This window comes from Paenibacillus nicotianae (assembly GCF_042681745.1).
GTDB lineage: Bacteria > Bacillota > Bacilli > Paenibacillales > Paenibacillaceae > Saccharibacillus > Saccharibacillus nicotianae.
This window is the reverse complement of the sequence record NZ_JBHUGF010000010.1, coordinates 692,056-749,726: the sequence shown is the minus strand read 5'-3', so window position 1 is coordinate 749,726 and position 57,671 is coordinate 692,056. Positions and strand designations below refer to the sequence as shown.

Sequence of the window (57,671 nt, the reverse complement as noted above, 5' to 3'; positions counted from 1 at the left end):
CATTGATCGCTAACCGAATTAAATCTTTTAACGATTCATCCTGCGCAAGCACTGTAATATCTGTACCATGCAAAGTCGTTACAACTTTCAGATGATCGCCTACCATTTGCTTCGCTAAAAAAGCACACACCGCATGAGGCACAGCATAATGCACATGCAATACATCCAACTGTTGCATTTTAGCAACTTGAGCCATTTTATTAGCTAATGTCAGATCATATGGTGGATATTTAAATACATAATAATCGTTGACTTCAACTTCATGATAAAAAATGTTTTTGTGAAATGTTCCTAATCGAAAAGGAACACTGTGCGAAATAAAATGCACTTGATGCCCTTTTTCAGCAAGTAATTTGCCTAATTCTGTTGCCACGACGCCAGAGCCGCCAAGCGACGGATAACATGTGATGCCGATTTTGAGCATCGTGTCCATAAGGGCTGTCTCCTTTCACTTACCTCATTCATCATGATGTAAGCTCTACGTTTTATATCAGGTAAGTTCATTACTTTATATTATATACATACTCTTTATAATTGTGTTAGCAAAAAAGAGATTTTAGCGAAAAAGATCAACCACAAAAGGAGTCTTGGTTACAAATCCTTCGGCATACTTTATCTGACTGCGTTGACCTGCCAGACTATCCCGATATCGAACACGCTCTACGTACCCTTGTGTCAGCGGCGTCTCCACCATATCTACATCTGCCCCTAATCCACCAAATTGAGAACGATAACAAAGCAACGCTTGCTCTTTCTGTTCATATACATCGGTTACATCTACTAATAGATCAGTAGGTGCGGGATCATTGATAAAATAATAGTAGGTCTGCTGTACAGTCACTGGAGCAAGTTCTGGCATATATCGACGTAACTTCGCATTAAATACTGCTTCTTCTACAAGCTGGCTACAGATCATATGATCAGGATGACGATCAACCCAATAAGGAGCAAATACAATTTTAGGCGATAGCTTACGAATCTCCGCAGTAATGGCATCCAATTGCTCTGTAGAACGTGCTAAACGGCGATCAGGCAAGCCTAAATTGCTACGATATGCTAATCCTAATACTTTTCCAGCGGCTTCAGCTTCTTGCTTACGCAATTCCACATTGCCGTTAGAAGACATCTCTGCTGCTGTCAAATCACAAATACCTACTTTTAAACCTGCGGCAGCATGCTTGGCAATCGTCCCCGCCATTCCGATCTCGGCATCATCTGCATGCGCACCAAATACAAGAATATCCACAGACATACTCATTACAGTTGCTCCGGCTTGTATTTATGAACTAATTCGCGCCATGCAAAATCGCCACGATCTAAGGCTTTGACCAGAATCTCAGCCGTTGCAATATTCGTAGCGACAGGAATCCCTTGTACATCACAGATGCGAAGCAATGCACTAATATCCGGTTCATGAGGCTGTGCCATCAATGGATCACGTAAAAAGATAATCAAATCCATATCATTTTGCGCGACCATAGCACCGATCTGTTGATCTCCACCAAGTGGGCCTGATAGATAACGGTGAATTTTTAATTGGGTATGTTCCATAATACGCATTCCTGTAGTACCGGTAGAATATAATTGATGCCCGTCAAAAACATTTTCATAGGCAATTACAAAGTTGACCATCTCATCTTTTTTACGGTCATGGGCTATAAAAGCGATATTAAACATCGAAATCTCCCCTATACTTCTTTATTATTCAAATTAATCGATAAAACGCTCAAATCCATACACCATACCGCTATATTCCATGACTTTCTGTACACCTAACTTTACACCTGGCATATAGCTAGAACGCTCATAGGAATCATTGCGGATTTTGAGTGATTCTCCAGCACCGCCAAAAATCACTTCTTGTTGAGCGAATACACCTGGCAAACGAACACTATGAATACGGAATCCATCATATTCTCCGCCGCGAGCGCCTTTTATATGTTCTTTTTCATTCGGATTACCTTGTTTGATCGATTCACGAACTTCTGAGATCATTTCTGCTGTTTTGACGGCTGTACCGGAAGGCGCATCTAATTTCTGATCTCCATGATATTCAATAATCTCTACATTAGGAAAATGCTTTGCCGCTTGCGTAGCAAAACGCATCATCAAAATAGCTCCAATCGAAAAGTTAGGAGCAATCAGTCCGCCTAGACCTGCTGTCTGGCATTTATGATCTAATTCTTGTATTTGCTCGGGTGTGTATCCTGTCGTACCCATCACCGGACGAACTCCTGCTTCAATCGCTAACAACGCATGCTCATAAGCAAATTCTGGTGTTGTAAAATCGACCAGTACATCTGCCGGGTAGTCTGCTAATGCTTGCTTCAGATCAGCAACAACCTCTATATTAGCTGTCGGCATACCGACTAACTGCCCTGCATCTTTCCCAGCGTCAGAACGTCCCACTGCTGCGGCTAATTCTAACTGTTTGTCACCTAGTACTAATTTTACAACCTCTTTACCCATACGACCGCCAGCTCCGGCGACAATTACTTTAATCAATGTTGTCATGATAGACTCCTTTTACTTGGAAATAGACGGATCTAGTTTATTTCTCTTCAGTGTTATTGTCTTCTATACGTGTCCAGCGATCTTTATCGCGTGTGTTAAATTTATGCATCACTTGATTGTGTGCTTCTGTAAGATCAATACCTAATGAATTGGCAAAACACATCGTAATAAATAAAATATCACCAAGTTCCAGTTCAATAGAATTGTCATCTTCATCGTTCTTTTTAGGTTTTTCGCCAAATGAATGATTGACTTCACGCGCCAATTCGCCTACTTCTTCCGACATGCGTGCTAACATTGCAAGTGGTGAAAAATAGCCTTCTTTAAATTGCGAGATATACGCATCAACTTCACGCTGCATTTCTGCTAAAGATTTCTCTGTCATTAATTATAGCCTCCATTGCACATTTTCAATCGTATGTACCTTTTATACCCAACAAATAAACGGTATTCATTGTTACTACAATGTTATCCTAAAGCGATTTTGAACACAAATCAATATTTTCAATATTTATCTTTATGTTTATTTTGATAACTTTTATGCAATTATGCACAAAAAAATGTATACTGATAAAGGTTAGTTTATTTTACGGAGGTATCGACGATGTCGAAGCACAAATATTGGAGTCAGCTCAGATTGATTATTCCGATTATATTCGGAGCCAGTGTATATGCATTTGGTTTATTGTATTTTATTATTCCTAACACCTTGATGGAAGGTGGAGTCACAGGAATTACAGTGCTTTTGAATTATGCGTTTGGTATATCGCCCTCCTTATCTACTTTAATTCTTAATATTCCTTTATTTTTAATTGGTCTCAAATTGTTAGGTAAACGTCAAATGATCTATACAGGCGTCGGAATTGCTTCACTTACTTTTTTCTTATGGTTATTTGAACGAATGATCAAAATAGGCTGGATTGGTACATTTCAGACCAAAAATGATTATATTTTAGCTGCTTTATATGCAGGGGTAACGTTAGGTACAGGACTTGGAATTGTTTTCCGCTTTGGTGGTACGACAGGTGGTTCGGATATTATTGCACGTATTCTTCATTTGAAGTTCGGCTGGAGCATGGGACAGATTATGCTTGTAATCGATATTGTTATTATAGGTTCCTCGTTATTTTTTATTAGCAAAGAATTGGTTTTATACACATTAGTAACTGTCTATATTGCTTCAAAATTAATAGATTTTATTCAAGATGGTGCTTATTCTGGCAAAGCCTTTACAATTATTAGCGATCATGCCGGTGAGATTGCTGAAATTATTATGAAAGAACTGGATCGAGGCGTAACATTAATTCCTGCAATCGGTGCATATTCCAAGCATGCTAAAGAAATTGCTTATTGCGTTGTATCCAGGCAAGAAATTCGTCGGGTGCAAATGATTGTACGTTCTGTTGATCCGCGTGCTTTTATGATTATTAATGAAGTAAATGATGTGCATGGCGAAGGATTTCGTGAAGATAGCTGAGTTTGTACTATTAAAGTAATAGAAGTATTCGCTTTTGCATCATCCACTCCAGCCAAATCGTTGTTCTTATCATCGCGGTTGTAATAGATAAAAAGAACCACAATCCTTAAAAAGGTTTGTGGTTCTTTTTGTTGAATATACTGTTTTTAGTGAATCTTTTTAACGTGTTCTTTCATTCACAATTTTTTCAACTGATACAGATATGAAAAAGTCTATGAATTAAGCGACCGTATTTTACGGGCTTGTCGTAATGCTAGCGCTCCTGCTAATGCCGATGCAAAAGTTAGGATCACTGTAAAATTACGAACTTGATCTAAACGTTCGACTAGAAGTGGAGTCAGCCACGGATAGATATGTTGTGAATAATCCATATAATCGTTCAGTAATGTCCATGACAGAGCGATCCAAAGATATTTCCAACCAAATGCGAAAAAGCGTACAAATAACAATGACTCGACTGCCATCGTTAAATGAGAAGCGGTTAACATCCAATCTTGCCAGTATAATGGATCACCTAATGCTACACCCCAGAAGATCATAACTACTGCCCAGACTCCATATTTGACAGAAGTGACTACAGCTAATGCTTCGAATAATTTACGAATCACGATCCATGCTTTTTGCTTGGGTGGATATAAAATAAAAGCTAATGCTACTGTAAAAAATAAACTGGCAGTTGGACTATCAGGTACAAAGATAATCATCCATGTTGGCTTGATTTCTAGTGTGTACTCTAATTGTAATCCATACCATATGTATCCATACACTGTGCCCAGCGCATTACAGATCAGCAGTAACCATAACACTCTACGATCGGTTAACAATGCTTTACTCCACAATAATGAAATCGACATAAACATTCCCCTTTATCTATTACCAATCTGCTATATTCTTGGTTAACCACGAATCTATATCATTTTAATAGGATGTCTACTTACACGCAAGTGCTACTGTTTTTTGATAATCTCTGTATAAGCACAAAAAAAGCCTGCCTGATATAGGCAGACTCCGCCGGCTAGTACACACTTCTATCATCAAATTCCGTTTCTTCCTAAACGTCCGACAACGGCATCCATAAATACGTAGTATTGTTCTGCTTGTTACGCTTACAAACAGATATTGATCACCTTACACTTTTGCATCAAAACGATAATGATTTACGTTCAACAATTTCGACTACAGGCTCTACCACTAACACCGCAGAAGCTAACGTACGTAATTCGTTTGTCAAACGTTGAAAAGCATCTTCGTCTCGTTCTGCAAGTGCTTGATCAATCAACAGGTGTAATTCATTCATACGATGCTCACGTAGTACTTGATCCCATACCATTTCAGCCGCTAATCCCAGCATAACTTCATAGGTTACTTTCATCTTGTACATAGGGCGCACCTCCATAATGCTATTTCATGGATTCCTGAACTCTGCTCCTTTGTCCACATAGCTCTGTGTTGTACGTGCCATCCGTTCCAAATCTTGTTCGGTTAGCTCTCGTATCACACGTGCAGGTGAACCTAAAGAAAGAGTATAAGGTGGTATTATTGTGTTCTCAGTGACAAGTGAACCTGCACCAATCAATGCATACTCTCCAATATCAGCGCCGTTCAGAATAATAGCTCCCATTCCAATAAGAGAACCTTTACCGATTCGGCAACCATGTACGATAGCAGAGTGTCCGACAGAGACATCATTTTCGATCCATAACGGATGTTTCTCATGTACATGTCCTACAACTAAATCTTGAATATTGCAACGCTCCCCAATAATAACTGGAGCTAGATCGCCACGCAGTACAGCGTTGAACCAGATACTGCTATCTTTGCCAGCAGTGACGTTACCAATTAATTTGGCACCTTCTGCAACAAAAACACTGGGATCGATATTCGGTAGTTGATTGTGATAAGGCAATAACATGTGATTAACTCCTTAATGGCATTTAACCAATTTATTTGTAAGCGTATCACTAATTATACAAAAAAATAAAATAAAAAATAACCCGTCTAAAGAAGGGTTATTCTAAATGTTGGATATTGTTGTACAAAATTGTCGTCCATTCCTGTTCTGTACGCTCCAAAATCGTCAAAGACAGATTGCCAATTCGCTCAGTATGAGCTTCTTTGAGCAATAGAGTAAACAGTTGAGATAAGAACCCACCATGACTGACAACCAGAATATTTTGCTCAGGATATTGTTCTATCGTATGATTCAAAAATTCCATACCACGCGCTTGAATATCTTCTATCTTTTCTTGCCCTAATTCTAATGTCTCCCAATCTGCGCCCCATTTTTCTTCGCGCTCTTGCCATGTTAATCCTTCAACCTGTCCAAAAGCACGTTCTTTCAACCGTTGATCTGGTTCCAATAAAGGAATATGTAACCGTTCTGCTATAATTTGGGCTGTTTCTTGTGCACGCGATAATTCACTAGCAACGATAAAATCCCATTGCACCGCTTCACTTTCTGTAGCAAGACGTTCTGCTAATCGTTGAGCTTGACGTCTGCCTTCATCATTTAAAGGGATATCACTATGTCCTTGAATACGTCCCAAAGCATTCCAGTCGGTTAGTCCATGTCTGATTAGTCCTATACGCATCGATCGATATCCTACTTTCTTTTTGTATTGAATATAAAAGTAATACAAATGAATAATCTATACTAACACAATTTCCTTATATTCCAAACAAAAAAGCAGTTCACCCTCCCCATGTTCCGTTCATGGTTACGATGGTGAACTGCTTTGACAACTATACATTATGAATGACGTGCTTTGGCAAGCCATCGCAATGAAAGTAACGCTAGCATCATACCTACCACTGATAAAATCATCCAGTATTGAGGATGACTTGGACTCATAGGAATTACCAGAGGATCGATTAGACCACGCTCAGAGCCTACAAAATGTAAAGAAGAATTCGCCACTGTTGCGTTATCGCTTGTAGCAATCGCTGTAGGTACAATCCCTGATACACGCTCTTGTGCTGCATCTCGATCAAATGTTCCTGAGAAATCGAGTGTTAAATACAATGAACTACATACAAATATAGCAAACAAGCAGAGAATCCAGGCCGATAAACGACGGCGGAACAAACGCAATATAGGTCCATGCTTACGATCCGTCTGTAACACCCATGGAGATTCAGCGTAAATACGATCCATAACTGTAAGGTTTACTTTTTCTGCCTCAGCAGTCATCATCAGCTCAGAAGCTTTGTCTTCTTCAACCTGAGCCTGAATTAAATCATAACTTTCCTGCCATATTTGAAATTCCGCCGCACAAGCCGGACACTCTTCTATATGACGGTCAAGTGCCTGGCGGCGCGAATCATTTTTCGGAAGATCATGATATATCCCGAATAACTCTTCGGCCTCTCTGCAATTCATTTTCTTTTCATCCCTTCAATAGGCTCATCATAGACCGAATCGTAAAAGTAAGGTTCTAACCGAACTTTTACACTCGCTCTTGCCCGGAACAAAAGAGACTTGACGGAGCTTACACTCTGAGACAGAATTTCAGCGATTTCCTGATAATCCATCTGGTCATATTCGCGGAGGATCAATGCAGATCTTTGCTTTTCAGGTAAAAGATCAATTGCTTCACGTACCATCTGTACACGTTCATTACGCAACGCAGCTTGTTCAGGCACCATGCTATTCGGTGCTAACGGAACAAAACCACTTTCTTCGAGTGGTACACTGCCATTTTTTTGTTTGCGCAGTTCACTAAGTACAGTATTGCGTGCAATTGTATATAACCATGTCGAGAACGAAGCATCTACTTCCCGGAAGGAATGAAGGCTTTTGTAAGCCTTGTAGAACGTCTCTGAACATAAATCTTCTGCCATCATTTCGAGATTGGAGTTTTTAAGCATATGATAAACAAATGCCAAAATTTTGCGCTGATAACGACGCATCAGCTCTGAATATAACTCCACGTCACCGTTTTTAATTTCCTGAATCAACAGGGAATCATCTGTCATTCTAATGCGACCCTCCTCGTTGCTGCCGCCGCATCTTTCCGTTCCTTGTATATTATGTAATACCGAAACGGACGGCAAAAGTTGCGGTAGAAAATATAAGTTTCCACAACTTTACAACAACTTCTCTAGTTTAAAATGTATTTGAATGATAAAAACTACGAATGTAACTAAACTGCAATATAATAAGCGATGAATTATCGTCAGTTGGTACGATTGAGAGAGCTTTATTTATTGTAATAAGTCTCAGAAAAATGTCCTTTTGTATCCTATCTAATTATCAGACGGAGCATGTGCCAAAAAGGTTGCTGGTTTTAGAAAAAAATTTAAAAATTCATTATTATTTTTGAAGATCAATTGCAAGATTGAAAGAAGATGTTGTAAAAGTGCTACATTCCGTTCATCTTGCTATACTATGCTTCTTTATGTAAGTCTCCTTTTGACTATACATCATTATCGGTTGGAGATAGATATTTTATGAAGTTATTTAGCAAGGAAATATATTAGAATTACAAATTTTCACTATCTTTACCGATAAATATAAAAATTAAATTATTAGAGGAATATATGTCACAAATTTGGAATAATATAAAGAATAGTGGTGTTTGGATGTTAACTGAAAAAGTTCTATCAATAATTGCCATTATAATTTCTACAGCTACTTTTAGTTATACAATTGTTCAAAGTTTTCAATCGAGTTCAGAGAATCTTGTTATTTATTCTTATCAGCCAGATAAAGATTTCAAAATAAAAATCGAAAAATTCACTACTATTCCTGACCATTACTCAATTCCTTTTCAATTTAAGATTCTTCTTGCAAATACAGGAGAGAAAACTTTGACATTAGCTAGATTCTCTTCTACTTTTTTTCAACAAGAAGATCTAGGCTATAGTGGTTTAACTGATACAGGTTTTTTCACTGAGGATAATTAAAAAAGTAATTTACCTTATATATTGCCTTCAGGAGAAGGGAGAATACTGATTTATAAAAAAGACATAAATTTTAATAGTGACATTATGAAATCTATAAATGATATATAAAAAAAAATCATAACACAAATATTTTTGATCAAGAAATTTTGTGTTATGATTTTTTAAGTTATGCAATTGAAGCAACACCAGAATCATTTGGTCTTAAGAAAAAAGATATAAATATTTCAAGAAATAAATACGAATTTGATAAGATGAGCTTTAAAATTGACAAAAATGTTGATACTTCCATACTTAAAATAAAATTTAAAAGGAGTTTAATTTAAAATGGGATATGATTCTTTTGACTATTCAAAATTAATATCAGATTTAGTCTCTAGAAATGTAACAAGTATTGCTAAAGGAGTTACTAAAATTTCAAGGAAATTATTAGCTGAGTTCTCAATTGAAATACAAACTGCTTTTATAAATTATTTAAATAGCTGTATACATCGTTATAGTAATGTAAAGACTATTTTAAATAGGCAGACTCCTATTCCATTATATGAAGTTTTTGTTAATAGCAATTTAGAGTGTAAAGAGAAAGTTATTAGTACAAAAAACATCAATGAATTATTAGATGTAAGTACAAAAATTATGATTTTAGGTAGTGGTGGTATTGGCAAATCGACTTTATTTAAACATTTATTTTTAAATTCCTTAAAAGAAACTGATAAAATTCCCATATTTATTACTTTAAGAGACATAAACTCTATTGAATATAACTTAATAGACTTTATATATCATTCTATGTCGATACTAAATTTTAATTTAGAAAAAGAACATCTTGTCAATTCTTTTAATAAAGGCATTTATATTTTCTTTTTTGATGGATTGGATGAAGTGAATGAGAAAAGAAGACAGATTATCATAAGAGAGCTAAATGATTTTTCTACCCAGTATAGTTATAATCATTTTTTAGTATCTTCTCGTATTTCCGATGAACTTTCTGGTGGTTGGGATAATTACACTGATTTTAGGGTCAGTAATTTGACTGATGAACAGGCATTAGAATTAGTTTCAAAAATGCCTTATGAAAAAGAAATAAAAGATAAGTTTTCTGAGAATTTATCTAAAGGTTTATATCAACAGCATCAAACTTTTTATTCAAATCCTCTGCTTTTAACTTTGATGCTGATGACATTCGAAGAATATGCTGAAATTCCTGATAAAATATATCTATTTTATAGTCAAGCTTATGAAGTATTATATTCAAAACACGATAGTAGTAAAACAGGATATTACAGAGAAAGAAAAACTCAAAAAAATAATTTAGGATTTGGAGATTTTACTAAAATACTAGAAATAATTTCTGCTCATAGTTATTTCAAAGAAGAAATTTCATTTACAGGAGAGCGTCTCATAGAACTGATAGAAAAAGCTAAAATTATTACAAGGCAAGAATTTCTTGAAGAAGATTTTAAAGATGACTTAGTCGTTGCAGTATGCATCTTATATTTAGATGGATTGAAATATAATTATCAACATCGTTCTTTTCAAGAATATTTCACTGCAAAATATATTCTTGAACAGTCACCAGAAAGACAGAAGCAATTACTAGAGAATCTTATATATAATAAACCTTCTTCAATTTTTACTGATCAAGTTTTTCGAATGTTGATGGATATAAACAGAACAACAATAGAAAAGTATTTAATTATTCCTTTTTTAAAATCAATTCAAGAGTCTATACAATCTTTTGATACAAAAATTAATCATATTGATTTTATAACTAAATATGCTTTATACCCATTAAAAATAATAGTAGAAGTAAGTTCTTATAAAGGAAAAGATATATTTAAATTACGTAATACTCCCTTTATTGAACATTGGCAAGATAATGGAGAACTAAGTCCAGTAGAATTATTTTTTAAATTTATTTCTCGCTGGTATAAAAGTACATTAAATATAAACTTTGATATTGATGAATTAATTCCTGGAAGAATTATCTATGAAACAAATAGCATGAAAAATGTTATTGATTATATTGAAAATAATTTTTCTGTTTTTCGTAATGATTTAAGTTTTGAAGACCTCGAACACGATATAGAACATATGCTTCAGAGAGTAAATGAAAATGAAAGTGAAAATTCTTTTGCAGGAATAAGTTTAGAATATGCTATAGAAAATGTTTTAGCTGATCCTATTTTAACTTCTTTATCTATCGAATATAAATATAATCAAATATTTGATATTGAATATTCTTTTAAACTTTTGAAGTTTCTTGAGCAAGAGCATATAAAAATTGAAAAGTTTGAAGAAGAGCTTTTTTAATATTTCAAACGCAAAAAAGAAACCGCTAACATAAGTTAGCGGTTTGTTCCCACCTAATAAGGGGGATCTAGTATTGGATAGGAGTGGAGAGAAACCATACTGTACTTTCAGTATACTGTATACGCTTTCATTCTGTCAACACTCTTAGCTAATATTTTCATAATTTTCTAAAAATAATTTAAAAATCCATATTTGGAAGCCAGTTTACGATACAAACAATTGCAGATGTAGACTGGTTTCCTTCATGTTTTAGCTCAAGTGTTCCAACTTTTTATCTTATTTAAGATTGATAATTCTATTTTATACAAATACACTATATTGTTGATCTTGCAGCATAATCTTTGCTTTTTCCATATCATGCTCTTGTCTAAACGACAAACGCATCACACCCGGTACCTCTTCTCGACTCTCCACGATCTGAACATTGCTAATATTGATACCTTGATTACCAATTTCAGTCGTGATTTTGCCTATAATCCCTGGATGATCGGGAACTTCTAGATAAAGATCATATAGCGAAGCAATCATACCTTTTCGACGTTCAGGCAATTGATCCCGAAAAGCGCCTGCTTTTTCAAATTGTTCTTCAATTCCCCGAGAATCTTGTTGCTGTAACAGCTCAATAAATTCAGCTACACCGCTATTCCAATCTTCTAGCAAAGACAATACAATATGGCGATTATTCAGCAAAATATCGCGCCAGACGATCGGATCACTAGAAGCAATACGTGTAATATCACGAAATCCACCCGCAGCTAACATACGATATAATGGATTTTCTTGGTTGTATTGACGAATCTGATTCACCAATGCGACAGCAATCACATGCGGTAAATGACTGATGGCTCCGACAATTTCATCATGCATTACAGGTTCGACTTTTACAATCTGTGCTCTTGTTGTCTGCTCCAGAAGATTACCTAATCGGTCTATAACGTCCTGTGGAACGTTTTCAGGAGGAGTCAGTACATAATATGCGTTTTCAAATAAAAGCGCTGAAGCGGCTCCTACTCCTGCACGCTCTGAACCCGCCATAGGATGACCACCTATAAAATAGACGGAATCCAAATTCAACTGCGCCGCATGAGCGATCACAGATGCTTTGGTACTGCCTACGTCTGTAATAATACAACCCTGCTTGAGAGGTAAATGGCTTAATTTGTCCAGATACGTACCGATCAGACTTACAGGCACACATAAAAAAATAAAGTCAGCATCCAGCGCTGCCTCTTCAATCGAAAGTGTAGCATGGTCAACAACTTCCCGTTCTTGATACGTATGTATTAATTCCGGGAGGTGCGTGTAGCCCGTTACATACAGATCAGGCTTGCCTTTAAAACATAGTGCAAGCGAGCCACCAATCAGCCCTACACCGAAAATTGCAATTTTAGTTGTCATCACATATCCCACTCATTCTTTATCTGATATCAAGTATGATCAATATCAGGATATTACTAGCTTATCCTTACGACAGCTTGCATACATCCTGATACTGTTATACTTGCGCTTACGAAGTTACACTGTTGTTGACTGTTCCTGCATAGATTCTTCTAATGCACGAATAAAGATTTCATTTTCGCGTGCTGTTCCAACCGTAACACGAATATACGTTGGATATTTCTGATGCCCTGCACGTACAATCACGCCACGACGCAACATCGATTGGAATACTTCCAGTGCTTGATGCTTCACATCTACCATAATGAAGTTAGTCTGTGACGGGAAGTAATGCAGTCCCAGACGATCAAATTCTGCTGTTAAGTATTTAATGCCTTCTTTGTTTTTGTTATGACAATCTTGTACAAAATCTTGATCTGCTAATGCTTGACGAGCAGCAGCTTGACCGATTCGAGAGGTATTGAATGGCTCACGTACTTGATTGATCAATTTGATCACATCTGCATGACCTACACCATAACCGATACGAAGTGCAGCCAGACCATAGATTTTGGAGAATGTACGCAAGATCACTACATTTGTATATTTTTCAAGCAATTTAAGACTTTGCGGGTAAGCCGCATCTGTTACATATTCGTAGTAAGCTTCATCCAATACGACCATTACACTACTAGGTACTTGTTCCAAAAAGCCGATCAATTCTTCATGCGATACAATCGTACCTGTTGGATTATTTGGATTACACACCCAGATAATTTTAGTACGTCCATTTACTTGTGCCATCATGCCTTCAAGATCATGTACACCATCTTTTAAAGGCACTTCATGTACAAGTGCGCCTTCGATATCGGCATTGCTTTTGTATACTGAAAATGTCTGATCAGCCATAATTGTCTCATCACCTGGCTCTAAAAAAGCACGCGTAATTAAGGCAATAATTTCATCTGAACCACAGCCAAAAATAATTTGATTCGGCTCAACACCCAAATGTGTGCCTAACTGTGCAGTTAGGTCAACAGCTCCACCATCAGGATAAATATGTAGCTGCGTTAATTCTTTAGCAATCGCTGCTTGTACAGATGGTGCAGAACCGTATGGATTTTCATTAGATGCTAATTTGATCACTTCACTTAAACCGAGTTCACGTTTAACTTCTTCTAAAGGTTTACCTGGTTGGTATACAGGAATATTAACGATACGAGATTTAGGCTTCATTATTTTTAACTCCTTCATGTAAAAGTTGGAGCCACTGTGATAGGGCTCCATCTTTACGTAATATAGTCATACATCTTTTTTATTCTTTTAATTCTGCCACAAATTTGCGAATTTGCAATAATCCTTCGATTTTGCGTTCTGGATTTGTCAAAAGAGGGATCTGCGATTCAATTTGACGTACAATCGCACTACCTACCACAACACCATCACAGAATTTAGAAAATTCTCTCACTTGTTCACTACTCGAAATCCCAAAACCAACTGCTACCGGAAGATCGGTATTGCTTTTCACATCGCGGATAAATTGTTCCACATTATTGTGAAAAGAAGCTCGCTCCCCGGTGACTCCAAGTGAAGATACGCAATAGACAAATCCTTGAGCACCATCTAGAATTGCTGCAATTCGGTCATTGGATGTTGGAGCTACTAGAGGAATCAGGCTAACGCCTGCTGCTTTGGCGCGTTCTCTCATTTCACCAGACTCTTCCACAGGCAGATCAGGAATAATCATCCCGCTAATACCATGAGCTTGCATCGTTTCAAAAAACGTATCCAATCCAAATTGCAATATCGGATTATAATACGTAAACAAAATAAATGGCATTTCTACTCCACGCTGACGTGCTCCATCTGCTACTTCTAGACAAGTATGAATAGTAACATGATGAGTAAGAGCACGCTGAGAAGCACGCTGAATCACAGGCCCATCAGCTAATGGATCAGAATAAGGAACACCTAATTCTAGAATATCCGCGCCAGCCGCTTCCATTTCTACAATAATATCAATCGTAGTCTGCGGATCAGGATCGCCTACAGTAAGAAAAGGAATCAATGCTGTTTTGCCTTCTTCTTTTAGTCGAGCAAACGTGGCATCCATACGATTCTGACTTTGATCTGTCATACTCATTGTACGCCCTCCTCATACTGCATAATCGACTCTACATCTTTGTCTCCACGACCGGAAAGGCAGATGACTAGAATCTGGTCGCTGCTCATATCTTTTGCTATTTTGACGACATGTGCAATTGCATGTGAAGATTCTAGAGCAGGAATAATACCTTCTGTACGACAAAGTAATTTCAAAGCATCCAAAGCTTCAGCATCGGTTACAGGCACATATTGTACACGCTTGATATCTTTAAGATAGGAGTGTTCAGGGCCTACTCCCGGATAATCCAGACCGGCTGAGATCGAATGTGCAGGTTGAACCTGTCCATATTCATCTTGCAATAGATAACTCATCGACCCTTGAAAAACACCTTTGGTTCCCAGACTCATTGTGGCTGCATGTAAAGGGGTATCAATACCACGTCCAGCGGCTTCTACACCGATCAGATTAACATCGGTATCTTCAATAAACGGGTAAAACATACCGATAGCATTACTACCTCCACCGATACAAGCGACAACTGTATCTGGCAAACGATTTTCAAGTTCAAGCATTTGACGACGTGTCTCATCCCCAATAACACGTTGGAAATTACGCACCATCATTGGATATGGATGAGGGCCTACCGCCGAACCTAGAATATAAAATGTATCTTCTACATTACTTACCCAGTAGCGTAATGCTTCATTTCCAGCATCTTTAAGCGTCATTGTACCCGATGTAACCGGCACGACTTCTGCACCTAATAATTTCATCCGAAATACATTCAACTGCTGACGACGAATATCTTCTTCGCCCATAAATACTTTACATTCAAGTCCGAACAATGCCGCCACAGTAGCTGTAGCTACACCATGTTGACCAGCACCTGTTTCAGCAATGACTTTCTTTTTACCTGTACGCTTTGCAAGTAGGCCTTGAGCGAGTGCATTATTGATTTTATGAGCTCCGGTATGGTTCAAATCTTCTCGTTTGAGATAGATTTTAGGCCCACCTAATTCTTCGCTCAAACGCTGTGCATAATACAATGGTGTTTCTCGTCCAGAATATTCTTTAAGCAAATATTTCAGTTCTGTCTGAAACTCTTCATCTTCTGCATATTGATAGTAAGACTGTTCCAATTCTATAAGTGCATTCATCAGAGTCTCAGGCACATATCTTCCTCCAAAATCGCCGAAACGTCCTTTTGCATCTGGTAATGTCGTCATTATGCCTTCACCCTTTCTACAAATGTTGTTATTTTCGTAATGTCTTTGATTTCATCTGTTTCTACTCCGCTTGATACATCAACGCCTTCAAGCGAATATTGACTGAGTAGAGATGATACGTTGTCTGGGGTTAATCCTCCAGCGATAAGTAATGGAATACGGTGTGTAACTGTCCATTGATGATAAGGTTCTATTTGGTTCCAGGCAAACGTTTTACCTGAACCTCCTCCATACAGAGGATCATACGTATCTAATAAAAAGGCATCGACAACGCCCTCATAAGGTGAAAGTTGTTGTTCTACAGATTGTTGTTGCGCTGTACTTGTTAGTGAGATCACTTTGAATACCTGCTTATGCAATTGCTCTTGAATCTGTCTGCACAGTTCAGGAGACTCTTGACCATGAAGCTGGATGACATCAAGTGGCGCCACTTCAACAATCTTTTTCAACTCGTCTAAGGTCGGATTTACAAATACACCAACGCTTTGAGGAATCGGATGATTTTGCCATTGATGCAACGTTTCGATCAGTATAGCGGCTTGATCACGATTCACCTGACGCTTACTTTTTGCAAAAACGAAACCGATGTAATCAATCGGTAATTGTATCATAGATTTTAGCACTTCAACGCTTTGAAGTCCACAAATTTTTACGTATTTTTTTTCGGTCTTACTTTGCTGAGTGGATGATTGTTGAGCTTTATTCATGTGTACTTTTAAAATCATTAGAATGGGCAGTTTGCGTAGGCTCCATAAGCGTTGTTACAGCAGCGCGAATATCATCTTTACGCATAAAGTACTCTCCAACCAGTACGCCCTTCGCTCCTGCACCTGATAAATAAACCATATCATCCACTCCAGAAATCCCGCTTTCACTGATCAAAGGAACATGGGCTGGAACGAGATTTATCAATTCCACAGTGGTCGCAAGTGAGGTCTCAAATGTTTTGAGATTTCGATTATTCACACCAATCAATGCATGTTCAGCGGCTCCTTTAACCTGTAGAACAGTCTCTAATTCTTCACGATCATGTACTTCAATCAATACATCTAATCCAATAGATAATGCTATATCAAAATAAGATTGTAATTGTTCTGGTGTCAAAATAGCTGCAATTAACAAAATAGCATCCGCACCGATTAAGCGTGCTTCATAAATCTGTACTTCATCAATAATAAAGTCTTTGCGAAGTAACGGAAGCTGTACTGCATGATGAATAGCTGTTAAGTATTCTTTATTTCCCTGGAAATAATCAACATCTGTTAATACAGAGATACAATCTGCTCCTGCATCTTCATACGCTTTAGCAATTTCAACAGGATCAAAATTCGGGCGAATCAATCCTTTAGATGGAGAAGCTTTTTTCACTTCTGCAATCAATCCCATCGAATGATGTGGATGCTGGATTAACGCTTTGCGAAAACCTTTCGTTGCAGGCAATGTTTTGATCTGCTCTTTAGCCTGTTCTACTGAAAATGTCTTTTTCAATTGTTCAACTTCCTGTTGTTTGGTTACTACAATACGGTCAAGATACATGGCTTAATCCCTCCGTTGTGTCTATTAATTGTTGTAACTTATGAGCAGCCGCTCCTGAATCAATAGCTTGAGCCGCTATGATTGCTCCTTGCGCAAGTGAATCAGCTTGACCTGAAAGATAGATACATGCTGCACTGTTCGCAACTACGACATCACGATAAGCACTTTCTTCTCCACGAAGCACACTGCGAATAATATCGGCATTTTCCATAGCGTCTCCGCCTAATGTATGTTCTATTGGATGTGTAGGTAGACCAAAATCAGTCGGGCTGATCTCATACGTGTGTACTTGTCCATCTTTGAGTTCTGCTACTCTTGTAGGTGCAGATATACTAATTTCATCAAGTCCATCCAGACTAGCTACCACCAGTGCACGCTTGAGTCCTAACAAATGAAGCGTATGGGCTACTATCTCAATCTTACTAATATCATATAAGCCAATCAACTGACGGTCTGCTCCTGCTGGATTGGTCAAAGGCCCTAACATGTTAAATACTGTACGCACCCCCAACTCACGACGCGTAGCAGCGGCATACTTCATTGATGGATGAAATACTTGCGCAAACATAAAGCAAATACCGATATCTTCCAAACATGCAGCCGCTTGATCAGGATTCAACGTAATATTTACACCTAGAGCTTCTAATACATCTGCACTTCCTGCTTTGCCGGACGCAGATCGATTACCATGCTTGGCAACACGTACACCGATAGAAGAAGCGATAATTGCAGATACAGTGGAAATATTAAATTTGTGAATCCCTGAACCACCTGTTCCACATGTATCTAACAATCCGTCTGATAATACAGGAACACTACCTCCATTGGTACGCATCGCTTCTGCTAAACCTGTAATTTCTTCTACTGTTTCCCCTTTGATACGAAGAGCTGTTAGTAAGCCTCCGATTTGAGAAGGAGTAGCAATACCGCTCATAATGACATTCATTACTTGATTCGATTGCTCGCGTGTTAAGTGCTTGCCTTCAATAATTGTAGCAATCGCTTGTTGCATCAGTTCATTTCCACCCATCTCTGTCTCTCCTTTACTTCTTTATCTATAGTTACATTGTTACGGGATGTTTAACGATCATATCCATACATATAATCTTGATTGATTTCAGATTCGCTTTCTTGTTGTTTTGGTAAAAACATCGCTTCTGCCACACGAATCGATTTGAGCATTCCTTTGGCTTTGTTCACTGTTTCTTCGTATTCTTTTTCTGGAACCGAATCCCAGACGATACCTGCTCCTGCTTGTACATAAGCTTTACCGTTTTTGAAAATAATCGTTCGAATCGTAATACAAGCATCCATATTACCGGAGAATCCTAGATAACCGATGGCTCCTGCATAAGCACCGCGTGCTTCATTTTCAATTTCAGCAATAATTTCCATTGCTCTTAATTTAGGCGCACCGGATACAGTTCCAGCAGGCAGACAAGATAAGAAAGCATCGAAGAAGTCTTTATCTTTGTGTAATTTTCCTGATACCCCGGACACAATATGCATCACATGCGAATACCGTTCAATTTCCATAAATGTATCTGTTTTGACGCTTCCGAATTCAGATACTCGTCCTAGATCGTTACGACCGAGATCGACTAACATCAGATGTTCTGCACGCTCTTTCTCGTCTTGAAGCAATTCTTCAGCTAACGCCTGGTCTTCCGCTTCTGTCTGACCGCGAGGACGAGTTCCTGCGATAGGACGTGTCTCCAACCGATCTCCTGCTACTTTGACCAGTGCTTCTGGCGATGTGCCTACAATGACTTCATCATCCATTTTCAAATAATACATATAAGGGGATGGATTCATCGTGCGTAATACACGATACACTTCGAGCGGTGAGACTTCTGTTTCAATATGAAAACGTTGAGATAACACCACTTGAAAAATATCACCGGCACGAATATATTCTTTTGCCCGATCTACACCATCCAAATATTCTTCTTTGGTCATATTGGATTGAATTTCACCCATCTCTACATCTTCCGATACCGGGCTACGTCCCATCGTGCTGATAGAAGGCTGTGTTTTTAATAAATCTTCTGTCGCTTCTAGCTTGCGACTGGCTTTGGTATATGCTTCACGAATTTGTTGTTCTGTCGCGTTATCCGGTACATGCACATTACCAACTAGCAAAATATGCTGTTTGACATGATCGAATACTACAATCTGATCACAGAACATAAATTGAATATCATCCATCTGCATATCATCGATCCGATGAGCAGGTAATTTTTCATAATATTGTTGTAGATCGTATCCAAAAAATCCAATCGCTCCTCCTGTAAATGGAGGTAAACCGTCTACTTTGGGACTACGATAACGTTGCAATAATGTTTTGAGTTGTTCGATAGGCTTGCCTGCTAGTTCTGCTTCCTGACCGTTGATTTCAAGCTTGATTCTGCCTTTTTTTCCAGAGATCAGAAGAAATGGATCACTGCCGATAAACGAATATCGTGCCCATTTGCTACCACCTTCTACGCTTTCTAATAGAAATGCACGCTTATGATCGGCATAGCGTTGAAAAATTCGAATTGGTGTCTCCATATCGCCTAGCAAACGTTTGACAATAGGAATCAAATTGTATTCTTTCGATGTTGCAATCACTTGTTCGATATTGGGCTGAATCATCGTATTCGCTCCTCAGATTTGTATTTTGGGTACTAAAAAAGCCTTCACGCGTGTCGACGCATGAAGGCTGCAATAGACGTACAAAATGTACAAATGTCAGAATCGATTACTTAGGATTCCGGCAGAATCGAAGTATTCCCACTACAAATAGTACAAAGAAATAAGTAAGCAGATACGGATTGATCTACATACTGATATTCATCATCTGTCAGCTATCTAGTTAGCACCACTTTGATATGATTACCCATTTATGATAACAGTGATACACTCTTGTACCTCTCGTTATATCTATGGTCTTGGCAATCATCATTTCAGGTGATACTTACAACTGTGCTATACAGATATTTCGATTGTCTATTTCTAGCTGTACCACGTTATACTGCTTGAAACGTCTTTGCTCTTGTCTTCCTGCTGGCACACGATCCGAATTGAATAACATACAGTGTATTCACACCTAATGGATCAATCCGCTCTGCCCGCCGACAAGGCTTACGTTTCATTCTCATCTATACTCTTCTCTACCTCTACTTGCATCTCAGCTCATTACACGGCTCTTACTATTTATCTTAACGACTACTATACAGCAAAAGAAACGTCTAACGCAACCCTTACATCATATCCCTATTCTGAAATAACTAAATCTGGACGTAATCGCTTGGCTTCGTTGAGATAGACATGTTTGATTTCTTGTTGTGACTTTGTTGTATTGACTTGAATCATCAATCGAATACATTTAGGCAAGCTATTCTGTACTGCTGCTTCTACCGCACACATTAAAGGAACCATATTCCAGCCTTCCATTTCACGAATCGCTAACGCTGGAAAAATAGCATCCAGATCAGGGGTCATCGTAATCCAGATACAACTGATATCTTCAGGTTCAAATTGATTACGGTCTACAATCTCCTTCAGCAATACTACGGTTTCATCCAATATTTCCTGCTTGTCATTATTGATTACTGTAGTAGCCCCACGAATTCCTCGATTGTACATCGTTTACACCTCTTCCTTTAATTGCTGCACTACGCGGCGTACCAGATCATAATCAACATTATGATTGATCTCTACAACACCGATAGATTTGGGAACGATAAATGTCATTGATCCTTCTTGAAACTTCTTATCATGCATCATCGCTTCCATAATCTGATCCACATCCAGACGTTCCGGCAAAATAGTAGGCAGCCCAAGGGATGTTAACATCTCGCGCGTAGTATCTACAAGACCTGGCTCTCCACCTAACTGCTCACCGATAAGCGCAGAACCCACCATACCGATTGAGATCGCTTCTCCATGAATAATTTCACCATACCCTGCTACAGCTTCAATAGCATGTCCTATAGTGTGCCCTAGATTCAGAATCGCTCGTAGATCATTTTCGCGTTCATCACGAGAAACGACAATTGCTTTGATTGAACATCCTTTTTCCAGACCGTAACCCATCGCTGTCATGTCTACAGCTTTCAATTCTTCCGCATGTTCAAGACACCAGTAAGCAAATTCTTTATCCCAGATTAAACCATGCTTCACCATCTCTGCAAGTCCAGCATATACTTCACGTTTGGGTAAAGTTTGAAGTGTTGTTAGATCATATAATACGAATTCCGGTTGATGGAAAACACCGATCATATTTTTAGCTAGACGATGATTAATCGCTACTTTACCACCGACACTGCTATCATGTGCAAGCACACTGGTTGGCATTTGGATAAAGCGAATACCCCGCATATATGATCCAGCAACAAAACCAGCCAGATCTCCCACAACGCCGCCACCGAGTGCAATCACAGTCGATTTACGATCAAGACCGCCTTGAATCGCTTTGGTCATCACTTCTTCAAATACAGACATCGATTTGGATTGTTCACCTGCGCCTACAATCGCGGTTACGACCGTAAATCCTGAAGCAGTCAATGACTGCTCCACAGTATTCAAGTAAGGATCAGCTACATGTTCATCGGTAACAATCAGTACAGGGCTTTGCTTAGAAATGTGATGGTTGTCTAAATACGTTCCTGCCTGTTGTAACAAATCTTCTCCAATATAGATTGGATAGGAGCGTTCGCCAAGTTGGACATCAACGGTTCTCACCGCAGACATTAGTATTGCTCCACTTGAGCAAGATAATTTTTAAGATTATTACGAATCTCATCCATCGAGTCGCCGCCAAATTTCTCAAGGAAAGCCTTGGCTACTTCCCAAGCAACAACACTTTCAAGCACAACGCTAGCAGCAGGTACAGCACAAGCATCAGAACGTTCCACTTGAGCTGTAAATGCTTCTTTGGTATCGATATCTACACTTTGTAGCGGTTTGTATAAGGTTGGAATAGGCTTCATTACACCGCGAACAACGATAGGCATACCATTCGTCATTCCACCTTCAAATCCGCCTAGACGGTTGCTAGCACGATGATATCCACGCTCTTCGGTATACAGAATCTCATCATGGACTTGTGAACCACGAAGTTCTCCTGCTTCGAACCCTATGCCAATCTCTACGCCTTTAAAAGCATTGATTGACATTACGGCTTGCGCGATACGTGCATCAAGCTTGCGATCATATTGAACAAAACTTCCCAGACCGACAGGAACGCCTTCAATAATACATTCCACGACACCACCGATCGAGTCGCCTTCTTTTTTGATTTGTTCGATATAAGCTTCCATTTTTTGCTCGGTTTCTTTATCCACTACACGCACAGAAGACTCTTCTGTCTGAGCAATCAACTCATCCAGTGGAAGATTGTGAGGTGGGGCTACGATTTCACCGATACGAATGACTTGTCCGGCAACTTTGATCCCAAATGCTTCAAGGAATTGACGTGCTACAGCTCCGCAAGCGACACGAATCGCTGTCTCACGTGCGCTAGAACGCTCTAACACATTACGCAAATCTTTATGATTATATTTAAGACCGCCATTCAAATCCGCATGACCCGGACGTGGACGATGTACACGACGTTTCTCTTCGTCTGTACCTTCCATCGGCTCAATATTCATAATCTTTGTCCAGTGCTTCCAGTCATTATTCGCTACAACCAAAGCTACAGGTGCTCCTGTTGTATATCCATGACGTACACCGCCGACGATATCTGCTGTATCTTTTTCAATTTGCATCCGGCGACCTCGTCCATACCCTTTCTGACGACGTGCAAGTTGGAAATTCAATGCTTCAAAATCCAGCTCTAGCTGGCTTGGTAATCCTTCAATAATCGCTGTCAATTGGGGACCATGTGTCTCCCCTGCTGTTAAATAACGTAAACTCATTGTTGCGTTCCCCCTTTAAACTGTTAAACTGTGCATTGCTAAAATCCGTAATTATCTTTGCTTATTATAGTACAGCATCTATTGGTTTGACAAGAAAGGGTAAAACATTGATTTCATCTATTGCTACTGCCTGTTGATCATAAAAAACACGCTACCTTTTCGTCATAGACGATACAAGCAGCGTGTTTTTATTTAAATAGATTGCATAGATTCTTCCTTCATTAGATCTAGAGTATGAATCTACACATAAATAAGTATGACGTATTTCTAGCCTCAACCATGTGCACTGTTTTGATTACAGATCAAGCAGAAATCAGCCTTTTTTGTAATAAAAGAATGTTTCCGATGTCTCGAACCCATATTGTGCCGGAGAAAAAATCTGCTCCGTACTGCCTACAAATAATACTCCACCAGGACGCAGACTGTTAGCGAATTTATGATACAGCATATTTTTAGCTTCTTCTGTAAAATAAATCATTACATTGCGACATACGATCAGATCGTATCCTGTTTCAAACGTATCGGTCAATAGGTTACCTTTACGGAAATTAACCGCTTTTTTCAGCGAGTCACTAATATGGAACATGTGACCATCTGCTGTAAAATGGCGTTTGGCAACATCAGCAGGAACATCTTTTAATGAACGTTCCAAATACATTCCTTTTTTAGCTTTTTCTAATGCACCATCATCAATATCCGTAGCATGCAAAGTAGTACTGGATAATAGATTTTTGTCAGACAGGATCATAGACAATGTATATGGCTCTTCACCTGTAGAACAAGCTGCGCTCCATACTTTTAAATTTTTACCGTTGTTTTTTTGCAATTGCGGTAAAATCGAATCACGCAATACTTCCCAACGGTTCGGGTTGCGCCAAAATTCAGACACGTTGATCGTCATACGATCCAAAAATTCATAAAATAACGTTTTATCTTTTAACATTGCATCGAAAAAAGCGCTAAATGTAGAAAATCCGTTTTTGGTACGTAATGTAGTCAAACGACGCTTCATTTGAGCTTCTTTGTATTGAGCCAAATCGATTCCAGTATTATCTTTTACTTTTTTTATAAAACCTACATAGTCCGGGTCTGAATGAATCGTATCATTAATAAGCATGGGATCACTTCCTTGATCATCATTGTAAGTGCAGTCCATGCGAGGGTATGTTTAGATCCATGCTGAAATATTTTTGTCGTAAACGCTTAATTCGTTCTCGTCAAAAAAATTAGCAATCTCCCGTTCAGCACTTTCAACTGAATCGGAACCGTGAATCAGATTGAGTGGAGTATGATTAGCAAAGTCACCACGAATTGTTCCAGGTTGGGCTTCTGTTACTTTTGTTTTGCCGATAACCATGCGCGAGATTGTGATAATATCATCACCTTCCCATACCATAGCAAACACCGGGCCTGAAGTAATAAAGCTGATCAAACCATCATAAAATGCTTTGCCTTCGTGCTCTGCATAATGACGTTTTGCCTGTTCCTCTGTTGCGGTTACGAACTTGCCACCTACCAGCTTAAAGCCTTTGTCCTCCAAACGACTGACAATGCGTCCTATTAACCCCCGCTGCACACCATCAGGTTTAATCATCAAAAATGTGCGTTCCATTGGTTCACTCTCCCATTATCTACAATGTGATCTGCTATTGGGCATGGTTGGTAATAATGCCCACCTGTGTATTCTAACAGAAACCACTGTTTACAGAAAGGAAGCGTTTCATAGCAATGTTCGACATTTTCTGATTGTACTCAAACCTGAGTGATATACATTACTGCACATATCGAATATTTGGACAAAATAGTGATTTGAACCGCTATTCAATATGCTTTGTAATGTATATATCGACCGTATGATCCTACTCTATTAGTAATTAGGAAATATTTTACGTATAGCCAACCATTTTATTTGCACAATTTTCTATATTCTGCAACAAAACATAAAATTGTCGAACATTGTTGTAGATTAATGTGAACGATTAGCAACAAATTTAGCAATCTCTTGCAAATGTTTTTGCGTTCTACCTGCTGGCAACTGACTAAGCGCGTGCATCGCTTTTTGAATATAACGATCAGCTAATAATTCAGCTTCTTGGATTCCTTTACTTTCACGTACCATACGTACTGCTGTCGTTACATCTGTTTCGCCATTTGCATTATGGATTCTTGTAATTTCAGCAAGCAACGGTTCCCGGCGGGATTCATCTTGCAATGCATACAAGACCGGAATTGTAATATTTCCCTGACGCAGATCACTACCAGGTGGTTTGCCTAGTTGCTTCTCTGTTCCGCAGAGATCAAGAACATCATCACGAATCTGAAAAGCCATACCGACGTTATACCCGTAGCGGTATAATTCGCGGGTGATTTCTTTTGGCGCATTCGCAGCGATTCCACCTAATTGACAACTAATTGCAATCAATAAAGCCGTTTTGCGACGAATACGCAGTAAGTAGCGACGAATACTTTGTCCTGTATTGAAAAAGTCTCTAATCTGTTCCATCTCACCAATCGACATTTGTACCATCGCTTTGGATAATACTTGATGAATTTGTGGATTTTCCAGACGTGCTACAATCATCAATGCTTTGGCATAAATATAATCGCCTGTGTACATTGCAATCCGGTTATCCCATTTGGACTTCACAGTCGGTTGACCGCGACGTGTGTCTGCATCATCAATTACATCATCATGTACAAGAGAAGCCATATGAATCAGTTCCAGAGCAACGGCTACATTGCTTAGACGATCGAGATCATACGTACCATACTTGCCTCCAAGCAACACAAAAGCGGGACGAAGCCGTTTGCCTCCCGCTTTGAGCAAATGAAGTGATGTTTCATTTAATAAAGGATGTTCACTGTCTATACTTTGACTAAGCTGTCGTTCTATCACATTCATGTCTTTTTTTAGTGTCCCGAAAATATCCAGTAGTTTCATTCGTTCACCCGTATTAGTGTATTGTCAGTCCATAATTCCATGTGTACTTCATGATCTAGCAATTCAAGCTCATAAGCATATTTAAAATATAATGCTAGACCTTTTTGCTCTGTTTCTCCAAAATCATACCATAATTGCTGAAAATAGTGTTTCCAATACGCATGATCTCCGCCCATTTTTTGCTGAGCTTCTTGAATCACTGGATTCAGATCAGCGATAGAACGCTGTTTACTTTTTACTAATTGCTGCCCTGTTTCGGTTACAAACTCAGGATATGTAGCTGCAAATTTTTTGTTAACAGCCCATACAGCAAATGTCATACTTAGTCCTGTCCATGACTTCCATTCTTGTCCTAGATCAGTCACGATATATCCTGTATCTTTCTGCGCGGCTGCAATCGCATGATCACCGATCAATAACGCTGCATCCGCTTGTTCCATCATTTCATCCAAGCTCGGGTCCATCGAAATGTATTCTGGAGTCAGATGATACCGCTTATTCAGAATAATTTTGAGAAGGTTGATAGAAGTAGCTGACGTATTTGTCAGCGCGATCGTTCCATTTCCCAGTTCTGCAATTGGCTTTCTGGAAAACAGAAGAATCGATCCGACTGCATTTTTAGCACTTACAGATAGATCAGGCAATAACCAGAAATCAGACGAGCGCGTACCATAAGCAAATGAAGATACCGGTGTGAGATACAATGTTTCTTCTAACAAACCCCGATTCAAGTTAGCAGGAAGATCGCTATGAATCTCTGCGGGCAAGGATAGAGCCGACGGATCAAAATGATGATACACCGGCCAATCGTTTGTATATTCTATTTTACCAATTTTGAAAGGTTGTTCAAAATTTTTCACGACCATTCCCCCATCGTTCAAATAATTGATGTTCGATGTCCAGAATATCGAGCACCTTGCCAACCATGAAGTCGACCGTATCATCCAATGTTTTGGGACGATAATAAAAAGCAGGCATAGCCGGAACAATACTCACGCCCATACGTGCTAGTTTTAACATATTTTCTAAATGTATTGCTTGCAGTGGAGTCTCTCTTGGTACTATAACCAGTTTACGCTCCTCTTTAAGCACCACATCTGCCGCTCGTGTCATTAAGTTCGCTGACATTCCGCCTGCAATATTCGCTAAAGTCCCCATTGAACAAGGAACAATGATCATCGCTTTGACCCGAAAAGAACCGCTAGCAATCGTAGCTCCAATATCGGAAAAGGAATGATATACCAATCGTTCTGACCATTCACTGAAATATTGTTCTAGCATTTCTTCTCTACCGGAAGCTTCCCAATCCATCTCTTCTTTAAGTACGCGCCAGCCTGCATTAGAGATCACTAGATGAACAGTATAACCGAGGGACAATAACACCTCGGTTAATCGAATACCGTATACAGAACCACTAGCACCTGTAATTCCTACAATATAGCGTTGCTTCGCTGTATGTTCTGTAGAACTTACCACCACTGTTTCACCACCAGATCGATCAATGTGAATACAAATACGATCAGACTTAGTGTACTATTTAATGTAAAGAATGACGTTTGTAGACGACTCAAATCTTTTGGAGTCAAAATGTAATGCTGATAGAATAAGATAGCAAGTGCAATCACAGCACCGATAAAATACCACCAACCCAATCCAGCCATAACTCCAATCGCAATCAGACCGATCGCGGTAATCACATGAAATCCTTGTGCAATTTTGAGGGCTTTAGCAATTCCGAAGCGACTTGGAATCGAATATAATCCTTCTTCGCGGTCAAACTCTTCATCTGCACAAGCATAAATCACATCAAAACCTGCTGTCCAAAACGTAATTGCAATATAAAATACTATCGCTGTCCAGCTAAATTGACCGGTTACCGCTATCCAACCACCTAATGGTGCTAGACCTAGCGTCATGCCAAGAACCACATGACAAAGCCAAGTAAAACGTTTGGTATAGGAATAGATCACCAGCATAAAGATCGCAATAGGTAATAATTTTAATGCTAACGGATCTAATTGTGTCACTGCCCAGAAAAAGATAACTAATGAAATAAGTGTAAATAATACAACTTCACTGGAACGTAAAAGACCTGCTGGAATTGCACGCATCATCGTACGTGGATTTTTGCCATCAAATACCTGATCAATCAGACGGTTAAGACTCATTGCCGCAGTACGTGCACCAATCATCGCTAGCAAAATCCAGCCAATTTGTGCCCATGAAGGCAAATGACCATTAATCACATAGGATCCCAAAATAGTTCCCATAAAAGCAAAAGGCAACGCAAAAAGCGTATGCTCTATTTTAATCATTTCTAAAAATACTTTAAATTTCTTAAACATTCTACTTCTCCTTGATCCCAATATGAAGTGCCGCAATACCACCTGTTAAGGGGTACGCCTGAACATTGTCTAGCCCAACATCTCGGAATATTTGCGCCAGTTCTGCACGTCCCGGGAACAGCTTGAGTGAATCAGGCAGCCATTTGTATTGCTCGTAATGTTTGGCTACAAGTTTGCCCATAAGTGGCAATAAGTTTTGGAAATAAAAATAATACAGCCCTTTAAACGGTTGCCATGTTGGTTTGGATAGTTCTAAACAAACAACCATACCACCAGGCTTCACCACACGCTGCATTTCTTTTAACACTTGTACCAGATCTGGCACATTACGTAGTCCGAATCCTATCGTTACATAATCAAAAGAATTATCTTCATACGGAAGATCCATTGCATTCCCTTGAGTGAGTGTAATATTGTCTTTCCAGCCATCACGATTGATTTTGTGCTGACCAACTTGTAACATATTTGGACTGAAATCCAGTCCTTTGATTTGACCTGTACCACTGGCTTCAGCAATACTCAGTGTCCAATCACATGTTCCACAACATACATCCAGTGCTGAACTACCTGGTTGTACATTCATTTTTTTCATCGTAAATTTGCGCCATGCTTTGTGGCGACGGAAACTAAGCAAATCGTTCATCATATCGTATTTTGGAGCAATCGACTCAAAAACGGATTGTACGAATTGCTCTTTCGGTTTGACAGCTTCTGGTTTGGTCACGATACAATCACCTCATTTTAAAATAAGTACTCTAGCAATATTTAATTTCAGAACTAGCCTTATTGCTCTTTATTTAAGACCAATGCTTGATAAGATTCCGTTAACGATAATACTTCAGTCTGCAACTCAGCATGACCCGCTTGTGCAAGACGTTGCGAAATATCTGCTAACACGCTAGTTAACTCTGAGCGCAGATATGCAGTGATCTGGTATGTCTGATCCCATTCATTCCACTGTTGCACAGTCACGTGATCACTGACGACATGCTCTTTGTTCTGTTCTTGTCCATGCTCAAGTACCTGATACAAAGCATAGCTACCAAATGGCCCTTGTTCTCCATCTACACGTGTTAATTCATTAGCCAGTATTTCAGCGCGACTAAAATCAGTTAACAATGCTTGCCATAGTGAAGATACTTCTGTAGAAATATACGGTGTAAACAAAATAAACAGCTCCATTTTAAGCTGTGTAAGCGACTGCACGTATTGCTCGGCAGTAAAGTGTTTACTTTGAACATCATGATACAAATTCATTTTAAGACGGTTCGTTTCGCAGATAGCTGCACTGAGTAAAGAGATCATCTCAATCTCGCCAGCTTTGGACAATAACTCGTAAAAGCGACTACTGAAAAAGTCTCCTGCTAATACATTCAACTGTCTAGAACGCATCGCTTCTTCTTCCTGATGAACAGCCAGTGTATCGATCATATCATGAGTATCCATCGCCATCTGTACAATACCTGCTACAAGTGGGAATAATTCTCCACGATGTGAGACACTTTCCTCATGATCGGTCATATTCAAAAAGGCATGAAGTAAATGTACACGAGTGTCTGGAAACTCGGGAACTCCTGTATGCTTTTGAATCATATCGTATTCTGTGTATTTTCGGGATGTTTCCAACAAACGGTATGGTTTCATCTCAGCCTCCGACGCCTTTATAGTGCAAGTCTTTATTTTCACAAACCTAGTATAGCCTAAAAGATAACTTTTAAGCCATTTCAGTTCATTATACCATATGTTTTTTTGACAAGACAGGGCTAGTGAAGATTTGTAAGTCAATTGATGACATAGAAAAATACTGGTTTCCTCAACCTTAATCAACTATTAAACATGAGGAAGCCAGTATTTAGGTAGATAGTCTATTCATGATCAGCTATGCCATGTATCAATCTTCTGTATTCATAGAGCCATGCTTGGTCATTACTTCTGCTTTGCCGCGTACTTTAATCGCTGATGTATTCTCTGTAAATTGAACCACCATGATCTCGCCTTTATCCAATTTCTCTGTATGATGAAAACGAGTATCGCGTCCGCGGGTTAGACCAATAACCTGTACTCCGTTGTCTTTCGCTTTGATCACAATATAGTCACTATTTGTATAATGATTGTCCGGTGATTCCATAAACGTTATCCCCTTTTCGTATTTAACATAGATCAGATATGGAAAAGACCGTGAACATAATCGTCACGGTCTTCTTCCTGCACATGGAATATGTAATAACTTATTTAATTCCATCTTTCAATGCTTTACCAGGTTTAAAAGCCGGGATTTTGCTAGCTGCGATATCGATCTCTTCACCTGTTTGTGGGTTACGTCCTTTACGTGCAGAACGCTCACGAACTTCGAAGTTACCAAATCCAACCAATTGTACTTTATCACCACTTTGTAGTGCACCAGCGATAGCTTCAAAAACAGCATCAACTGCTTTAGTTACGTCTTTTTTCGGCAAATCAGTTGTTTCTGATACTTGCGCGATCAATTCGGATTTGTTCATATATTTCACCTCCCAAAGTATTTATATCGATTGCTCCACTTGCTGCTTGGTTTTTCGTTTGCACGAAATATAAGTAAACACCGCGGAATTTTCGAAAATATCACCTACTGCGTATAGAGCACAGAAGGCGGAACAAACCTATAGTAATATACTCACCCTTTAATTTCAAGCATTTTGCGCTTTTTTGTCTACCAATCACTCAGATCTTCGTTTTGTTGCTCCATTTGTTTGCGAATCGCGGCTTTTAGTCGATCTTCTGGTACTTCCACCGTCAAATCACCAATCACTTTAGCCTGACAGGATAATCGTACACCTTGTTCGATCGAACTTCCTAATTTACGCGATTCGGCTGGTTCTGCTTTTGAGATACATACATGCCCTTCATCATCGTAAGGATGCGGAGTATTCACTTTGCACATCAAACAAGCGGCTTTGCCGTCACAGCGTACAGCAATATGAACTCCTGCTTTGCGTGCGGCTGTAAGCACTGTTGTTCCTGTACTGACCTGTATCGACTTACCGGATGGCAAAAAGGTGACTTGAGCTTTGTCTGTTCTGGACATAATGTTCTCCTTTTAACCGTTTATTCCAGCTAATCTACGGATACGTTGCATGAATTGAGGATGAAATCCATTATGCTGTATGATCTGTTCGATCAGTGTCGCATGATCCTGAGATTGCTCGCGTATTCGTTCACTAATCGGTTCATAGCGATCCGGTCGATCACGTAATAGATTAAAAATCAATTCATGTGCTAATGGCATCAAGTGAATACTTCCAGCCTCTAACGTATATACAGGAGCAGCAGGATAAAGAACAGGCTCTACATGCACGCGATAATACGATTCTCGCGCCCGTACTTCAAATCCACCCACCAATTCAACTGTATACGGATCTAACTGATAATGACTAAGTGTTGAGCGATACGTTCTTGTCTCGTCAAGTATCGGATAATCCAACACAGGTAACTCCTCAGCTAGCTTCTCATGAAGGTCATTTATCCGAATCTCATCGGTATACAAATCTATATCGCGTGGAGCTTTGTCTAACTTCACACCGTGTAGTAAAAGACCACAGCTTCCACCAAGCAACCAGGGAGATTGCTCCTTGAGCGGTTGAAGCAAACGAACAAGCTGCTCCAGAGAGGGTATCAGCTCTTTTTTCTGCTGTACCTGCTGCTGCGTTTCCACCATGATTTCCTACTCCTTCCTGTGCAAAAAGAACGAAAGGATTATAGATACCCCATCGTTCCTGCTTATTTCTTTTTTAGGAATGCCATTGTTGCCATGTTTCTAGCTTCATGACTTCCATTTCATTTTTGGGATTACGTCCCATTAACGTTTCCACTGCTGTACGAGGATCACTTTGCTCAAATAACACATGATACAATTGCTCTGCGATCGGCATTTGTACATTATATTTTAGCGAAATATCGCGTGCTGCTTCTGTAGTTCGTACACCTTCAACCACCATATTCATCGAAGACATCACTTCATCCAGTGATTTGCCTTGACCTAACATATAGCCTGCTCTCCAGTTACGACTATGTTGGCTACTTGCAGTGACCATTAAGTCACCAATACCTGCAAGTCCTGAAAAGGTCAACGGATTAGCACCCATTTCACTACCGACACGTACCATTTCAGCAAGTCCACGAGTCAACAAAGCGGCTTTGGCATTATCTCCAAATCCAAGACCATCGACCATACCTGCACCCAGCGCAATAATATTTTTGAGTGCACCGGCAAGCTCTACCCCGACCAGATCTAAATTCGTATACACGCGGAAATATTCTTCATTCATAAACAAAGATTGGGCTGCTGCTGCCGCTTTGGCATTATGAGAAGCGACGACTACCGTAGTTGGGAGACGTTTCACCACTTCTTCTGCATGACTAGGACCAGATAACACAACCACGTCTGATTCTAGGCAGTCCAGTTCTTCGCTGATGACAGTAGACATCCGTTTGAGTGTCTTGGTTTCGAATCCTTTGGTCGCATGAATACAGAGCATATCAGGATGGTAATACGGTTTAAGATCGCTACATACTTGACGCATCGCTTTGGAAGGCGCTACAATCACCACTGCTTTTGTTCCATCCATAGCAGCAGCAAGATCAGAAGTTGCTGTAATTTGAGTGGACAGAACTGCATCTGGCAAATACTTTGTATTGGTGTGCTGTTGATTAATCTCGGCAACTTGCTCTTCACTGCGCGCCCATATTGTAACTTGTAGACCATTGTCTGCAAGTACAGAAGCAAGCGCAGTTCCCCAACTACCAGCTACTAGAACGGTCACTTTTTCAGACAACTTTGTTTCCTCCCTTGTCCGCTTTGGATCCGATTTTATTTTCAGTACCTTTGAATATTTTGACAATATTCGTCTGATGCCGCCATACTGCTAGCAACCAGATAATAACACTGACTGTAATAATCGGTGCAGAGTATCCTTGAATAAGTAATACAATAGGCGTTAACGTTACAAAAATTAACGATCCTAACGATACATAACGAGTGATCACAATCGATGCAATCGCAAATACACCTGCAATTAACGTTGGCACAATACATAATGTTACCAGTACACCAATTGTTGTCGCAATTCCTTTACCTCCGCGAAAACGGAAATAAATCGGCCAGTTATGCCCTAAAATAGCAGCTATTCCACACAAAGCAGGAACCCAGTACATCGTATGTCCTGATAACCCGATACTGAACCAAACGCCAAGCCAAATAGCTGCCACACCTTTGAGCGCATCTAACAAAAGTACAAATATAGCAGGTCCTTTGCCTAGTACGCGCAATGTATTGGTTGCTCCGGCGTTGCCGCTTCCGTGATCACGGATATCGATTCCTTTCAGCCATTTAGCAATAAGTACACTAAAGCTGATTGAACCAATCAGATAACTAATAATAATAGCCACGACTGATAAAATCACATGCTTCTCTCCTTAATTATCTGATGCTGATTTTCGACGTGTAAATATTCGAATCGGTGTACCAATAAAGTCGAATGCCGCCCGAATTTTATTTTCCAAATAACGTTCATACGAAAAGTGCATCATCTCAGGTTCATTTACAAAGACGATAACGGTTGGTGGTTTAACAGCAACTTGAGTTACATAGTTAATACGCATCCGTTTTCCTTTATCTGTAGGCGGAGGATTAATCGCAATCGCATCCGATACGACATCATTTAATAAATGAGTCGGAATACGTAATGCATGTTGCTCAGCCACTTGTTGTACAACCGGTAATAATTTGTGAACACGTTGTTTGGTCAATGCAGATAAGAATACAACAGGAGCATAACTCATAAATAAGAAATGATCGCGAATATTCGATTCAAATTGACGCATCGTTTTGTCATCTTTTTCTACAACATCCCATTTGTTCACTACGAAAATAGCCGCTTTACCCGCTTCATGCGCATATCCAGCAACGTGTTTGTCTTGGTCGATAATGCCTTCTTCACCATTGATAACCGTTAATACCACGTCTGCACGTTCAATCGCTTTCATTGCACGCATTACACTGTATTTTTCTGTATTTTCATAGACTTTACCACGCTTACGCATACCTGCTGTATCAATCAATACATAACGTTGTCCATCACGTTCAAAAGGAGTATCGATCGCATCGCGTGTTGTACCCGCTACATTACTTACGATAACACGTTCTTCACCCAAAATTGCATTGACCAACGAAGATTTACCTACGTTAGGACGACCGATTAGAGCTACGCGAATGACATCATCGCCGTATTCATCTTCAACCATTTCAGGTAATTCTTTGACAACCGCATCTAGCAAATCACCCATACCACTACCATGACTTCCTGAGATTCCGATCGGATCGCCAAATCCTAAATTATAAAATTCATAAATATCATTCATACGACCCATGTTATCTACTTTGTTAATAGCAACAACGATAGGTTTGCCTGAACGATATAGTATTCCCGCTACTTCTTCATCAGATTGAGTCAATCCGCTTTTGACATCACACATAAATACGATAACGTCTGCTTCTTCGATCGCAAGTTCAGCTTGCATCCGAATCGACTTCAGCATCATATCTTCCCCATCTAATTCGATACCTCCGGTATCAATAACACTGAATGCTTTACCATTCCATTCAGATGTTCCATAGATACGGTCACGCGTAATACCAGGTTTATCTTCAACAATAGCTAGCCGATCACCGATCATGCGGTTAAATACTGTGGATTTTCCCACATTCGGGCGGCCTACAATTGCAACTACAGGTCTTGCCATACGATCCATTCCTCCTGTTCATTCTTTCCGCTTTTCATCATAGCAAAAAACATTGCACTTGGCTAACATTATGATGAACTTTACAACGGATTATTTATTCCTTGAAAAGCAATAATCGACGAATCCATTGCGGATTCGCCGATTGATTGAGTGACTTTTACTAGAAAGGCGGTCGCTTTACTATCAATGGACCATCCATAAAAAGCCCGTACTATGATTCAGATGATTTTATGAGGAAATCCCTTGCTCAAATTTTGAGGTTAACGTAAATGCCTTTAAAACTTTGCAAACATTAATGCTTGCTCTGCTTTAAATTCTTTTCGTTCAACCCCTTGCATACATCATTAAAACGTTGATGTTTGCTTGAGCGAGGAAATGACTCGCTCATGATCACTTAAATTTGCTTAGTTTGTCACCGAAACGTTCGCCAAGAGTGATGCTCAATCCTTGGTTGCTTAGAGATACGTTAGGGTTATTCAATTCTTCTTGTTTAGGAGCTCTGTCGCCGCGGTTGTTACTGCGTTCTGGTTTAGCAGATTGAGCAGGAGCTTCTTCTGTTTCTTTGATACTTAAGCTAACACGTTTTTCTTCTGTGTTTACATCAAGTACTTTAACAGAAACTGTTTGTCCTTCTTCAAGAACTTCTTGTGGAGTACCAATGTGTTTGTGAGAGATTTGGGAAATATGAACCAAACCTTCTACTCCTGGAGCGATCTCAACGAAAGCACCGAAGTTCACAAGACGTTTTACTTCACCTGTTACGATATCGCCGATGTTGAATTTGTCAGAAGCTGAATCCCAAGGTCCTGGTTGAGCAGCTTTGATACTCAAGCTGATTTTACCTTTTTCAGGGTCAACACGAAGTACTTTTACTTTTACTTCGTCGCCTTCAGACAATACATCAGATGGTTTGTCTACGTGGTTCCAAGCAATCTCGGATACGTGAACCAAACCGTCTACGCCGCCAACGTCTACAAAAGCACCGAATTGAGTCAAGCGTTGTACTGTACCTGTCAATTCTTGTCCTTCTTTAAGACTTTCCATCACTGTGTGTTTGTTAGCTTCGTATTCAGCTTCCAATACATCTTTTTGTGAAAGAATGACTTTGTTGTTTTCGCGATCCAATTCTTTTACTTTAACACGCAAAGTGCGTCCTTTGTAATCGCTGAAATCTTCTACGAAATGACGTTCTACCATAGAAGCCGGGATAAAACCGCGTACGCCAACATCAGCAACTACGCCACCTTTAACCACGTCTGATACAGTCACTTCAAATACTTCGCCTGATTCGAAATTCTTTTCAAGAACTTCCCAAGCATTTTCGCTGTCAATCGCACGTTTGGAAAGAACCAATTTCTCTTTCTCATCATCGATACTTACAACTTTACATTCTACTTCTTGTCCTACTTCAACAGCCGCCGCAGCATTGTCTACTTGTAGTGAAGAAAGTTCACGGATCGGAATGATACCGTCATATTTATATCCGATGCTTACATAAGCTTGGTTATCTTCAATTTTGACGATCGTTCCTGTGACAGTGTCACCTTTGTTCAGTGAGACGAACTGATCAAGCGCCTCCTGGTTTGTAACTTCGGTAGTTTCTTGGTTATTATTTTCTTCCGACATGTCAATACCCTCCTCAATTCAAACCCCATTTATTTAAACCCGCAAAATGCAGAGTTCAAAACATCATTAAACATTATTGATTTTCTTGAATTAATTGGCGTATAGCTAGCATGATTTTGTCTGTCGCTTCGTCTACAGTACCTATTGCCCCTTTACCTCGATAATCATCAAGATTAATAGGTGGGCCATAGACTACTTTTGTTTTGCCGAATAGCTTGTAATGACCCACAATCGCTACAGGCACGACAGCAGCATCTGTTCGTAGTGCAAAGCTTGCAGCACCATTTTTGGCAGCAGCATCCCCTGCATTACGACTACCTTCAGGAAAAATCCCCAATACACCGCCCTCACGCAAAATCAGAAGGGATGTTTTGATCGATTCTTTACTTACACCGCCACGTTTGACAGGATAAGCACCAAGTTGTCTAATCAAAGGCCCTAAAACAGGAACTTTGAATAATTCTTCCTTAGCCATAAAGCGAACTTTACGATTCAGCATAATGCCTACAGTAGGTGGATCCAAATTACTAATATGATTAGAACAAAGTAATACTCCACCTTGCTCGGGAACATGCTCTTTGCCTACAGCTTTTAGCCGAAATAAAAACATATACAAAATGCGTAGAATCGTACTACAAATGGTATATACCATGAATCAGACTCTCCCTGACTGCACACTCTGTGCCATTGCAATAATACGCTCAACGACTTCTTCGATCGACATCGAAGTCGTATCCAGTACTGTTGCGTCTTCTGCACAAACGAGCGGAGAAAATTCACGCTGTTCATCCAATTGATCGCGCGCTGCAATTTCACGTTCAAGTTGCTCTAATGTAATACTTTCCGAACCATCCATTTCTGCAAATCTTCGTCTTGCTCGCTCTTGGACAGTAGCAGTCATAAATACTTTTACTTCTGCATCCGGAAGCACATGAGTACCGATATCGCGTCCATCCATTACAACGCCTTTGCGCAAAGCCATTTGCCGCTGTAAAGTTGCAAGCTTCACTCTCAGCCCCTCGATTTGCGCATATCGTGACACAATTCGGTTTATGGCAAGACTACGAATATCTGCTGTAACGTCTACTTCATTAGCTAGAACTCTTTGTCCTTGTTCATCTGGTATTAATTCAATCACCAGTTGTTCCGCTTCTTGAAGCACTTCTACAGTATGATCTGGATCGATATTTCGTTGTAGCATATGCCATGTTACTGCTCTGTACATTGCACCGGTGTCCACATATACGTAACCGAGACGTTTAGCTACTAACTTCGCTATTGTACTTTTACCAGCCCCAGCAGGACCGTCAATCGCAATGTTCATTTTCCCGCTATATTCTAATGCTTGGCGTACCAATCGGGAATCCCCCTCAACCTTCATACTACAACTCGCTAAAAAAGCAGGCATTGCCTGCGACAAGCAAATTATACCACAGTACTATATAACATGCAAAAACGCCGAGTCATTTATAACACTCTAAAATCGAATTGGCGTTCAAAACAATAACGAATCATTTTTTGCCGATCCGTTTCCGATATCACTGTATATTCTAATAAATATCTTGGTGTCAGTGATGTGGAGTCAAGTACACTCATCACTTTTGCTGTTAATGGAATATGATCTATTTTTCCATTTTTCATATGAATTAATAACCAGCATTCTAGCACATCATTTTTTTGTACTTTGTTCATCACATCTGTTGTAAATGATAAACCGCCAGCGCTTACATTATCAGTGATAGCTACAAACCGATGATCTTCTTTTTTGACCGCTACTTCTATTTGTGCTTTGACACGTAAATATTGTCGTCTTTGAACGACAGAAATTTCTTCTTGAAGAGGTTTGCGAATACGACTCAAGGAAGAGGTGGAATCGAAGCCTGTTACCATCGTACTGAAATAATGTTTGATTTCATTATCGATTAAATAATACGCATACAACTCTTCACCCAATGTTAACTTTTTGACCGAAGAAGATTTTTTATGACTTAAAGGGCCGATATATAATGAATCGTCATCTGTTCGCCCTACAATCGATTGATAGATCTCTGTCTGATCTCCTTCAGCAGCTTGAAATTGAAAATAAATCATGTCACCCGATTTCACTGACATACGTGCTTCCCCCTTGAACAATATCCAACCATTTCTACGCTTCTGCTGTACTTGATTATGAGTATATAGTGATATGAATTATACCATCTTGTTATAGAAATGATACGTCATAAATTGCTATTTTAGACAAAAAAAAGCAACCGCACTTTTCTGCACTATAGCAACAGATAAGTGGATTGCTTTTTATGACAATATTACAAATTAACTTCTTCCTCACGTTTGATAAAGCGGAAAGGCGAACGGTTACTCGCCCGGGTGATCTTACTCATCCCACCATACCAGAGAACGATCATCAACGGAATAATGTACCATAACCAATATTGACTCATCATATGCAGGATCAGATCATATAATCCATGCCAAAAAATAGGAAGTATTAATCCTAAAGCAAGGAATATATTACGTTTGCGTTTGGTAGTTGTAAATTTGGCTTTGCCAATATAGTCACCCATGATCACTCCGAAAAGCGCATGTCCAGAAACAGGAAGCAATCCCCGCAATAATAATGACATGACAGACATGGAGTTATATAAGGCATACAATACATTTTCCAATGTTGCAAATCCTAATGATAGCGCTACTGTATAGAGTATTCCATCATAAGGCTCGTCAAACTCTGTATGATTGTACAAAATATGATAGATAATAAACCATTTGGCAAATTCTTCTACACCTGCTGAGGTCAGAAAGGAAAATACATAAGGACTATCGCCTAATCCAAGCACCATAGCCCGTTGTATAATCATAAGCGGGAATACAATCGCCACGCCTAAGAAAAAGAATTTGATTACCAAATGGAGTGGTTCTGGTTCATATCTGTCCTTGAGGTAAAAATAGATCAACAGAGCAATACCCGGAGCTATTGCTGCCATCATGATCGAAAATAAAGACACTCGATATTCTCCCTCCATTCTTGCGTAAACCCAGTCCGACGTTGTGCCACATTATAATATTAGGAACTCCTTCCGGTCGGTTCACGCTATGGATATGAAGGATATACCTGAGGTACCTTTATATTGGACTTAGTCGTTACGATCAAAATGTTCACAGATGGTCGCAATCGCATTTTCAGCCATAACAACTTTTCCGTATTCTTCTAATACTGCTTCCGTTAACGATGTTGTATCGCCAAATTCAGCTAATACAGCGATCAAAGCGGCGTGTTTGGTCAAATCTACATCCGCAGGATCCATAGTCAAAATCCATTTATCTTTATAATGGTACAGCCGTCCGGCTTCAGTGACATTTTTGGAGAGAGTATGAGCTGCTTCGATAAGAACTTCAAAATCTTTGAAAGAATACGCAATAAAATCAGTTTCTTCTAGCGTAACTTCCATTTCATATATTTCGTCAGCCATATCTTCTTCATTAATCGTGCCCAAGTGTTGGTCATACTTGCCACGCGTCACGATAACAACCATTCCTTGCGCAGGAAGTGCAAATACTTCGACTGCAAGAGGACCGGTAGCATCAAATCCAAGCTCACTATAAGCTTGATCCATCATTTCGGTAAAAAGATCATGGACTTTAGGAATTTCCTGCCACATGTCTTCTTTTTGAATTCCACGCTCAGTAAGATCATCAAACGTAAGGAAAATCCGTATTTTGTCTGAGCTTAGTCGTTCTATTTTCATAATAGGATCCCCCTTGGAAAACATAGGTCATAACCATCGTATGAATACAGGTTATGTCACTGCCTATTTATATCGATGATAGATATAGCAATGCTATATTAGGTATGTTACCATTTATTATCCTTAAATGCACGCACTAAAACGCCTGAATAAGAATAATGCGTATTGTCAATCTTTTTTTTGAAATTTGTTTCATATCTTCCGGTTTTGGTTTAAAAGATAGTTTGTGCATTTAAGGTCAATTGCTATTTATGGCTATATTGTAACTTATCGTTATATATTTATGGTTGACCTTACACATGCTTTAAGGATTTAATTTACATATGCGGAATTTTGCTCCACCGTTTGTTGATCGATTTTATTTTCTAACAATTCAGACAGAAAAGAGCGTGAATGTATGTTAAAAAAAACAGCGAGTTGGTTGTTGTTATCTGTAATTATGTTGTCTGCTTGTAGCAATCAAGCTCCAGCATCCACTACAGAAACACCTGCCGCTACTACCGAACAAAGTAATACTAGCACACCTGCAACAACCCCAGAAAGTAGCAGTACAGCTACTACACCAGCAACAGAGGGTACAACTTCTACAGAAGCGACTACACCGGAACAGTCTTCTGAAAGTACATCGGCAAAAGACACCGAAGCTACTGCTCCTGCTGAGTATACATATCATATGAACAAAAATTATGATATCGTACCTAACGAAGAATCCAAAGAAACGCCTAAAAAAGTAGTTCTTTTAACATTCGATGACGGTCCAAAAGAGAAAAAAATGATTAACAGTATGATGGATACACTGGACAAACATCATGCTAAAGCGATCTTCTTTGTCAATGGCTATCGGATCAAAACTCATCCTGAACTACTGAAGCTTATTCATGATCGTGGTGGTATTATCGGTAATCATACCCAAGATCATATCGTACTTAAACATGAATCTAAAGCTAAAGTAACCCAACAAATCGAGGATACTCAAAAGTTAATTGAAGATACGATCAATGAAGCTCCGCGCTTCCTACGTGCTCCAAATGGTGCTACTAACGATACGGTACATGCATTAGCGAAAAAACATGACATGCTGTATATGAACTGGTCTGTAGGTTCGCTTGACTGGGTAAATCAAAAAGATCCAGATGCTGTTATTTCGAATGTTATGGATCAACTACATTCAGGAAGTATCATTTTGATGCATGAATTGCCTTGGACGGTAGAAGCATTGGATGAACTTCTAACCAAGCTTGAGGCAAAAGGTTATACATTTGTTGATCCTAATGCGATCGAACCTAAAATGCGTTAATTTGTTTTTCTGACTTTAATCATTAAAAGCTAGTAATTAAAAAGCAAGGGTTACAGTGTAATAACTGCGACCCTTGCTTTTTTGTTGAGTACATGTAGTTGTTCAATAGCAATCATGTTATAGCCCGGAACGACCTGCTAAATTCTGAAGCCAATACCAATTCGGCATAAACCCAGATAGCTTAATTCCCCACCATAACAACATAATTGTTAACGCAACAAACAAAAAAATAAGATATCCGTAAAAAAACTTGGCAATTTTAATTTTGCGAGATGGATAAATCGTACTTCGAGGTACGTAATCTTTATCTTTTTCGTTCTCTTCTTCATCTGTTTCACTAACTTCGCCTGTTTTAGAACGCGTTAACACTCCTTGTTCATTGATCGCTCCACGAACAGTGTTGGTAGCATTCTTTTTACGACCCGCAGGTAAACGAATACGACTTCCTGTTAGAAGCCCTTCTTCTCCAGTACTATATCTGGCTACTCTACTCGATTGTCTGCTTTCTCGTGTTGCTGTATTACTATAACGTTCTAACCTGCTTAGGCGCTCGCTCATTTTTCCCTCCGCAATGAAATAATTAGACCGGATATCAGGTCAATCGCAAAGTGACATAATATAGGTGCCCACAATGTTCCGGATTCAATATATATATACCCAAGTGCGTAGCTACTGACGAATACCCATGCTGTAGGAATCCAATGTCGTAGATAACGGAAATGAATAGCAGCAAATATAATGCTGGTCCAGTAAGGACCTACTGCATATTGAATAGCTCCACGGAACAATATTTCTTCGCACACCCCTACCAGTAGTGTAATAATAATAATATGCCATAACGGACGATTTTTGAAGATCATTTCATTAATTCCGCCATCATCCATACTATTTTCAGGAACAACTTTGGAAATAAATAGATCTACGACTAGCATCAACGCTGCAAGCCCTAATCCCCATGCGATAAAAGTAAGTTCTGTTGGCAATTGTAATAATGTTAAAGGGTTGCGCCCTTGTAACCAAATCCATATCAGTCCAACAAGCAAGGTCAACCCTTGCGTTAAATACAAATTAATCAATAATAATTTATCGGTTAATTGTTCAGGTTGTACGCGTTTAATTTTGAATGAACGAAACTTGCTTTTTTTCATAATCACAATCCTTTGGCTGCATAAAATAGTGTATCGGTCTATTATATCACTTTATTGAATACTAGCTTCTATCTCTGTTCCTAATTATTCAAGATTGGCTGTTCTGAACGTTTTACGTTAGAATATAATTATCGTTTCGCGTAAAATTCATTTTGAAATTTTCTGATTGCTTTCTCTCTTTGCTGTATTGACATGATATGTAACCCATGTTACATTATGAAAAATTAAATGATTCTAACGTCTATGAAGGAAAAAAGTAACATGATGGTTTTCAGAGAGCCGGTGGTTGGTGCAAACCGGTAAGCCAATTGTTATCTTTGAGCGATCCTGAGTCACTGTATTGAAATCAAGTAGGTACAGTCGGTTGATCCCGTTAGCGATCCGGTCAAAACATTGACCATAAGGCTGGTTCTTGTGAAAGAACAGCGAATTAGGGTGGTACCACGACAGCACTCGTCCCTTTGCTACAGTAGTAGTATGCGGAGATGAGTGCTTTTTTTGTATGATTTTCACTTTCATGCGGTAGTGCGTTCACCCATTGAACTCACCAAAAAGAATGTGTACGATATTAGCATAGCATAGCTGTTTTCAGCGCTGACAGCAGATGCGAGTGTTTATATAAATGACAAATAACGATTGTACAGAGACTGACCATTTTGGAGGAGGAAAGAAATTATGTTTAAGGTATTGGTATCAGACCCGATTAGTGATCTAGGAATTCAGCAATTGGTAGACGCTCAAGATATTATTGTGGATAAGCAGACTGGACTTAGCGAAGATGAATTAGTAGCTATTATTGGCGACTACGATGCTCTACTTGTACGTAGTCAGACGACAGTAACCAAAAAAATCATGGAAGCTGCCACCAAGCTCAAAGTCGTTGGACGTGCGGGCGTAGGCGTAGATAATATTGATCTAAATGCTGCAACAGAACGCGGTATCATTGTAATCAATGCACCAGACGGTAACACCATTACAACCTGTGAACATACTTTTGCGATGATGATGGCTCTTGCTCGTCACATCCCTCAAGCTTATGCCAAAACAATTGGCGGTACTTGGGATCGTAAATCTTTCCTCGGCGTTGAATTACGCAACAAAACATTAGGTGTACTCGGTATGGGTCGCATCGGTAGTGAAGTCGCGAAGCGTGCCAAAGCATTTGGAATGGAAATTTTGGGATATGATCCTTTCTTAACACAAGAACGTGCAGACAAAATGGGTGTTACTTTAGCCAGTGTCGATGAAATTATACGTAATGCCGATTTTATGACGGTACATACACCGTTAACGCCAGAAACAAAACATATGATCTCTACTGCACAATTTCAGGTCATGAAAAAAGGTATGCGTATTATTAACTGTGCACGTGGTGGTGTAATCGATGAGACGGCTTTGATCACTGCTGTAAATGAAGGTATTGTCGCTGGTGCTGCTTTTGACGTATTTGAAAGCGAACCTCCGCAAGCAGATCATCCATTTTTGAGTCATCCGCAAATTATCGTTACTCCACATCTAGGTGCATCTACGATTGAAGCACAAGAGAATGTAGCGATCGATGTATCCGAGCAAGTATTGCATATTTTACGTGATGAGCCTTTCAAAAATGCTGTGAATATGCCTCCTGTGGCTGCAAGCGTGATGAATAAATTACAACCTTACTTCTCCCTCGGTGAGAAATTAGGTAGCTTTGCTGCTCAAATGGCTACTCAAGCGATTCAAGAAATTCGTATTGATTATGCAGGAGATCTATCTGAAGTCGATACCCAACCATTAACACGCTATATTCTAAAAGGCATTCTTGCCCGTCATATGGGTGATGAAGCGAATATCGTAAACTCAATGCACCTTGCTAAAGTACGTGATCTCAATGTGATCATTACAAGTGCTCCATCGACGAAAGGCTTTACCAACTTGATTACAGTGAGCCTTAAAGGACAAAACGGTGAAGAACCTCGTGTAGCAGGTACATTGTTAGCAGGTTACGGCGAGCGTATTGTTCGTATCAATGATTATTCTGTCGATGTATTGCCAAGCGGCCACCAAATCTTGATCTCTCATACAGATAAGCCAGGTATTATCGGTAATGTAGGTTCACTACTAGGTCAAAAAGATGTCAATATTGCATCGATGCAAGTAGGACGTAAGCAAGAAGGCGGCGAAGCGATTATGATCTTAACCGTTGATAAAGATGTCAACAAAGATGTATTATCCGCGCTTGTCGACTTGCCGAACTTGAACAAAGCACAAGAAGTGGTACTGGTATAATTTATAAATAAAAGTAACCAATAAATATATGTGATTACTAAATAAAAGCTGTTCTATACAATATATTATTGTGTAGAACAGCTTTTTTTGATTTGCTTATTAGCAGGAATGTCAGGAATGTACTGGAACATACTAGACATAAAAAATCCCCTTTCCATATTCAGTATCAAAATTCTATACATAGAATCTCTTGTTCACTGTCTACTTTTAGGGGATCATATTTATTGTTATCCTAAAAAAATCTTGTTGTTTATTGCAGACACATTTTCCAATTCAATCATACTTCAGTAGGATGCTGAATCGGGAGCAGCAATGTAAATTCAGTGCCTTTACCTAATATACTATCCGCTGTAATACTTCCATGATGAGCTTCTACGATATTACGTACAATCGCAAGACCTAGACCTGTACCGCCAGCTTCGCCGCGTACGCGGGCTTTGTCTGCTTTGTAAAAGCGTTCAAAAATAAAAGGAAGATCGTCCATCGGTATACCTGCTCCGGTATCTTGAAACACAACACGTATATGCTCTTTTTCCATATGAGCGGTTACCGTAATCGTTCCACCGGCAGACGTATGGCGAAAAGCATTATCTAGTAAATTCGTGAATATTTGCTCTAGTCGATCGATATCTGCATATAGATGCAAAAACTCGTCACGTACAAAGTTAAGTTTGAGTTCTCTTTCTTTGGCTCGCACCGTAAATTTACGATAGACTCGATCCATTAATTCATTGAGATCGATCTCATCAAAATTCATATCGATATGACCGGCTTCCATACGTGCAAGATCGAGTAAATCCTGTACCAATCGACCCATACGTAATGATTCATCATAAATGACCTGTACCAATTCATCGCTTTCTTCTTTGGAAGTAGCCATGCCATCAAGCAATGCTTCACTATACCCTTGAATCATCTGTAATGGTGTACGAATCTCATGGGACACATTAGCTACAAAGTCACGACGCATCTTCTCCGCTTTGACCTCATCGGTTACATTACGCAGTACCGATACGGTTCCACGTACATCGTTGCCTGAATACAAGGGAGCCATATTGACAGACCAGACCTGCTGTTTGACATGAATATTAGAACTCTGATCCTGACGTTCACTAATCACACTCTGGAACATCGGATATAGAGGTTCTGGCACTTTGCTATCAGCCGTTGTTCCGTCTTGTTCCTGACGTTCCCAGCCTGCTTTGTGCCACGTATCCATAATCATTTCGCCTGGTGGATTATGCAGAATCATATTACCAGATTTATCAAATGTAATCACCGCATCTCCCATACTGCGAAGTATGCTTGCCATCTGTTCTTTTTCTAGTTGTAAATTCTGAATATTTTTTTCCAATTCTTCTGCCATATGATTAAATGCGCTTGCTAATTGACCAATTTCATCACTGGTTTGCAAAGATACGCGGGTATTGTATTTTCCTTTGCGAATCCCGTCTGCGGCTTGAATTAATTGCTGCATCGGCTGTGTAATTTTGGTCAACAAAAAAAGAGCAAAAAAGGTAGTCATCGAAAATCCTACGATGGAGACATAGGTAAATAAACGTTTGATCGAACCGGAATTGGTAAATGTACTATCGATATAAGGTAGCAAAAATAAACCCAGTGTTAACAGTACACAAGCCACTAATGCGCTAATCGTCAGCCACAACTTACCAACAAGCGTTCTCCAGAAGTCCACTTATTTTGGAACCTCTAACTTGTAACCAACGCCCCATACCGTAGTGATCATTGCGGCTGATTCAGGTGATACTTTGTTTAGCTTTTCACGCAACCGTTTTACATGAGTATCTACAGTACGCAAATCGCCGAAAAATTCATAATTCCATACATCTTTGAGCAATTCTTCACGTGAGAATACTTTATCCGGTGATACCGCTAGAAAATGTAGCAGTTCGTATTCTTTCGGCGTTAAGCTAATCTCGTGTCCACTTGCGGTTACACGATGCGCATCATGCTCAATAATCAAATTCGGGAATACGATATTATTGCTCGAATTGTTTTCTTGAGACAGATACGCTGTTGCAGAAGAACGACGCATAATCGCTTTGACACGATAGATCACTTCGCGCGGACTGAATGGTTTGACCACATAATCATCTGCTCCTACTTCAAATCCTTGCACACGATTGACTTCTTCGCCTTTAGCGGTAAGCATCAATACCGGTGTGGATTTAACTTGACGTAGACGACTACATACTTCAATACCATCGATCCCCGGCAACATGAGATCAAGCATAATTAAGCCATAATCTTCTGCTACTGCTTTGCGTAGAGCAGCTTCTCCGTCTTCTGCTTCATCAATCTCATAGCCTTCTTTTTCTAAATACATGCGTAGTAAACGGCGAATACGTTCTTCGTCATCCACCACTAAAATGCGATTCATCTGGTCACTCATTTACTAAAGCCTCCTAGCTGTCATCAATACATATAAATGATCTCTATGTTATGCTTTACCGCTGCTTTTTAGCTTATCAATTTCTTCTTTAGTTAGGTGGCGATATAGACCACGCTTCAAATTACCTACCAGTAATTCACCAAAAGAAATACGTTTCAACCGAATCACTTTATGAGAAAGAGCTTCAAACATACGACGAATCTGACGGTTTCTACCTTCATGAATCGTTACCCGTATCGTCGCTTGCTTCTTCTCTGTATCAATATCGTAATAATCCGCTTCAGCAGGCTGAGTCATTCCATCTTCCAATTGAATCCCCTGACGGAACTTCTCTAGTGCTGTACCGTGTGGTACGCCTTCTACTGTTACAAGATATGTTTTGGGTACGTGATGTCTTGGATGAGTTAAGCGATTAGCCAGTTCTCCATCATTGGTCAAAATTAAAAGACCTTCTGAATCATAATCCAGTCGTCCTACAGGATACACACGTTCACGTACACCTTTAAGATAATCACCTACAATTTTACGTCCTTCTGGATCAGAAGCACTTGTAATAACCCCTTTAGGTTTGTTGAACATAATGTACACTTTTTTCTCCGCAGCAATCGATCGTCCGTTAACAATGATCTCGTCCACTGTTGGATCTGCTTTGGTTCCAAGCTCAGTGACAACTTCACCATTCAGAGTTACTTTACCCGCTACAATTAACTCTTCACATTTACGTCGGGAAGCTATACCTGCTTGTGCTAATATTTTTTGCAATCGTTCCATAATAGTTAATTCACCTCACACTAATGATACTCATCTATACACAAAATCACAAGACACTCCCCAAGTTTATTGTGATTTTAGGGAGTTTCATGTGATTTTGAAAGGATATATAAGAAGTAAACCTGACGATTTGCTTTATCCAGATCTGATCTTATGAAATATGAATAAAGTCCGCCATCGATTGAATCTGCAAACCTTCTGGCTTCACAGGCACAAAATGAGGTAAATGAGGTACAGGTTTCTGTACAATATTTGACTCGGATTGGCTATGAGCCGCTGCTTCAGCTTCTTGTAGAGTCTGTAATTTTTTGAACTGAACAGTCTTGGTTACTCCAGGAATCAGATCAAAGAAGTTGTCACTAAAGACTCCTTCGCTTTCGGTAGATAACCAGATCTGACGTGCTAATACATCTGTCGTCAATTCATAAGCAACCACACCATCGACTTCGGTTTCTATAACTTGAATAGTCGGTTGTTGCAAAGCTAACTCTGTTGCAGATACAAAATAAGCAATCTCTGCATGAAGCAATTGATCTTCATGTTCTAATTCTGCGACAAGAATGGCTTCGGCTGGATTCACATCTCCAAGCAATTGTTCAGTCGTCAAAGATAGTAATTGAACTGCTTCCCCACCTGCAAGAGTAAGTGATTGCGGCATTTCTTTGTACAACGTACCATCGATTCCGAGTACTTTGACACGAACGGTTAATGATTTGGGTGCAATCAGATCCGAAACCAGATGAATATCCACTTTGCCTGAGACCGATTGATCAATTGAGATTAAAATATCTTCAAAACTGCGTTTGGCGTAATATTGAACTGCTTTCCAGCGACCATAGTAATCCATACTTGACCATGATGCTACAGGCCAGCAATCATTCATCTGCCAGTACAATGTTCCCATACAATATGGTTTGCGGCGACGATGCGCTTCGATTGCAGTCTTCATCGCTTCGGCTTGCAACACCTGACTCATATATAGAAACGAAGGGAAATCTTTAGGTGCTGGTAAATATTTATCCATATACTCTTTGATTAATCGATTGCCTGCTCCATTTTTTTGGTGACGAAGCATCACTTCTGATTCTAATGCTAAGTCTGATTCTTCTGCATATGTGCGAACTGATTTATATTCTGGAAACGATTGGAATCCGTATTCACTCATAAACCGACCGATATACGTATTGTATCGCTCAAATGGCTCACTGTTATGCCAGACTCCCCAATAATGAATATCTCCAGAATCTGTAATGCTATGTGTATGCTGTTTTTCATTATTTGTCACTGCAACGATTGGTGATGACGGCCAGTAAGAGATACCGGGATGCTCTACCCGAACGACTTCTGGTAATAACTCATGGAACAATGCTTCATAATCAGCCCAGATTTGTGCACGCTGTTCTGTATTGTAGTCTTTTTTCCAACCCCAACCACCGTCTTCTACATATTGAGACCACGCAGAATCGATCTCATTATTACCACACCAGAGCACAATACTTGGATGATTGCGTAAACGACGAATATTATCTTCTGCTTCTGCTTGAACACTATCTAAGAAATCTTCATCACCTGGATACATACTGCATGCAAACATAAAGTCTTGCCATACGAGAATACCGTATTCATCACAAAGATCATAAAATTCATCATTTTCGTATATACCGCCGCCCCATACACGCAACATATTCATATTGGATTCTACAGCAGTAACGATCTCATGACGATAACGCTCCAAAGTTACCCGCGGCAAGAAGCTGTCATTCGGGATATGATTAGCACCTTTAGCAAATACAGGTACACCGTTCAATTCAAAATAAAACGAAGTTCCCGGATAATCAGGATGTGCTTCTGTCACCAGACGGATCGAGCGAATACCTGTCCGTTCTGATTTCACAGCAAGTGTCTGATTCTGTTCTAACACTTCTACTGTAAACGTATACAGATAAGCGTCTCCTAGCCCTCTAGACCACCACAATTTAGGATTATCCAATAATAAAGGAATTTGTACAGCATCTGTACCTTCTGCTAGTGTCACTGTCTGTTCCCAATTCTGTCCATCTGCATAGACACGCAAGTTCACCTGACGCTCTTGCTCAGAATAAATTTGTACAATAGCTGTAAGATCAGCCGATTCTGCATGTACCTGATCTTGGCGAATATATACATTTTCGATGCGTACATCCGACCATGCGACTAATTCAGCTTCACGCCAGATTCCACTGGTGACAAAACGTGGACCCCAATCCCAGCCATAATGATAAGGCGCTTTACGAGCAAATACACTGACTCTTTGATCTCCTAATTCACCTACTTCAGATTGATCATTAGACGCAGGTAATCCGTAACCTAATGCTTTCAGCTTCGGTAAATCTTCCATGATCGGAGAACGGAAATGAATACGAATATCATTAGTCCCTAATTTCACATAAGGCTTCACATCTGCTCTCCATGTACGGAACATATTATCTGCTGATAATGCATGTTGTTCATTCACATATACTTCTGCATACGTATCCAGCCCTGCAAAAACAAGTTCAATATGCGAATGATTGAGCACAGAAGCTTCTACCTCAATCGTTGTTATGTACTCCCAATCTTTTTTATCAATCCATTGGACGTCTTTTTCATTTGTACCATAAAAAGGATTCGAAATTTTACCATTATCTAATAAGTCAGTATGGACTGTTCCTGGCACAGTAGCCGGTAACCATTCTGATTCATCGACAGCTTTGAAAGTCCATTGCTTTAACGATTGGCGAAATTGTAGCGCTTGCAAATTAGTCATAAGACAAATTCATCCTTCCAATATTAGGTTATGAGTACACCTTACTACGACTGGATTTAAGAAGCAAATCGATTCATACGCTGTAAAGTCGATAAGACTAGAGTACATGACTGAATACGTCCTTTTGCAATAGATTGCACTGTTTTACTGTTTTTCATCATCCGGTATCTCTTCTATTTTGGATGCTTATTTCTGTCTCTCACTTACCCTCTTTATACATTATATTTGTTACAAAAATAAAATAAATATTGACAAAAAAATCGCATCGTTTTAAAGTTTTAGAGTCGTCATATGATAATGATTATCAATTTCATTCTATATTAAAGGGGATTTTACGTATGAGAAAAATGTTATTACCATTAATGATGGTGATTGTATTGGTATTAAGCGCATGTGGTAATCAATCTACCAATACGGCTACTACCGATAAGGCAAATTCTTCAGAAGCCAGCAATTCTGCTCCCGCTACTACAGGTACAATCACTTATCAATCCGAAACAGGGCCTGTTGAAGTACCTGCCAATCCACAACGTGTTATCGCTCTAGCAGGTTATGCAGGTAACTTGATTTCTCTTGGGGTTCCACTGGTTGGTGTAGATTCATGGACGAAAGCTGACCCTAATTTTGCAAATCAATTAAAAGATGTTGCCGAGGTATCCGATGATAATCTGGAAAAAATTATTGAACTCAAACCAGATTTGATTATTGCGTCAAGCGATACTAAAAACATAGACAAATTAAAAAAACTTGCTCCAGTCGTTACTTATACTTATAACAAAGTCGATTATTTAACACAGATTGAAGAAATCGCTAAAGCGGTAAATCAAGCAGACAAAGGTGCTGCTTGGATCGCTGATTTTAAAGAACGTGCACAAAAAGCAGGTACTGAAATCAAAGCTAAAATTGGTGATGATGCTACAGTAACGGTTATGGAAGGCGATTCCAAGCAACTGTATATATTCGGTAGCGCTTGGGGACGAGGAACGGAAATTATTTATCAAGCCATGGGTCTCAAAATGCCTGAAAAAGTAAAACAAATGACTTCGAAAAAAGGATATTATGACCTATCTCTTGAAGTGTTACCTGAATATTTAGGGGATTATGTATTTTATAGTAAAGACCCTAGTGTAGATGCTTCATTCCAAAATACAGATACCTACAAAAATATTCCGGCTGTTAAAAACAATCGTGTATTTGAAGTAGATGCACGTGGATTCTACTTTAACGATGCAGCATCACTCGATTATCAACTTGACTTTATTACCAAATCGTTGCTAGGTAAATCTTAATCTAAATCACAAATGAAAAGAAGGAGCGCCTAGCGTTCCTTCTTTTCTAAATACAGAGAAGGAAACGATCCGTATAATGAAAAATGCCATGACTGCCAAATATTTTCAAGCTTTTCTTATCAAATTGGTCTTGATGTTATTGCTATTTGTTGTTGTATTTGTTATCGCTATTATGGTCGGCGCTAAAAGTATCTCATTATCCGATATCTGGAATGCGATAGTTCATCCGCAAATCACAGGTGGCGATATTTCTATTATTCGTGAATTGCGTCTTCCGCGTGAGATTGGAGGCGTACTCGTAGGAGCTGCTCTAGCGGTTGCCGGTGCTATTATGCAAGGTCTTACTCGTAATCCTTTAGCTGATCCAGGTTTACTTGGATTAAGTTCAGGTGCAAATGCTGCACTGGCTATCGCTCTTGTTTTTCTTCCGGGAGTAGGTTACTTCGGGATTATGATCGCTTGTTTTATCGGAGCGGCTATAGGAATGTTACTTGTATTTGGATTGACTGCTTTACGCAAACGTACGATGTCGCCATTACGAATGGTACTTGCAGGAGCAGCCGTTTCAGCTTTGTTATCTGCTGTAGCTGATGGCGTCAGTCTACAATTTAAAATTTCTAAAAGTGTATCAATGTGGACATCCGGCGGATTAATTGGTACGACATGGGGACAGATTCAGAGTATTACTCCTGTCATTATTATCTGTATCGTGATCGCTATTTTATGTTCACGTCAATTAACGATTCTTAGCTTAAATGAAAGCACTGCTGTAGGATTAGGTCTGCAAACGTATCAGATCAAAATGATTTTATTTGTATTGATTACTTTACTGGCAGGAGCATCAGTTGCACTGGTTGGAAATCTAGCTTTTATCGGGCTGATGATTCCTCATCTGGTACGTATGATAGCAGGTACAGATTACCGAACTATTTTGCCACTATCTGCTATTGCAGGTGCTACATTTATGGTATTTGCAGATACGTTAGCACGAATGATCAATGCTCCTTTTGAAACACCGATTTCGGCAATTATCGCTATTATTGGACTGCCTTTCTTTCTATTGATTGTGCGGAAAGGAGTGCGCTCACTATGATAAAGCAACTACAACCCGCTCGTCAGCAAAAAATGATTCTTGCTATACTAACGGTTATTATTTTAATTACAATGGTGATTGCACTAAGTGTTGGAGCTTCTTCTGTATCGTTTGATCGACTGATTCCTACCTTGCTTGGAAACGGTACATTTGTCGATGACTTTGTGCTGTTCTCGATTCGATTACCACGTATGTTAATCACATTGCTTGCAGGAATGGCTCTTGCTTTGTCTGGTTCTGTATTGCAAGGTGTCACTCGCAATGAATTAGCTGATCCCGGGATTGTCGGTATTAATGCCGGTGCAGGTCTGGGTGTAACAGTCTTTTTCTTATTTGCACCACTGGAAGTAGGAACGTTTGTCTACATATTACCTATCGTTGCTTTTGCAGGGGCATTGATTACAGCTATATTGATTTACTTCTTTTCATATAGTCGTACTGAAGGTATGCAACCGATGAAATTTATTATCACTGGCGTTGGATTTTCACTAGCTTTATCCGGTGTTATGATTGTTTTGATTTCTTCGGTAGATCGAGTTAAAGTGGATTTTATTTCAAGATGGTTAGCTGGTAATGTGTGGGGAACCGATTGGCCTTTTGTTGTCGCGTTATTACCCTGGTTAATTGTGCTGATTCCATTTGTGCTCTATAAGTCCCGTTCTCTCAATCTATTAGCACTGAACGAAGGAACAGCGATTGGTGCAGGAGTACCGATTCAAAAAGATCGCATTTTGCTGATGCTTTCTGCGGTAGCTCTTGCCGCTTCTGCCGTCTCTGTTACAGGGGGGATAGCTTTTATCGGGCTTATGGCTCCTCATATTGCTAGAGCGCTGGTAGGGCCGCGACATCAACTATTTGTACCTGTATCTATTTTGATCGGTGGCTGGTTATTATTGGTTGCAGATACAATCGGTCGCAATCTTTCTGATCCTGATGGAATGCCTGCGGGAATCGTAGTCGCATTGATTGGAGCGCCTTATTTCCTTTACTTGCTATTGAAAAAGTAATACCTGTAAGCAATAACAGTATGTGTCGTAACATAAACAGATACGCAAAAAGCCAAAATGATGGGCAATTCATCCGACCATCATTTTGGCTTTTTTTGACTGGCATTATCTTATGTTATGACACTATCTCACTTGGATAATCCTGTTCAGCTTGCTTGTATATTGGATGGCTAACGTTAGTCTAGTGATGTATTTTTGGAAGAATCAGAAGCAGTTGAGGTAGTCTCTTTAGAAGTATCATGTTCTTCTGTTCCTGATACAGAATCTGATAAAAGATCTTCTGCAATTTCAGTCAACTCTTCGCCCAATTCTTCTAACTCTTCTATATTGTCACTATGCACCTGTTCTTCCAAGCGCTCGAACAATAGCTGTGTTTCTCCTTCCAAATCATCCGCATTTTCAAAAGCAGATGCGTCTGGAAGTTCGCGAATATTCCCAAGTCCAAAATAATCTAAAAACGATTTGGTCGTACCGTATAAAATAGGGCGTCCAATCGCTTCAGCTCGTCCTGTTTCTTGAATCAAATCTTTATTTACTAATGTGTAAATAGCACGTTCGGATTTGACACCACGAATCTCTTCAATCTCGATGCGTGTAATTGGCTGGCGGTAAGCTACAATCGACAATGTTTCGAGTGCTGCTTGAGATAACGAAGAACGGGAAGGTGAGTATGCCAATCGCTCATAATATTCAGCATGAGCACGTATCGTAGATAACTGATAACCACCTGCGATATTCACCACCTGAATTCCACGTTTTGCTTTCTTCAGATCGGCTTGTAGTTCTTCGATAGCGATCTGTACCGTTTGTACCGGTTGATCGGTTACTTCCGAAATCTGCTTCGCATTCAATCCTTCTTCTCCAGCCAGAAATAACATACCTTCAATAATCGACTTCAATTTCTGGGACTTCATTGTTACTTATTTCACCTCTCCACTCCATCACGATATCGTCAAAAAGCCGGCTTTGGTAGCAGGAAATTTGCTTCATTTTCATTAATTCCAGCACAGCCAAAAAAGTCACCACGATCTCATGACGATACATTTCCTGGTGTAGCAGTTTGGAAAACAGCAAGCTTTCTCCTTTTCCTAACCCTTGAAACCGGGTAGACACTTCACGTATCCGATCCTTTACCGAAATCTCATCACGCTGAATCCGGGTCACCTGTGTACGACGTACGACTTTACGAAGCGCTTTACGAAAAGCCTCCATCAAATCGATCGTATGCAATCCTTCTACTGGATTCACATCGTCTTTCGGCATAAAAGGGGTCAAGTCTTCCGGTTCTTTTGTAAAAATCAGACTACGCTCGGTTTCCATTTCTCGCAAATGTACAGCAATTCCTTTGTACTTGCGGTATTCCACCAGCTTGCGTACCAACTCTGCACGCGGGTCCAGATCGTCTTCCTCATAATAATCAAAATCATCCATCTCCATCACAGGCGGACGTGGCAATAGCAATTTGCTTTTGATCGACAATAATGTCGCTGCCATCACTAGAAATTCACTGGTCACTTCAAGTTCCAATTCTTTCATGCTATGAAGATATTCCAGATATTGATCTGTAATTTTGCTGATCGGAATATCCTGGATATTAATTTCAGATTCATCAATTAAATGAAGCAACAAATCGAGCGGCCCTTCAAACGTTTCCAGTTTGTACAGTACAGTCGTCACTGGACCACTCCTCTTAATCAATAGATTCTCATCTCTTATTGTATCTTAATCGCGCACTTTTCACAGTATATATTCAGCAAAAAAAGGGCAATTCCTGTTTCTGCCCTTTTTTTCACTTTCTATTTGATTATCATACGATAAATATACTAGAGATAACATATAGAATTTACTGTAAAAACGATACAATTCATAGCTAGAAGAGAATCTTTTATGATAAAAGATCAATCCGTACAATATCAATAACACAGCTCAACGATTCATTCAGACTCAAGCATATATGTTATCCATTATTGACACACTGGAATTATAATTTCATCATTTTGGTTAAGTTCGCCATTTCGATTGCTGCATTAGCGGAATCCCAACCTTTGTTACCTGCTTTGGTTCCTGCGCGTTCTATCGCTTGCTCAATACTTTCCGTCGTTACAATACCGAAAATAACAGGCACGCCTGTTTTCAAATTAATTGCAGATACGCCTTTGGCTACTTCATTACATACATAATCATAATGAGTCGTAGAGCCACGAATAACAGTCCCTAGTGTGATCACCGCATCATATTTTCCGCTTTCCGCCATTTTTTGTGCAACTAAAGGAATTTCAAATGCTCCAGGCACCCATGCTACATCAATATCATGTTCAGCCGTACCATGACGTTTGAGTGCATCCAGTGCGCCACCTAACAATTTTGTGGTGATAAATTCATTAAAACGTCCAACAACGATACCAAATTTAAGATCCTGCGCGATTAAATGTCCTTCAAAAATATTAGCCATAGTGTTCATCCTCTTTTCGGTAGATTAGTTTAGTTGGTATTCAGGGTCGGAGACGTTTGCTCCAAATAAGCAATCAAAGCTTGAATACTGATCAATTTGAGCTCATGCTGTACTGCGATCTTCTGTAATTCAGGCAAACGTGCCATTGTGCCGTCGGTATTCATAATTTCACAGATCACGCCAGCAGGTGGAGCATCACATAAGCGAGCCAAATCGATAGCCGCTTCTGTGTGACCTGGACGTTGGCGTACACCGCCTTCACTTGCGATCAATGGAAACATATGACCCGGCCGACGAAAATGAGCTGCCGTAGCTTCTGGATCAGTAAGACCGATTACTGTCATTGATCTCTCCT

General features: G+C 39.5%; 61 protein-coding genes and 1 other annotated feature (2 of these 62 only partly in view). Of the genes, 8 read left to right on the top strand and 53 right to left on the bottom strand.

Annotated features, from left to right (window positions below; genetic code table 11):
• From bshA to ACFSGI_RS07520, 5 genes are all read right to left on the bottom strand, one after another.
• Positions 1-433, bottom strand: the 5' end (the start) of a protein-coding gene (gene bshA, locus ACFSGI_RS07540; RefSeq protein WP_204823540.1) for an N-acetyl-alpha-D-glucosaminyl L-malate synthase BshA. The gene continues 728 nt to the left of window position 1, outside the view; 433 of the gene's 1,161 nt are visible here — the first part of the coding sequence; it begins with the start codon at positions 431-433; its stop codon lies beyond the left edge, outside the window.
• A gap of 123 nt (positions 434-556) precedes the next feature.
• Complete coding sequence (bshB1, locus tag ACFSGI_RS07535; protein WP_204823539.1) at positions 557-1,258, bottom strand: bacillithiol biosynthesis deacetylase BshB1; 702 nt, start codon at positions 1,256-1,258, stop codon at positions 557-559.
• Positions 1,258-1,677: a methylglyoxal synthase gene (locus tag ACFSGI_RS07530; RefSeq protein WP_204823538.1), complete on the bottom strand. Its 420-nt coding sequence runs from the start codon at positions 1,675-1,677 to the stop codon at positions 1,258-1,260. The genes bshB1 and ACFSGI_RS07530 overlap by 1 nt, the downstream gene beginning before the upstream one ends.
• Before the next feature lie 33 nt (positions 1,678-1,710).
• Positions 1,711-2,514: a 4-hydroxy-tetrahydrodipicolinate reductase gene (gene dapB / locus ACFSGI_RS07525; RefSeq protein ID WP_204823537.1), complete on the bottom strand. Its 804-nt coding sequence runs from the start codon at positions 2,512-2,514 to the stop codon at positions 1,711-1,713.
• 37 nt (positions 2,515-2,551) lie between these two features.
• On the bottom strand, positions 2,552-2,899 hold the full coding sequence (locus ACFSGI_RS07520) for a nucleotide pyrophosphohydrolase (RefSeq protein WP_204823536.1): 348 nt from the start codon (positions 2,897-2,899) through the stop codon (positions 2,552-2,554).
• 219 nt (positions 2,900-3,118) lie between these two features.
• On the opposite strand from ACFSGI_RS07520, the gene ACFSGI_RS07515 reads away from it, so the two are divergent.
• The gene (locus ACFSGI_RS07515; RefSeq protein ID WP_204823535.1) at positions 3,119-3,991 is read left to right on the top strand and encodes a YitT family protein; all 873 of its coding nucleotides are present in this window, start codon (positions 3,119-3,121) and stop codon (positions 3,989-3,991) included.
• Positions 3,992-4,203: 212 nt separating this feature from the next.
• Here ACFSGI_RS07515 and ACFSGI_RS07510 read toward each other — a convergent pair whose 3' ends face one another.
• The 6 genes from ACFSGI_RS07510 to ACFSGI_RS07485 all read right to left on the bottom strand — a co-directional run bounded on the left by ACFSGI_RS07510 (position 4,204) and on the right by ACFSGI_RS07485 (position 7,966).
• Positions 4,204-4,845, bottom strand: a complete 642-nt coding sequence (locus ACFSGI_RS07510) for a DUF1405 domain-containing protein (protein ID WP_204823534.1) — start codon at positions 4,843-4,845, stop codon at positions 4,204-4,206.
• Between the two features lie 287 nt (positions 4,846-5,132).
• Complete coding sequence (locus ACFSGI_RS07505; protein WP_204823533.1) at positions 5,133-5,372, bottom strand: IDEAL domain-containing protein; 240 nt, start codon at positions 5,370-5,372, stop codon at positions 5,133-5,135.
• A gap of 24 nt (positions 5,373-5,396) precedes the next feature.
• Positions 5,397-5,903 carry a gamma carbonic anhydrase family protein gene (locus ACFSGI_RS07500; protein WP_204823532.1) on the bottom strand — a complete coding sequence of 169 codons (507 nt, stop codon included), beginning with the start codon at positions 5,901-5,903 and terminating at the stop codon, positions 5,397-5,399.
• Positions 5,904-6,000: 97 nt separating this feature from the next.
• A complete protein-coding gene (locus ACFSGI_RS07495; protein WP_204823531.1) occupies positions 6,001-6,582 on the bottom strand; it encodes a histidine phosphatase family protein in 582 nt (193 codons plus the stop codon).
• A gap of 158 nt (positions 6,583-6,740) precedes the next feature.
• A complete protein-coding gene (locus tag ACFSGI_RS07490; RefSeq protein ID WP_204823530.1) occupies positions 6,741-7,370 on the bottom strand; it encodes an anti-sigma factor family protein in 630 nt (209 codons plus the stop codon).
• Positions 7,367-7,966 (bottom strand): RNA polymerase sigma factor, encoded by a 600-nt coding sequence (locus tag ACFSGI_RS07485; RefSeq protein ID WP_204823529.1) that lies wholly within the window; start codon positions 7,964-7,966, stop codon positions 7,367-7,369. Before ACFSGI_RS07485 ends, ACFSGI_RS07490 begins: the two co-directional genes overlap by 4 nt.
• A 564-nt stretch (positions 7,967-8,530) precedes the next feature.
• On the opposite strand from ACFSGI_RS07485, the gene ACFSGI_RS07480 reads away from it, so the two are divergent.
• Both ACFSGI_RS07480 and ACFSGI_RS07475 read left to right on the top strand, forming a co-directional pair.
• The gene (locus tag ACFSGI_RS07480; RefSeq protein ID WP_204823528.1) at positions 8,531-8,896 is read left to right on the top strand and encodes a hypothetical protein; all 366 of its coding nucleotides are present in this window, start codon (positions 8,531-8,533) and stop codon (positions 8,894-8,896) included.
• Between the two features lie 324 nt (positions 8,897-9,220).
• Entirely contained in the window at positions 9,221-11,206 is a 1,986-nt protein-coding gene (locus ACFSGI_RS07475; protein WP_204823527.1) for an NACHT domain-containing protein, read from the top strand.
• A gap of 300 nt (positions 11,207-11,506) precedes the next feature.
• Here ACFSGI_RS07475 and ACFSGI_RS07470 read toward each other — a convergent pair whose 3' ends face one another.
• The 32 genes from ACFSGI_RS07470 to ACFSGI_RS07315 all read right to left on the bottom strand — a co-directional run bounded on the left by ACFSGI_RS07470 (position 11,507) and on the right by ACFSGI_RS07315 (position 40,793).
• Positions 11,507-12,604 (bottom strand): prephenate dehydrogenase, encoded by a 1,098-nt coding sequence (locus ACFSGI_RS07470; protein WP_204823526.1) that lies wholly within the window; start codon positions 12,602-12,604, stop codon positions 11,507-11,509.
• A 117-nt stretch (positions 12,605-12,721) separates the two neighbouring features.
• A complete protein-coding gene (hisC, locus tag ACFSGI_RS07465; RefSeq protein ID WP_204823525.1) occupies positions 12,722-13,819 on the bottom strand; it encodes a histidinol-phosphate transaminase in 1,098 nt (365 codons plus the stop codon).
• 79 nt (positions 13,820-13,898) lie between these two features.
• Positions 13,899-14,726, bottom strand: coding sequence for a tryptophan synthase subunit alpha (trpA, locus tag ACFSGI_RS07460; RefSeq protein ID WP_379282830.1), 828 nt, complete (start codon positions 14,724-14,726; stop codon positions 13,899-13,901).
• Positions 14,723-15,916 (bottom strand): tryptophan synthase subunit beta, encoded by a 1,194-nt coding sequence (gene trpB / locus ACFSGI_RS07455; RefSeq protein ID WP_204823524.1) that lies wholly within the window; start codon positions 15,914-15,916, stop codon positions 14,723-14,725. Before trpB ends, trpA begins: the two co-directional genes overlap by 4 nt.
• On the bottom strand, positions 15,916-16,623 hold the full coding sequence (locus ACFSGI_RS07450; protein ID WP_204823523.1) for a phosphoribosylanthranilate isomerase: 708 nt from the start codon (positions 16,621-16,623) through the stop codon (positions 15,916-15,918). Before ACFSGI_RS07450 ends, trpB begins: the two co-directional genes overlap by 1 nt.
• Positions 16,616-17,452 (bottom strand): indole-3-glycerol phosphate synthase TrpC, encoded by an 837-nt coding sequence (gene trpC, locus ACFSGI_RS07445; protein ID WP_204823522.1) that lies wholly within the window; start codon positions 17,450-17,452, stop codon positions 16,616-16,618. Before trpC ends, ACFSGI_RS07450 begins: the two co-directional genes overlap by 8 nt.
• The gene (trpD, locus tag ACFSGI_RS07440; protein WP_204823521.1) at positions 17,442-18,482 is read right to left on the bottom strand and encodes an anthranilate phosphoribosyltransferase; all 1,041 of its coding nucleotides are present in this window, start codon (positions 18,480-18,482) and stop codon (positions 17,442-17,444) included. The genes trpC and trpD overlap by 11 nt, the downstream gene beginning before the upstream one ends.
• 50 nt (positions 18,483-18,532) lie before the next feature.
• Positions 18,533-20,089: an anthranilate synthase component I gene (gene trpE, locus ACFSGI_RS07435; protein WP_204823520.1), complete on the bottom strand. Its 1,557-nt coding sequence runs from the start codon at positions 20,087-20,089 to the stop codon at positions 18,533-18,535.
• 621 nt (positions 20,090-20,710) lie between these two features.
• A complete protein-coding gene (gene aroH, locus ACFSGI_RS07430; protein WP_204823519.1) occupies positions 20,711-21,082 on the bottom strand; it encodes a chorismate mutase in 372 nt (123 codons plus the stop codon).
• Between the two features lie 3 nt (positions 21,083-21,085).
• Positions 21,086-22,180 carry a 3-dehydroquinate synthase gene (gene aroB / locus ACFSGI_RS07425; RefSeq protein ID WP_204824942.1) on the bottom strand — a complete coding sequence of 365 codons (1,095 nt, stop codon included), beginning with the start codon at positions 22,178-22,180 and terminating at the stop codon, positions 21,086-21,088.
• An 8-nt stretch (positions 22,181-22,188) separates the two neighbouring features.
• Positions 22,189-23,358, bottom strand: a complete 1,170-nt coding sequence (gene aroC / locus ACFSGI_RS07420) for a chorismate synthase (protein WP_204823518.1) — start codon at positions 23,356-23,358, stop codon at positions 22,189-22,191.
• Positions 23,359-23,671: 313 nt separating this feature from the next.
• Positions 23,672-24,475: a CheR family methyltransferase gene (locus ACFSGI_RS07415; protein ID WP_204823517.1), complete on the bottom strand. Its 804-nt coding sequence runs from the start codon at positions 24,473-24,475 to the stop codon at positions 23,672-23,674.
• 51 nt (positions 24,476-24,526) lie between these two features.
• Complete coding sequence (gene ndk, locus ACFSGI_RS07410) at positions 24,527-24,970, bottom strand: nucleoside-diphosphate kinase (protein WP_204823516.1); 444 nt, start codon at positions 24,968-24,970, stop codon at positions 24,527-24,529.
• Positions 24,971-25,324: 354 nt separating this feature from the next.
• The gene (locus ACFSGI_RS07405; protein WP_204823515.1) at positions 25,325-26,299 is read right to left on the bottom strand and encodes a polyprenyl synthetase family protein; all 975 of its coding nucleotides are present in this window, start codon (positions 26,297-26,299) and stop codon (positions 25,325-25,327) included.
• Complete coding sequence (locus tag ACFSGI_RS07400; RefSeq protein ID WP_204823514.1) at positions 26,296-27,165, bottom strand: menaquinone biosynthesis protein; 870 nt, start codon at positions 27,163-27,165, stop codon at positions 26,296-26,298. The genes ACFSGI_RS07405 and ACFSGI_RS07400 overlap by 4 nt, the downstream gene beginning before the upstream one ends.
• A complete protein-coding gene (locus ACFSGI_RS07395; protein WP_379282826.1) occupies positions 27,146-27,778 on the bottom strand; it encodes a UbiX family flavin prenyltransferase in 633 nt (210 codons plus the stop codon). Before ACFSGI_RS07395 ends, ACFSGI_RS07400 begins: the two co-directional genes overlap by 20 nt.
• A complete protein-coding gene (locus ACFSGI_RS07390) occupies positions 27,769-28,644 on the bottom strand; it encodes a UbiA-like polyprenyltransferase (protein WP_204823513.1) in 876 nt (291 codons plus the stop codon). Before ACFSGI_RS07390 ends, ACFSGI_RS07395 begins: the two co-directional genes overlap by 10 nt.
• Before the next feature lies 1 nt (position 28,645).
• Positions 28,646-29,368, bottom strand: coding sequence for a demethylmenaquinone methyltransferase (locus ACFSGI_RS07385; RefSeq protein WP_204823512.1), 723 nt, complete (start codon positions 29,366-29,368; stop codon positions 28,646-28,648).
• 59 nt (positions 29,369-29,427) lie between these two features.
• On the bottom strand, positions 29,428-30,288 hold the full coding sequence (locus ACFSGI_RS07380; RefSeq protein ID WP_204823511.1) for a heptaprenyl diphosphate synthase component 1: 861 nt from the start codon (positions 30,286-30,288) through the stop codon (positions 29,428-29,430).
• Between the two features lie 247 nt (positions 30,289-30,535).
• Positions 30,536-30,772 carry a trp RNA-binding attenuation protein MtrB gene (gene mtrB, locus ACFSGI_RS07375; protein WP_204823510.1) on the bottom strand — a complete coding sequence of 79 codons (237 nt, stop codon included), beginning with the start codon at positions 30,770-30,772 and terminating at the stop codon, positions 30,536-30,538.
• 100 nt (positions 30,773-30,872) lie between these two features.
• Entirely contained in the window at positions 30,873-31,145 is a 273-nt protein-coding gene (locus ACFSGI_RS07370; protein WP_069327910.1) for an HU family DNA-binding protein, read from the bottom strand.
• A gap of 188 nt (positions 31,146-31,333) precedes the next feature.
• Positions 31,334-31,708: a 2Fe-2S iron-sulfur cluster-binding protein gene (locus tag ACFSGI_RS07365; protein ID WP_204823509.1), complete on the bottom strand. Its 375-nt coding sequence runs from the start codon at positions 31,706-31,708 to the stop codon at positions 31,334-31,336.
• Positions 31,709-31,720: 12 nt separating this feature from the next.
• The gene (locus ACFSGI_RS07360; RefSeq protein WP_204823508.1) at positions 31,721-32,338 is read right to left on the bottom strand and encodes a hypothetical protein; all 618 of its coding nucleotides are present in this window, start codon (positions 32,336-32,338) and stop codon (positions 31,721-31,723) included.
• A gap of 73 nt (positions 32,339-32,411) precedes the next feature.
• Positions 32,412-33,455, bottom strand: coding sequence for an NAD(P)H-dependent glycerol-3-phosphate dehydrogenase (locus ACFSGI_RS07355; RefSeq protein ID WP_204823507.1), 1,044 nt, complete (start codon positions 33,453-33,455; stop codon positions 32,412-32,414).
• Positions 33,448-34,083: a glycerol-3-phosphate 1-O-acyltransferase PlsY gene (gene plsY, locus ACFSGI_RS07350; protein ID WP_204823506.1), complete on the bottom strand. Its 636-nt coding sequence runs from the start codon at positions 34,081-34,083 to the stop codon at positions 33,448-33,450. Before plsY ends, ACFSGI_RS07355 begins: the two co-directional genes overlap by 8 nt.
• A gap of 12 nt (positions 34,084-34,095) precedes the next feature.
• Complete coding sequence (gene der / locus ACFSGI_RS07345; protein WP_204823501.1) at positions 34,096-35,421, bottom strand: ribosome biogenesis GTPase Der; 1,326 nt, start codon at positions 35,419-35,421, stop codon at positions 34,096-34,098.
• A gap of 390 nt (positions 35,422-35,811) precedes the next feature.
• The gene (rpsA, locus tag ACFSGI_RS07340) at positions 35,812-37,047 is read right to left on the bottom strand and encodes a 30S ribosomal protein S1 (RefSeq protein ID WP_204823499.1); all 1,236 of its coding nucleotides are present in this window, start codon (positions 37,045-37,047) and stop codon (positions 35,812-35,814) included.
• 73 nt (positions 37,048-37,120) lie between these two features.
• On the bottom strand, positions 37,121-37,699 hold the full coding sequence (locus tag ACFSGI_RS07335; RefSeq protein WP_204823498.1) for a lysophospholipid acyltransferase family protein: 579 nt from the start codon (positions 37,697-37,699) through the stop codon (positions 37,121-37,123).
• A gap of 3 nt (positions 37,700-37,702) precedes the next feature.
• Positions 37,703-38,404: a (d)CMP kinase gene (cmk, locus tag ACFSGI_RS07330; RefSeq protein ID WP_379282820.1), complete on the bottom strand. Its 702-nt coding sequence runs from the start codon at positions 38,402-38,404 to the stop codon at positions 37,703-37,705.
• 110 nt (positions 38,405-38,514) lie between these two features.
• Positions 38,515-39,159 (bottom strand): flagellar brake protein, encoded by a 645-nt coding sequence (locus ACFSGI_RS07325; protein ID WP_204823494.1) that lies wholly within the window; start codon positions 39,157-39,159, stop codon positions 38,515-38,517.
• A 194-nt stretch (positions 39,160-39,353) separates the two neighbouring features.
• Positions 39,354-40,052: a glutamic-type intramembrane protease PrsW gene (prsW, locus tag ACFSGI_RS07320; protein ID WP_204823492.1), complete on the bottom strand. Its 699-nt coding sequence runs from the start codon at positions 40,050-40,052 to the stop codon at positions 39,354-39,356.
• Positions 40,053-40,181: 129 nt separating this feature from the next.
• Positions 40,182-40,793, bottom strand: coding sequence for a genetic competence negative regulator (locus ACFSGI_RS07315; RefSeq protein WP_069327899.1), 612 nt, complete (start codon positions 40,791-40,793; stop codon positions 40,182-40,184).
• A gap of 397 nt (positions 40,794-41,190) precedes the next feature.
• Between ACFSGI_RS07315 and ACFSGI_RS07310 the strand changes: the two genes are divergently transcribed.
• Positions 41,191-42,090, top strand: coding sequence for a polysaccharide deacetylase family protein (locus tag ACFSGI_RS07310; protein ID WP_204823491.1), 900 nt, complete (start codon positions 41,191-41,193; stop codon positions 42,088-42,090).
• A 117-nt stretch (positions 42,091-42,207) separates the two neighbouring features.
• Here ACFSGI_RS07310 and ACFSGI_RS07305 read toward each other — a convergent pair whose 3' ends face one another.
• Entirely contained in the window at positions 42,208-42,648 is a 441-nt protein-coding gene (locus ACFSGI_RS07305; protein WP_204823490.1) for a hypothetical protein, read from the bottom strand.
• On the bottom strand, positions 42,645-43,238 hold the full coding sequence (locus tag ACFSGI_RS07300; RefSeq protein WP_204823489.1) for a type II CAAX endopeptidase family protein: 594 nt from the start codon (positions 43,236-43,238) through the stop codon (positions 42,645-42,647). The genes ACFSGI_RS07305 and ACFSGI_RS07300 overlap by 4 nt, the downstream gene beginning before the upstream one ends.
• 234 nt (positions 43,239-43,472) lie before the next feature.
• Positions 43,473-43,702, top strand: a binding site (T-box leader).
• A gap of 211 nt (positions 43,703-43,913) precedes the next feature.
• Here ACFSGI_RS07300 and serA point away from each other — a divergent pair.
• Positions 43,914-45,506, top strand: a complete 1,593-nt coding sequence (serA, locus tag ACFSGI_RS07295; protein ID WP_204823488.1) for a phosphoglycerate dehydrogenase — start codon at positions 43,914-43,916, stop codon at positions 45,504-45,506.
• Positions 45,507-45,783: 277 nt separating this feature from the next.
• On the opposite strand, the gene ACFSGI_RS07290 is transcribed toward serA, so the two are convergent.
• The 4 genes from ACFSGI_RS07290 to ACFSGI_RS07275 all read right to left on the bottom strand — a co-directional run bounded on the left by ACFSGI_RS07290 (position 45,784) and on the right by ACFSGI_RS07275 (position 51,475).
• Positions 45,784-47,202, bottom strand: a complete 1,419-nt coding sequence (locus ACFSGI_RS07290; protein ID WP_204823487.1) for an ATP-binding protein — start codon at positions 47,200-47,202, stop codon at positions 45,784-45,786.
• Positions 47,203-47,919: a response regulator transcription factor gene (locus ACFSGI_RS07285; protein ID WP_069327893.1), complete on the bottom strand. Its 717-nt coding sequence runs from the start codon at positions 47,917-47,919 to the stop codon at positions 47,203-47,205. It abuts the gene before it with no gap.
• Positions 47,920-47,967: 48 nt separating this feature from the next.
• Positions 47,968-48,690 (bottom strand): pseudouridine synthase, encoded by a 723-nt coding sequence (locus ACFSGI_RS07280; RefSeq protein ID WP_204823486.1) that lies wholly within the window; start codon positions 48,688-48,690, stop codon positions 47,968-47,970.
• 151 nt (positions 48,691-48,841) lie between these two features.
• The gene (locus ACFSGI_RS07275; protein WP_204823485.1) at positions 48,842-51,475 is read right to left on the bottom strand and encodes a beta-mannosidase; all 2,634 of its coding nucleotides are present in this window, start codon (positions 51,473-51,475) and stop codon (positions 48,842-48,844) included.
• Between the two features lie 338 nt (positions 51,476-51,813).
• On the opposite strand from ACFSGI_RS07275, the gene ACFSGI_RS07270 reads away from it, so the two are divergent.
• From ACFSGI_RS07270 to ACFSGI_RS07260, 3 genes are all read left to right on the top strand, one after another.
• Positions 51,814-52,764 (top strand): iron-hydroxamate ABC transporter substrate-binding protein, encoded by a 951-nt coding sequence (locus tag ACFSGI_RS07270; protein ID WP_204823484.1) that lies wholly within the window; start codon positions 51,814-51,816, stop codon positions 52,762-52,764.
• A 76-nt stretch (positions 52,765-52,840) separates the two neighbouring features.
• Positions 52,841-53,857 (top strand): FecCD family ABC transporter permease, encoded by a 1,017-nt coding sequence (locus ACFSGI_RS07265; RefSeq protein WP_379282811.1) that lies wholly within the window; start codon positions 52,841-52,843, stop codon positions 53,855-53,857.
• Positions 53,854-54,864, top strand: a complete 1,011-nt coding sequence (locus ACFSGI_RS07260; protein ID WP_204823483.1) for a FecCD family ABC transporter permease — start codon at positions 53,854-53,856, stop codon at positions 54,862-54,864. Before ACFSGI_RS07265 ends, ACFSGI_RS07260 begins: the two co-directional genes overlap by 4 nt.
• A gap of 176 nt (positions 54,865-55,040) precedes the next feature.
• Here the strand turns inward: ACFSGI_RS07260 and scpB are convergent, their stop codons facing one another.
• The 4 genes from scpB to ribB form a co-directional block, all read right to left on the bottom strand.
• The gene (scpB, locus tag ACFSGI_RS07255) at positions 55,041-55,778 is read right to left on the bottom strand and encodes an SMC-Scp complex subunit ScpB (RefSeq protein ID WP_204823482.1); all 738 of its coding nucleotides are present in this window, start codon (positions 55,776-55,778) and stop codon (positions 55,041-55,043) included.
• Positions 55,747-56,541 carry a segregation and condensation protein A gene (locus ACFSGI_RS07250; protein WP_204823481.1) on the bottom strand — a complete coding sequence of 265 codons (795 nt, stop codon included), beginning with the start codon at positions 56,539-56,541 and terminating at the stop codon, positions 55,747-55,749. Before ACFSGI_RS07250 ends, scpB begins: the two co-directional genes overlap by 32 nt.
• 304 nt (positions 56,542-56,845) lie before the next feature.
• On the bottom strand, positions 56,846-57,316 hold the full coding sequence (ribH, locus tag ACFSGI_RS07245; RefSeq protein WP_204823480.1) for a 6,7-dimethyl-8-ribityllumazine synthase: 471 nt from the start codon (positions 57,314-57,316) through the stop codon (positions 56,846-56,848).
• Between the two features lie 29 nt (positions 57,317-57,345).
• Positions 57,346-57,671, bottom strand: partial view of a 3,4-dihydroxy-2-butanone-4-phosphate synthase gene (ribB, locus tag ACFSGI_RS07240; RefSeq protein ID WP_204823479.1) — the 3' portion only. The gene runs 316 nt beyond the window's last position; the window shows 326 of its 642 coding nt (coding positions 317-642); its start codon lies off the right edge, out of view; the stop codon is at positions 57,346-57,348.

Bases quoted from the DNA above. Each gene is read 5' to 3' on its own strand.
- trpC (WP_204823522.1), bottom strand. From the start codon at position 17,452: ATGTATCTTGACCGTATTGTAGTAACCAAACAACAGGAAGTTGAACAA.
- ACFSGI_RS07300 (WP_204823489.1), bottom strand. From the start codon at position 43,238: ATGAAAAAAAGCAAGTTTCGTTCATTCAAAATTAAACGCGTACAACCT.
- ACFSGI_RS07315 (WP_069327899.1), bottom strand. From the start codon at position 40,793: ATGAAAATAGAACGACTAAGCTCAGACAAAATACGGATTTTCCTTACG.
- ACFSGI_RS07365 (WP_204823509.1), bottom strand. From the start codon at position 31,708: ATGTCCAGAACAGACAAAGCTCAAGTCACCTTTTTGCCATCCGGTAAG.
- mtrB (WP_204823510.1), bottom strand. From the start codon at position 30,772: ATGGAATCACCGGACAATCATTATACAAATAGTGACTATATTGTGATC.
- ACFSGI_RS07510 (WP_204823534.1), bottom strand. From the start codon at position 4,845: ATGTCGATTTCATTATTGTGGAGTAAAGCATTGTTAACCGATCGTAGA.
- ACFSGI_RS07360 (WP_204823508.1), bottom strand. From the start codon at position 32,338: ATGGTGGAAACGCAGCAGCAGGTACAGCAGAAAAAAGAGCTGATACCC.
- ACFSGI_RS07370 (WP_069327910.1), bottom strand. From the start codon at position 31,145: ATGAACAAATCCGAATTGATCGCGCAAGTATCAGAAACAACTGATTTG.
- trpB (WP_204823524.1), bottom strand. From the start codon at position 15,916: ATGACGACATTACCAGATGCAAAAGGACGTTTCGGCGATTTTGGAGGA.
- trpA (WP_379282830.1), bottom strand. From the start codon at position 14,726: ATGAGTATGACAGATCAAAGTCAGAATCGTATGGATGCCACGTTTGCT.
- ACFSGI_RS07310 (WP_204823491.1), top strand. From the start codon at position 41,191: ATGTTAAAAAAAACAGCGAGTTGGTTGTTGTTATCTGTAATTATGTTG.
- ACFSGI_RS07485 (WP_204823529.1), bottom strand. From the start codon at position 7,966: ATGACAGATGATTCCCTGTTGATTCAGGAAATTAAAAACGGTGACGTG.
- ACFSGI_RS07325 (WP_204823494.1), bottom strand. From the start codon at position 39,159: ATGTCAGTGAAATCGGGTGACATGATTTATTTTCAATTTCAAGCTGCT.
- ndk (WP_204823516.1), bottom strand. From the start codon at position 24,970: ATGGAACGCACATTTTTGATGATTAAACCTGATGGTGTGCAGCGGGGG.
- rpsA (WP_204823499.1), bottom strand. From the start codon at position 37,047: ATGTCGGAAGAAAATAATAACCAAGAAACTACCGAAGTTACAAACCAG.
- ACFSGI_RS07335 (WP_204823498.1), bottom strand. From the start codon at position 37,699: ATGGTATATACCATTTGTAGTACGATTCTACGCATTTTGTATATGTTT.
- ACFSGI_RS07275 (WP_204823485.1), bottom strand. From the start codon at position 51,475: ATGACTAATTTGCAAGCGCTACAATTTCGCCAATCGTTAAAGCAATGG.
- serA (WP_204823488.1), top strand. From the start codon at position 43,914: ATGTTTAAGGTATTGGTATCAGACCCGATTAGTGATCTAGGAATTCAG.
- scpB (WP_204823482.1), bottom strand. From the start codon at position 55,778: ATGAAGTCCCAGAAATTGAAGTCGATTATTGAAGGTATGTTATTTCTG.
- ACFSGI_RS07490 (WP_204823530.1), bottom strand. From the start codon at position 7,370: ATGAATTGCAGAGAGGCCGAAGAGTTATTCGGGATATATCATGATCTT.
- ACFSGI_RS07270 (WP_204823484.1), top strand. From the start codon at position 51,814: ATGAGAAAAATGTTATTACCATTAATGATGGTGATTGTATTGGTATTA.
- ACFSGI_RS07405 (WP_204823515.1), bottom strand. From the start codon at position 26,299: ATGAAACTACTGGATATTTTCGGGACACTAAAAAAAGACATGAATGTG.
- aroH (WP_204823519.1), bottom strand. From the start codon at position 21,082: ATGTACAATCGAGGAATTCGTGGGGCTACTACAGTAATCAATAATGAC.
- ACFSGI_RS07415 (WP_204823517.1), bottom strand. From the start codon at position 24,475: ATGCTTATTAATGATACGATTCATTCAGACCCGGACTATGTAGGTTTT.
- ACFSGI_RS07280 (WP_204823486.1), bottom strand. From the start codon at position 48,690: ATGGAACGATTGCAAAAAATATTAGCACAAGCAGGTATAGCTTCCCGA.
- ACFSGI_RS07260 (WP_204823483.1), top strand. From the start codon at position 53,854: ATGATAAAGCAACTACAACCCGCTCGTCAGCAAAAAATGATTCTTGCT.
- ACFSGI_RS07505 (WP_204823533.1), bottom strand. From the start codon at position 5,372: ATGTACAAGATGAAAGTAACCTATGAAGTTATGCTGGGATTAGCGGCT.
- ACFSGI_RS07285 (WP_069327893.1), bottom strand. From the start codon at position 47,919: ATGAGTGACCAGATGAATCGCATTTTAGTGGTGGATGACGAAGAACGT.
- ACFSGI_RS07470 (WP_204823526.1), bottom strand. From the start codon at position 12,604: ATGACAACTAAAATTGCAATTTTCGGTGTAGGGCTGATTGGTGGCTCG.
- ACFSGI_RS07480 (WP_204823528.1), top strand. From the start codon at position 8,531: ATGTCACAAATTTGGAATAATATAAAGAATAGTGGTGTTTGGATGTTA.
- ACFSGI_RS07495 (WP_204823531.1), bottom strand. From the start codon at position 6,582: ATGCGTATAGGACTAATCAGACATGGACTAACCGACTGGAATGCTTTG.
- dapB (WP_204823537.1), bottom strand. From the start codon at position 2,514: ATGACAACATTGATTAAAGTAATTGTCGCCGGAGCTGGCGGTCGTATG.
- aroC (WP_204823518.1), bottom strand. From the start codon at position 23,358: ATGAGTTTACGTTATTTAACAGCAGGGGAGACACATGGTCCCCAATTG.
- ACFSGI_RS07380 (WP_204823511.1), bottom strand. From the start codon at position 30,288: ATGAAACCATACCGTTTGTTGGAAACATCCCGAAAATACACAGAATAC.
- ACFSGI_RS07500 (WP_204823532.1), bottom strand. From the start codon at position 5,903: ATGTTATTGCCTTATCACAATCAACTACCGAATATCGATCCCAGTGTT.
- ACFSGI_RS07400 (WP_204823514.1), bottom strand. From the start codon at position 27,165: ATGGTCGTGAAAAATTTTGAACAACCTTTCAAAATTGGTAAAATAGAA.
- der (WP_204823501.1), bottom strand. From the start codon at position 35,421: ATGGCAAGACCTGTAGTTGCAATTGTAGGCCGCCCGAATGTGGGAAAA.
- ACFSGI_RS07475 (WP_204823527.1), top strand. From the start codon at position 9,221: ATGGGATATGATTCTTTTGACTATTCAAAATTAATATCAGATTTAGTC.
- ACFSGI_RS07530 (WP_204823538.1), bottom strand. From the start codon at position 1,677: ATGTTTAATATCGCTTTTATAGCCCATGACCGTAAAAAAGATGAGATG.
- hisC (WP_204823525.1), bottom strand. From the start codon at position 13,819: ATGAAGCCTAAATCTCGTATCGTTAATATTCCTGTATACCAACCAGGT.
- ACFSGI_RS07450 (WP_204823523.1), bottom strand. From the start codon at position 16,623: ATGAATAAAGCTCAACAATCATCCACTCAGCAAAGTAAGACCGAAAAA.
- ribH (WP_204823480.1), bottom strand. From the start codon at position 57,316: ATGGCTAATATTTTTGAAGGACATTTAATCGCGCAGGATCTTAAATTT.
- bshB1 (WP_204823539.1), bottom strand. From the start codon at position 1,258: ATGAGTATGTCTGTGGATATTCTTGTATTTGGTGCGCATGCAGATGAT.
- trpE (WP_204823520.1), bottom strand. From the start codon at position 20,089: ATGATTCAGCCCAATATCGAACAAGTGATTGCAACATCGAAAGAATAC.
- ACFSGI_RS07390 (WP_204823513.1), bottom strand. From the start codon at position 28,644: ATGTTTAAGAAATTTAAAGTATTTTTAGAAATGATTAAAATAGAGCAT.
- ACFSGI_RS07515 (WP_204823535.1), top strand. From the start codon at position 3,119: ATGTCGAAGCACAAATATTGGAGTCAGCTCAGATTGATTATTCCGATT.
- trpD (WP_204823521.1), bottom strand. From the start codon at position 18,482: ATGGGTGGAAATGAACTGATGCAACAAGCGATTGCTACAATTATTGAA.
- ACFSGI_RS07305 (WP_204823490.1), bottom strand. From the start codon at position 42,648: ATGAGCGAGCGCCTAAGCAGGTTAGAACGTTATAGTAATACAGCAACA.
- ACFSGI_RS07520 (WP_204823536.1), bottom strand. From the start codon at position 2,899: ATGACAGAGAAATCTTTAGCAGAAATGCAGCGTGAAGTTGATGCGTAT.
- ACFSGI_RS07265 (WP_379282811.1), top strand. From the start codon at position 52,841: ATGAAAAATGCCATGACTGCCAAATATTTTCAAGCTTTTCTTATCAAA.